This is a genomic window from Amycolatopsis sp. 3B14, assembly GCF_050958625.1.
Taxonomy (GTDB): Bacteria; Actinomycetota; Actinomycetes; order Mycobacteriales; family Pseudonocardiaceae; genus Amycolatopsis_E; species Amycolatopsis_E thermoflava.
Genome location: NZ_JBHZEN010000027.1, coordinates 1 through 55,872 on the forward strand (window position 1 = coordinate 1; position 55,872 = coordinate 55,872).

The 55,872-nt window shown below is 72.4% G+C and carries 59 protein-coding genes; 21 read left to right on the forward strand and 38 right to left on the reverse strand.

Translation table 11 applies throughout. The features are described 5' to 3' along the window. Positions 1–3,841 (reverse strand): glutamate synthase large subunit (gene gltB, locus ACCP09_RS16840; protein WP_433747727.1); only part of this gene is annotated, 3,841 nt, incomplete at its 3' end. A 521-nt stretch (positions 3,842–4,362) separates the two neighbouring features. Between gltB and ACCP09_RS16845 the strand changes: the two genes are divergently transcribed. The 5 genes from ACCP09_RS16845 (at position 4,363) to ACCP09_RS16865 (ending at position 9,269) form a co-directional block, all read left to right on the forward strand. Further along, on the forward strand, positions 4,363–5,286 hold the full coding sequence (locus ACCP09_RS16845) for an ABC transporter substrate-binding protein (protein WP_433747730.1): 924 nt from the start codon (positions 4,363–4,365) through the stop codon (positions 5,284–5,286). Next, entirely contained in the window at positions 5,279–6,307 is a 1,029-nt protein-coding gene (locus ACCP09_RS16850; protein ID WP_433747732.1) for a FecCD family ABC transporter permease, read from the forward strand. Before ACCP09_RS16845 ends, ACCP09_RS16850 begins: the two co-directional genes overlap by 8 nt. Further along, on the forward strand, positions 6,304–7,080 hold the full coding sequence (locus ACCP09_RS16855) for an ABC transporter ATP-binding protein (protein ID WP_433747735.1): 777 nt from the start codon (positions 6,304–6,306) through the stop codon (positions 7,078–7,080). The genes ACCP09_RS16850 and ACCP09_RS16855 overlap by 4 nt, the downstream gene beginning before the upstream one ends. A 342-nt stretch (positions 7,081–7,422) precedes the next feature. Then, a complete protein-coding gene (locus ACCP09_RS16860) occupies positions 7,423–8,205 on the forward strand; it encodes an SDR family oxidoreductase (RefSeq protein WP_378333944.1) in 783 nt (260 codons plus the stop codon). Then, positions 8,202–9,269, forward strand: a complete 1,068-nt coding sequence (locus ACCP09_RS16865; RefSeq protein ID WP_433747739.1) for an NAD(P)H-dependent amine dehydrogenase family protein — start codon at positions 8,202–8,204, stop codon at positions 9,267–9,269. The genes ACCP09_RS16860 and ACCP09_RS16865 overlap by 4 nt, the downstream gene beginning before the upstream one ends. Here the strand turns inward: ACCP09_RS16865 and ACCP09_RS16870 are convergent. The 11 genes from ACCP09_RS16870 to ACCP09_RS16920 form a co-directional block, all read right to left on the reverse strand. Beyond that, positions 9,262–9,564, reverse strand: a complete 303-nt coding sequence (locus ACCP09_RS16870; protein WP_433747742.1) for a hypothetical protein — start codon at positions 9,562–9,564, stop codon at positions 9,262–9,264. The genes ACCP09_RS16865 and ACCP09_RS16870 overlap by 8 nt on opposite strands. Before the next feature lie 45 nt (positions 9,565–9,609). After that, on the reverse strand, positions 9,610–10,539 hold the full coding sequence (lgt, locus tag ACCP09_RS16875; RefSeq protein ID WP_228685152.1) for a prolipoprotein diacylglyceryl transferase: 930 nt from the start codon (positions 10,537–10,539) through the stop codon (positions 9,610–9,612). Positions 10,540–10,576: 37 nt separating this feature from the next. Further along, positions 10,577–10,744: a hypothetical protein gene (locus ACCP09_RS16880; protein ID WP_020419677.1), complete on the reverse strand. Its 168-nt coding sequence runs from the start codon at positions 10,742–10,744 to the stop codon at positions 10,577–10,579. A gap of 23 nt (positions 10,745–10,767) precedes the next feature. After that, positions 10,768–11,319 carry a Uma2 family endonuclease gene (locus ACCP09_RS16885; protein ID WP_433747746.1) on the reverse strand — a complete coding sequence of 184 codons (552 nt, stop codon included), beginning with the start codon at positions 11,317–11,319 and terminating at the stop codon, positions 10,768–10,770. Between the two features lie 105 nt (positions 11,320–11,424). Continuing rightward, positions 11,425–12,102: an MOSC domain-containing protein gene (locus ACCP09_RS16890; RefSeq protein ID WP_400988308.1), complete on the reverse strand. Its 678-nt coding sequence runs from the start codon at positions 12,100–12,102 to the stop codon at positions 11,425–11,427. Then, positions 12,099–12,602, reverse strand: a complete 504-nt coding sequence (locus tag ACCP09_RS16895) for a DUF3291 domain-containing protein (RefSeq protein WP_378333938.1) — start codon at positions 12,600–12,602, stop codon at positions 12,099–12,101. The genes ACCP09_RS16890 and ACCP09_RS16895 overlap by 4 nt, the downstream gene beginning before the upstream one ends. 55 nt (positions 12,603–12,657) lie before the next feature. After that, the gene (gene trpA / locus ACCP09_RS16900) at positions 12,658–13,449 is read right to left on the reverse strand and encodes a tryptophan synthase subunit alpha (protein WP_027934831.1); all 792 of its coding nucleotides are present in this window, start codon (positions 13,447–13,449) and stop codon (positions 12,658–12,660) included. Then, complete coding sequence (gene trpB, locus ACCP09_RS16905; RefSeq protein ID WP_027934830.1) at positions 13,446–14,681, reverse strand: tryptophan synthase subunit beta; 1,236 nt, start codon at positions 14,679–14,681, stop codon at positions 13,446–13,448. Before trpB ends, trpA begins: the two co-directional genes overlap by 4 nt. Then, a complete protein-coding gene (gene trpC / locus ACCP09_RS16910) occupies positions 14,660–15,469 on the reverse strand; it encodes an indole-3-glycerol phosphate synthase TrpC (protein ID WP_027934829.1) in 810 nt (269 codons plus the stop codon). The genes trpB and trpC overlap by 22 nt, the downstream gene beginning before the upstream one ends. Positions 15,470–15,614: 145 nt before the next feature. Beyond that, a complete protein-coding gene (locus ACCP09_RS16915) occupies positions 15,615–16,166 on the reverse strand; it encodes a Trp biosynthesis-associated membrane protein (protein ID WP_037323033.1) in 552 nt (183 codons plus the stop codon). Further along, positions 16,144–17,706: an anthranilate synthase component I gene (locus ACCP09_RS16920; protein ID WP_433747753.1), complete on the reverse strand. Its 1,563-nt coding sequence runs from the start codon at positions 17,704–17,706 to the stop codon at positions 16,144–16,146. The genes ACCP09_RS16915 and ACCP09_RS16920 overlap by 23 nt, the downstream gene beginning before the upstream one ends. A gap of 94 nt (positions 17,707–17,800) precedes the next feature. Between ACCP09_RS16920 and ACCP09_RS16925 the strand changes: the two genes are divergently transcribed. Next, on the forward strand, positions 17,801–18,415 hold the full coding sequence (locus tag ACCP09_RS16925) for a TetR family transcriptional regulator (RefSeq protein WP_123685383.1): 615 nt from the start codon (positions 17,801–17,803) through the stop codon (positions 18,413–18,415). Here ACCP09_RS16925 and hisI read toward each other — a convergent pair. Together hisI and hisF are read right to left on the reverse strand one after the other, a co-directional pair. Next, a complete protein-coding gene (hisI, locus tag ACCP09_RS16930; RefSeq protein ID WP_017984011.1) occupies positions 18,412–18,765 on the reverse strand; it encodes a phosphoribosyl-AMP cyclohydrolase in 354 nt (117 codons plus the stop codon). The genes ACCP09_RS16925 and hisI overlap by 4 nt on opposite strands. Then, on the reverse strand, positions 18,762–19,535 hold the full coding sequence (gene hisF / locus ACCP09_RS16935) for an imidazole glycerol phosphate synthase subunit HisF (protein ID WP_027934825.1): 774 nt from the start codon (positions 19,533–19,535) through the stop codon (positions 18,762–18,764). Before hisF ends, hisI begins: the two co-directional genes overlap by 4 nt. A 34-nt stretch (positions 19,536–19,569) precedes the next feature. Between hisF and ACCP09_RS16940 the strand changes: the two genes are divergently transcribed. Both ACCP09_RS16940 and ACCP09_RS16945 read left to right on the forward strand, forming a co-directional pair. Then, entirely contained in the window at positions 19,570–20,418 is an 849-nt protein-coding gene (locus tag ACCP09_RS16940; protein ID WP_433747761.1) for a DMT family transporter, read from the forward strand. 18 nt (positions 20,419–20,436) lie between these two features. After that, positions 20,437–20,817: a PPOX class F420-dependent oxidoreductase gene (locus tag ACCP09_RS16945; protein ID WP_433747764.1), complete on the forward strand. Its 381-nt coding sequence runs from the start codon at positions 20,437–20,439 to the stop codon at positions 20,815–20,817. On the opposite strand, the gene priA is transcribed toward ACCP09_RS16945, so the two are convergent. After that, the gene (gene priA / locus ACCP09_RS16950; protein ID WP_017984015.1) at positions 20,801–21,541 is read right to left on the reverse strand and encodes a bifunctional 1-(5-phosphoribosyl)-5-((5-phosphoribosylamino)methylideneamino)imidazole-4-carboxamide isomerase/phosphoribosylanthranilate isomerase PriA; all 741 of its coding nucleotides are present in this window, start codon (positions 21,539–21,541) and stop codon (positions 20,801–20,803) included. The two genes, ACCP09_RS16945 and priA, sit on opposite strands and share 17 nt — an antisense overlap. Before the next feature lie 51 nt (positions 21,542–21,592). After that, the gene (gene hisH / locus ACCP09_RS16955) at positions 21,593–22,222 is read right to left on the reverse strand and encodes an imidazole glycerol phosphate synthase subunit HisH (protein ID WP_037323030.1); all 630 of its coding nucleotides are present in this window, start codon (positions 22,220–22,222) and stop codon (positions 21,593–21,595) included. A gap of 109 nt (positions 22,223–22,331) precedes the next feature. On the opposite strand from hisH, the gene ACCP09_RS16960 reads away from it, so the two are divergent. Next, positions 22,332–22,661 carry a hypothetical protein gene (locus ACCP09_RS16960; RefSeq protein WP_228685150.1) on the forward strand — a complete coding sequence of 110 codons (330 nt, stop codon included), beginning with the start codon at positions 22,332–22,334 and terminating at the stop codon, positions 22,659–22,661. Between the two features lie 309 nt (positions 22,662–22,970). On the opposite strand, the gene ACCP09_RS16965 is transcribed toward ACCP09_RS16960, so the two are convergent. Beyond that, entirely contained in the window at positions 22,971–23,867 is an 897-nt protein-coding gene (locus ACCP09_RS16965) for a transketolase family protein (RefSeq protein WP_433747856.1), read from the reverse strand. A 6-nt stretch (positions 23,868–23,873) separates the two neighbouring features. After that, complete coding sequence (locus tag ACCP09_RS16970) at positions 23,874–24,572, reverse strand: transketolase (protein ID WP_123685379.1); 699 nt, start codon at positions 24,570–24,572, stop codon at positions 23,874–23,876. A gap of 52 nt (positions 24,573–24,624) precedes the next feature. Here ACCP09_RS16970 and soxR point away from each other — a divergent pair, with 52 nt between their 5' ends. Next, entirely contained in the window at positions 24,625–25,086 is a 462-nt protein-coding gene (gene soxR / locus ACCP09_RS16975) for a redox-sensitive transcriptional activator SoxR (protein ID WP_020421831.1), read from the forward strand. A 611-nt stretch (positions 25,087–25,697) separates the two neighbouring features. Here soxR and ACCP09_RS16980 read toward each other — a convergent pair. Further along, positions 25,698–26,039, reverse strand: a complete 342-nt coding sequence (locus tag ACCP09_RS16980; RefSeq protein ID WP_433747769.1) for a DUF2695 domain-containing protein — start codon at positions 26,037–26,039, stop codon at positions 25,698–25,700. Positions 26,040–26,132: 93 nt separating this feature from the next. Here ACCP09_RS16980 and ACCP09_RS16985 point away from each other — a divergent pair, with 93 nt between their 5' ends. Then, entirely contained in the window at positions 26,133–26,678 is a 546-nt protein-coding gene (locus ACCP09_RS16985) for an RNA 2'-phosphotransferase (RefSeq protein WP_431904954.1), read from the forward strand. 17 nt (positions 26,679–26,695) lie between these two features. Beyond that, a complete protein-coding gene (locus tag ACCP09_RS16990) occupies positions 26,696–27,121 on the forward strand; it encodes a GNAT family N-acetyltransferase (protein ID WP_378363380.1) in 426 nt (141 codons plus the stop codon). Between the two features lies 1 nt (position 27,122). Here the strand turns inward: ACCP09_RS16990 and ACCP09_RS16995 are convergent, their stop codons facing one another. Continuing rightward, a complete protein-coding gene (locus ACCP09_RS16995) occupies positions 27,123–27,695 on the reverse strand; it encodes a TetR/AcrR family transcriptional regulator (protein WP_027934817.1) in 573 nt (190 codons plus the stop codon). A 184-nt stretch (positions 27,696–27,879) separates the two neighbouring features. Between ACCP09_RS16995 and ACCP09_RS17000 the strand changes: the two genes are divergently transcribed. Beyond that, entirely contained in the window at positions 27,880–30,057 is a 2,178-nt protein-coding gene (locus tag ACCP09_RS17000) for an MMPL family transporter (protein ID WP_433747774.1), read from the forward strand. Here the strand turns inward: ACCP09_RS17000 and ACCP09_RS17005 are convergent. The 4 genes from ACCP09_RS17005 to hisD are packed head-to-tail and all read right to left on the reverse strand — an operon-like array spanning position 30,054 to position 33,224. Then, positions 30,054–30,212, reverse strand: a complete 159-nt coding sequence (locus tag ACCP09_RS17005) for a hypothetical protein (RefSeq protein WP_017984024.1) — start codon at positions 30,210–30,212, stop codon at positions 30,054–30,056. The genes ACCP09_RS17000 and ACCP09_RS17005 overlap by 4 nt on opposite strands. Next, complete coding sequence (gene hisB / locus ACCP09_RS17010) at positions 30,209–30,808, reverse strand: imidazoleglycerol-phosphate dehydratase HisB (protein WP_017984025.1); 600 nt, start codon at positions 30,806–30,808, stop codon at positions 30,209–30,211. The genes ACCP09_RS17005 and hisB overlap by 4 nt, the downstream gene beginning before the upstream one ends. Continuing rightward, positions 30,805–31,902: a histidinol-phosphate transaminase gene (locus ACCP09_RS17015; RefSeq protein ID WP_378363378.1), complete on the reverse strand. Its 1,098-nt coding sequence runs from the start codon at positions 31,900–31,902 to the stop codon at positions 30,805–30,807. The genes hisB and ACCP09_RS17015 overlap by 4 nt, the downstream gene beginning before the upstream one ends. Continuing rightward, positions 31,899–33,224: a histidinol dehydrogenase gene (hisD, locus tag ACCP09_RS17020; RefSeq protein ID WP_020421837.1), complete on the reverse strand. Its 1,326-nt coding sequence runs from the start codon at positions 33,222–33,224 to the stop codon at positions 31,899–31,901. Before hisD ends, ACCP09_RS17015 begins: the two co-directional genes overlap by 4 nt. 49 nt (positions 33,225–33,273) lie before the next feature. Between hisD and ACCP09_RS17025 the strand changes: the two genes are divergently transcribed. Next, entirely contained in the window at positions 33,274–34,068 is a 795-nt protein-coding gene (locus tag ACCP09_RS17025; protein ID WP_433747779.1) for a carbon-nitrogen hydrolase family protein, read from the forward strand. A 6-nt stretch (positions 34,069–34,074) separates the two neighbouring features. Here ACCP09_RS17025 and ACCP09_RS17030 read toward each other — a convergent pair whose 3' ends face one another. After that, complete coding sequence (locus tag ACCP09_RS17030) at positions 34,075–34,710, reverse strand: LuxR C-terminal-related transcriptional regulator (protein WP_123685372.1); 636 nt, start codon at positions 34,708–34,710, stop codon at positions 34,075–34,077. An 84-nt stretch (positions 34,711–34,794) separates the two neighbouring features. Here ACCP09_RS17030 and ACCP09_RS17035 point away from each other — a divergent pair, with 84 nt between their 5' ends. Then, on the forward strand, positions 34,795–35,865 hold the full coding sequence (locus ACCP09_RS17035) for a type VII secretion protein EccE (RefSeq protein WP_027934812.1): 1,071 nt from the start codon (positions 34,795–34,797) through the stop codon (positions 35,863–35,865). Position 35,866: 1 nt separating this feature from the next. Here ACCP09_RS17035 and ACCP09_RS17040 read toward each other — a convergent pair whose 3' ends face one another. Next, positions 35,867–36,907 (reverse strand): ROK family transcriptional regulator, encoded by a 1,041-nt coding sequence (locus ACCP09_RS17040; RefSeq protein WP_123685371.1) that lies wholly within the window; start codon positions 36,905–36,907, stop codon positions 35,867–35,869. 94 nt (positions 36,908–37,001) lie between these two features. Between ACCP09_RS17040 and ACCP09_RS17045 the strand changes: the two genes are divergently transcribed. After that, on the forward strand, positions 37,002–38,075 hold the full coding sequence (locus ACCP09_RS17045) for a dihydrofolate reductase family protein (RefSeq protein WP_027934810.1): 1,074 nt from the start codon (positions 37,002–37,004) through the stop codon (positions 38,073–38,075). A 151-nt stretch (positions 38,076–38,226) separates the two neighbouring features. Here the strand turns inward: ACCP09_RS17045 and ACCP09_RS17050 are convergent, their stop codons facing one another. The 4 genes from ACCP09_RS17050 to nadA are packed head-to-tail and all read right to left on the reverse strand — an operon-like array spanning position 38,227 to position 43,063. Then, the gene (locus ACCP09_RS17050; protein ID WP_433747785.1) at positions 38,227–39,507 is read right to left on the reverse strand and encodes a sensor histidine kinase; all 1,281 of its coding nucleotides are present in this window, start codon (positions 39,505–39,507) and stop codon (positions 38,227–38,229) included. 60 nt (positions 39,508–39,567) lie between these two features. Beyond that, positions 39,568–40,416 (reverse strand): carboxylating nicotinate-nucleotide diphosphorylase, encoded by an 849-nt coding sequence (nadC, locus tag ACCP09_RS17055; protein ID WP_433747788.1) that lies wholly within the window; start codon positions 40,414–40,416, stop codon positions 39,568–39,570. Further along, positions 40,413–42,059 (reverse strand): L-aspartate oxidase, encoded by a 1,647-nt coding sequence (locus ACCP09_RS17060; protein WP_433747791.1) that lies wholly within the window; start codon positions 42,057–42,059, stop codon positions 40,413–40,415. Before ACCP09_RS17060 ends, nadC begins: the two co-directional genes overlap by 4 nt. After that, on the reverse strand, positions 42,056–43,063 hold the full coding sequence (gene nadA / locus ACCP09_RS17065; protein WP_123685367.1) for a quinolinate synthase NadA: 1,008 nt from the start codon (positions 43,061–43,063) through the stop codon (positions 42,056–42,058). The genes ACCP09_RS17060 and nadA overlap by 4 nt, the downstream gene beginning before the upstream one ends. Before the next feature lie 110 nt (positions 43,064–43,173). Here nadA and ACCP09_RS17070 point away from each other — a divergent pair, with 110 nt between their 5' ends. From ACCP09_RS17070 to ACCP09_RS17080, 3 genes are all read left to right on the forward strand, one after another. Further along, positions 43,174–43,812: an NUDIX hydrolase gene (locus ACCP09_RS17070; RefSeq protein WP_027934805.1), complete on the forward strand. Its 639-nt coding sequence runs from the start codon at positions 43,174–43,176 to the stop codon at positions 43,810–43,812. A gap of 33 nt (positions 43,813–43,845) precedes the next feature. Further along, on the forward strand, positions 43,846–44,559 hold the full coding sequence (locus tag ACCP09_RS17075) for an LON peptidase substrate-binding domain-containing protein (protein ID WP_433747795.1): 714 nt from the start codon (positions 43,846–43,848) through the stop codon (positions 44,557–44,559). Between the two features lie 246 nt (positions 44,560–44,805). Continuing rightward, positions 44,806–45,066: a WhiB family transcriptional regulator gene (locus tag ACCP09_RS17080; RefSeq protein ID WP_017984038.1), complete on the forward strand. Its 261-nt coding sequence runs from the start codon at positions 44,806–44,808 to the stop codon at positions 45,064–45,066. Positions 45,067–45,119: 53 nt separating this feature from the next. On the opposite strand, the gene ACCP09_RS17085 is transcribed toward ACCP09_RS17080, so the two are convergent. From ACCP09_RS17085 to ACCP09_RS17100, 4 genes are all read right to left on the reverse strand, one after another. After that, positions 45,120–45,716: a DUF2567 domain-containing protein gene (locus tag ACCP09_RS17085; RefSeq protein ID WP_027934803.1), complete on the reverse strand. Its 597-nt coding sequence runs from the start codon at positions 45,714–45,716 to the stop codon at positions 45,120–45,122. A 133-nt stretch (positions 45,717–45,849) separates the two neighbouring features. After that, positions 45,850–46,572: a dethiobiotin synthase gene (gene bioD, locus ACCP09_RS17090; RefSeq protein WP_208722414.1), complete on the reverse strand. Its 723-nt coding sequence runs from the start codon at positions 46,570–46,572 to the stop codon at positions 45,850–45,852. 50 nt (positions 46,573–46,622) lie between these two features. Then, complete coding sequence (locus ACCP09_RS17095) at positions 46,623–48,926, reverse strand: SulP family inorganic anion transporter (RefSeq protein ID WP_123685363.1); 2,304 nt, start codon at positions 48,924–48,926, stop codon at positions 46,623–46,625. A 758-nt stretch (positions 48,927–49,684) separates the two neighbouring features. Then, positions 49,685–50,311, reverse strand: coding sequence for a MerR family transcriptional regulator (locus tag ACCP09_RS17100; RefSeq protein WP_123685362.1), 627 nt, complete (start codon positions 50,309–50,311; stop codon positions 49,685–49,687). 82 nt (positions 50,312–50,393) lie between these two features. Between ACCP09_RS17100 and ACCP09_RS17105 the strand changes: the two genes are divergently transcribed. Then, positions 50,394–50,801, forward strand: coding sequence for a hypothetical protein (locus ACCP09_RS17105; RefSeq protein ID WP_231960766.1), 408 nt, complete (start codon positions 50,394–50,396; stop codon positions 50,799–50,801). A 4-nt stretch (positions 50,802–50,805) separates the two neighbouring features. Here the strand turns inward: ACCP09_RS17105 and ACCP09_RS17110 are convergent, their stop codons facing one another. Continuing rightward, positions 50,806–52,026: a cytochrome P450 family protein gene (locus tag ACCP09_RS17110; RefSeq protein WP_378363373.1), complete on the reverse strand. Its 1,221-nt coding sequence runs from the start codon at positions 52,024–52,026 to the stop codon at positions 50,806–50,808. A gap of 71 nt (positions 52,027–52,097) precedes the next feature. After that, entirely contained in the window at positions 52,098–52,511 is a 414-nt protein-coding gene (locus ACCP09_RS17115) for an SRPBCC family protein (RefSeq protein WP_433747802.1), read from the reverse strand. A gap of 62 nt (positions 52,512–52,573) precedes the next feature. On the opposite strand from ACCP09_RS17115, the gene ACCP09_RS17120 reads away from it, so the two are divergent. Beyond that, positions 52,574–53,197, forward strand: coding sequence for a uridine kinase (locus ACCP09_RS17120; RefSeq protein WP_433747805.1), 624 nt, complete (start codon positions 52,574–52,576; stop codon positions 53,195–53,197). A gap of 3 nt (positions 53,198–53,200) precedes the next feature. Here the strand turns inward: ACCP09_RS17120 and ACCP09_RS17125 are convergent, their stop codons facing one another. Then, the gene (locus ACCP09_RS17125) at positions 53,201–54,355 is read right to left on the reverse strand and encodes a glycosyltransferase family 4 protein (RefSeq protein ID WP_027934795.1); all 1,155 of its coding nucleotides are present in this window, start codon (positions 54,353–54,355) and stop codon (positions 53,201–53,203) included. Positions 54,356–54,457: 102 nt separating this feature from the next. Further along, positions 54,458–55,513 carry a C40 family peptidase gene (locus ACCP09_RS17130; RefSeq protein WP_123685357.1) on the reverse strand — a complete coding sequence of 352 codons (1,056 nt, stop codon included), beginning with the start codon at positions 55,511–55,513 and terminating at the stop codon, positions 54,458–54,460. Positions 55,514–55,872 lie beyond the last annotated feature (359 nt).

Below are 55,872 nucleotides of genomic sequence, written 5' to 3' on the forward strand. Positions count from 1 at the left end.
CCACGGTGCGGTTGACGTTGCGCACCGGCAGTTCCAGCCGGACCGGGTGCGCGTCCTCCAGCGCCGCCTCGGACAACTGGATGAGCGTGCGGTCAAGGGCGTGCTCGAGGCCGTGGTCCTGCTCGCGGATCTTGCGCCGGGCGCCGCCGTACGGGGTGTCGGTCGGCATCTCGAAGATCGGCGAGAGGTCCAGGCCGCTGGCCTTCCAGTGGTCGACGGCGTCGTCGGTGTCCAGCACGTCGGCGCGGCCGATCGCCTCGTCCAGGGTGCGGAAACCCAGCTGCGCCAGCAGTTCCCGGACCTCCTGCGCGACGAACCGGAAGTAGTTCACCACGTGCTCGGCCTGCCCGGTGTAGCGCTTGCGCAGCTCCGGGCTCTGGGTGGCGACACCGACGGGGCAGGTGTCGAGGTGGCAGACGCGCATCATGATGCAGCCGGCCACGATCAGCGGCGCGGTCGCGAAGCCGTACTCCTCGGCGCCGAGCAGCGCGGCGACCACGACGTCGCGGCCGGTCTTCATCGCGCCGTCGACCTGCACCGTGATGCGGTCGCGCAGTCCGTTCAACATCAGGGTCTGCTGGGTCTCGGCCAGGCCGATCTCCCACGGCGTGCCCGCGTGCTTGAGCGAGTTCAGCGGCGAGGCGCCGGTGCCGCCGTCGTGGCCGGAGATCAGCACGACGTCCGCGTGCGCCTTCGACACGCCGGCCGCGACCGTGCCGACGCCGAGCGAGCTGACCAGCTTCACGTGGATGCGGGCCTGCTCGTTGGCGTTCTTCAGGTCGTGGATCAGCTGCGCCAGGTCCTCGATCGAGTAGATGTCGTGGTGCGGCGGCGGCGAGATGAGGCCGACGCCCGGCGTGGAGTGCCGGGTGCGCGCGATCCACGGGTACACCTTGTTCGGCGGCAGCTGGCCGCCCTCGCCGGGCTTGGCGCCCTGCGCCATCTTGATCTGGATGTCGTCGGCGTTGACCAGGTACTCGCTCGTCACGCCGAACCGGCCGCTGGCGACCTGCTTGATCGCGCTGCGCCGCTCGGGGTCGTAGAGCCGCTCCGGGTCCTCGCCGCCCTCACCGGTGTTGGACCGGCCGCCGATGCGGTTCATCGCGATCGCCAGCGTCTGGTGCGCCTCGGCCGAGATCGAACCGTAGGACATCGCGCCGGTGTTGAACCGCTTGCAGATCGACTCGACCGACTCGACCTCGTCGATCGGCACCGGGGCGCGGCCTTCCTTGCGGAACTTGAACAACCCGCGCAGCGCGCCGCCCTCGCGGGAGAGGCGGTGCACCTCCTCGGTGTACTTGCGGTACACCTCGTCGCGCCGGGTCTTGCTGGCGTGCTGCAGCAGGAACACCGTCTCCGGGGTGAACAGGTGCAGCTCGCCCTCGCGGCGGTAGGCGTACTCGCCGCCGCTGTCCAGGCGGCGGTGCACCCGGTCGGTGGGGTTGTCCGGGTACGCCCGGCGGTGCCGGACGGCGACCTCCTCGGCGAGCACGTCGAGTCCGACGCCACCGAGCTTGGACACCGTGCCGGTGAAGTACTCGTCGAGCAGTTCCTGCGACAGCCCGAAGGACTCGAACACCTGCGCCGCGGTGTAGGCGCCGACGGTCGAGATGCCCATCTTGGACATGATCTTCAGGACGCCCTTGACGAGCGCGTTGACGTAGTTGCGCACGGCCTTGCGCGGCTCGATGCCGGTGATCGCGCCCTGCGCGATCATGTCCTCGATCGTCTCGAAGGCCAGGTACGGGTTCACCGCGGCCGCGCCGTATCCGAGCAGCAGCGCGATGTGGTGCACCTCGCGGGCGTCACCGGTCTCGACGACGAGCGCGACGCGCAGCCGCTCCTTGGTGCGCACCAGGTGGTGGTGCACCGCGGAAACCAGTAGCAGCGACGGGATCGGCGCCATCTTGTGGTCGGAGTCCCGGTCGGACAGCACGAGCGTGCGCGCGCCGGCCGCGATCGCCTCGGACGCCTCGCGGCGCACCCGCTCGATCGCCTCCGCCAGCGCCTTGCCACCGCCGTCCACTTCGAACAGTCCGGACAGGACGGTGCAGGCGAAGCCGGGCAGGTCGCCGTCGTCGTTGATGTGGATGAGCTTGGCCAGCTCGTCGTTGTCGATCACCGGGTACGGCAGCTGGATGTGCCGGCACGAGGCCGGGCCCGGGTCGAGCAGGTTGCGCTCGGGGCCCATGATCCGGCTCATCGAGGTGACCAGCTCCTCGCGGATCGCGTCCAGCGGCGGGTTGGTCACCTGGGCGAAGCCCTGCTTGAAGTAGTCGTAGAGCTGCCGGGAGCGCTTCGACAGCACGGCGGGCGGGGTGTCGGTGCCCATCGACCCCAGCGGCTCGGCGCCCTTCTCGGCCATCGGCGCGAGCAGGATCTTCAGCTCCTCCTCGGAGTAGCCGAACGCGAGCTGACGGCGCAGCACCGAGTCGTGGCTCTGCGTGACGTGGTCGCGGTCCTGCAGGTCGGCCAGCTGCAGCAGGCCGGCGTGCAGCCACTCCTCGTACGGGTGCTGCTTCGCCAGCTCCGACTTGACCTCGTCGTCGGCGACGATGCGGCCGGCCTCGGTGTCCACCAGGAACATGCGGCCCGGCTTGAGGCGGCCCTTGGCGACCACCTGGTCCGGCGGCACGTCCAGGACACCGGCCTCGCTGGCCAGCACGACGCGGTCGTCGGCGGTGCGCCACCAGCGGCACGGGCGCAGGCCGTTGCGGTCCAGCACCGCGCCGACGAGCGTGCCGTCGGTGAACGTGACGCACGCGGGGCCGTCCCACGGCTCCATCAGGCTGGCGTGGAACTGGTAGAACGCGCGGCGCTGCGGGTCCATCGTGGCGTGGTTCTCCCACGCCTCCGGGATCATCATCAGCACCGCGTGCGGGAGGCTGCGGCCGCCCAGGTGCAGCAGCTCGAGCACCTCGTCGAAGGACGCCGAGTCGGACGCCTCCGGCGAGCAGATCGGGTACAGCCGGGTCAGGTCGCCCGGGATCAGGCCCGAATCGAGCAGCGCCTCGCGGGCCCGCATGCGGTTGCGGTTGCCGCGGATCGTGTTGATCTCACCGTTGTGCGCGACGAACCGGAACGGGTGCGCCAGCGGCCACGACGGGAACGTGTTGGTGGAGAACCGGCTGTGCACCAGTGCGATCGCGCTGGTGAGCCGCGGGTCGCGCAGGTCGCCGAAGAACGCGGGCAGCTGCTCGGGCGTGAGCATTCCCTTGTAGACCAAGGTGCGCGAGGACAGCGACGGGAAGTACGTGCCGCACTCGGCCACGACGCTCTCGTGCTCGACCCGCTTGCGCAGGCAGAAGGTGAGCCGGTCCAGTGCGAGGCCGGACGGCCGCACGCCCTCGGCGTCGGGCCTGCCCGCCACGAACAGCATGGCGAAGTGCGGCATCACCGAACGCGCGGTGGGGCCGATGTCCGCCCCGTCGGCGTCGACCGGGACCTCGCGCCAGCCCAGCACCTCGAGGCTCTCCTCGTCGGCGAGGCGCTCGATCAGCGCCACGGCCTTGCCGCGCGCCTCCTCCTCGGCGGGCAGGAACGCGATGCCCGCCGCGTAGCGGTGGTGGCCCTGCGCGTCGGGTTCGGGCAGCTCGAAGCCGGCTTCCTCGCGGAGCAGCTGGTCGGGCAGCTGCACAAGGATCCCGGCGCCGTCGCCGGAAGTCGGTTCGGCGCCCGCGGCGCCCCGGTGGTCCAGGTTGATCAGCGCCGTCAGCCCGTCCGTGACGATGGCGTGCGTGCGCCGGCCCTGAATGTCGGCCACCATCGCCACACCGCAGGAATCCTGCTCCGTGGCAGGGTCGTACAGGCCCTGCTTGCCCGGGTTGGCGGAGAAGATCATGCGGGGACCTCCTTCGTCGTCTCAATGCTCAGTTCGGAAAGTTCCCCCGGTACTGCTGCAGGGACGACGATGGCCCTTGGATTAGCGCGACCTTAACACCCAGGAAACATGACGGCACCCTCTCGGAGTGTGGATTTTCTCATCCGATCGGTAACGATCTGGCTGCGAGGAACGACGTCGTTCTTGATGGGCTGGTTCGGTTCTGCTTACCGAGCATACGCGTCGCGCGATCCCATCAAGATTACGCGAGGATCCCGCCCGGCGGCCAGATTCGCCGGTGGTAGCGTTCCTCACGCTGGTCAGCGGCTTGCCGACCAGTGACGCGGCGGCCGCGAAACCGGTGGGAACCCGGTGCTGTGCCGCAACTGTGATGACTCGGGTGCGCTCCGTGCACACCCGGTCGAGCCAGGTCGCCTGCCGCCGCGCCGACGCCTTTCGCCTCCGGCTCAGGGGTGCGGCGTCCGTTACGCCTGGGTGCGGGACGGGGCCCCGTGACGCCGGCCGGAAACCGAGGTCTTCCCGTGTTCCGTCGTATCGCACCGTTGTTCGCCGTTCTACTCGTACTCGCCGGGTGCGCCACCCGGCCGTCCGAGGATTCCACCGCCCCACCCGAAGCCGAGGGCGTCTTCCCGGTCACGGTCGCCGCGCCCGGCGCACCGGCGGTGACGCTCGACCGGCAGCCGCAGCGGATCGTGTCGTTGTCGCCGTCGGCCACCGAGACGTTGTTCGCGCTCGGCGCGGGACCGCAGGTGGTCGCGGTGGACTCGGCGTCGAACTTCCCGGAGCAGGCGCCGCGGACCCAGTTGTCGGGCCTGAGCCCGGATCCGGAGGCGATCGCCGCCTACCGGCCGGACCTCGTCGTGGTCTACGCCGACACCACCGGTCTCGCCGACGCGCTGGCCAGGACCGGCACCAAGACCCTCGTGATGCCGGACGCGAAGACGCTGGACGACGCCTACGCGCAGTTCGAGGTGCTGGGCAAGGCGACCGGGCACCAGGCCGAGGGCGAGAGCCTGGCCCGGCAGACCCGCGACGACATCGACAAGATCGTCGCGGACACCCCGAAGCGGTCGCTGACCTACTACTGGGAGCTGGACCAGACGTTCTACAGCGTGACCTCGGCGACCTTCGCCGGGCAGGTGCTCACCCGGTTCGGCCTCACCAACATCGCCGACGGCGCCGATCCGACCGCCTCCGGCGGTTACCCGCAGCTGTCGGCCGAACGCATCCTGCAGTCCGACCCGAACCTGATCTTCCTCGCGGACAGCAAGTGCTGCGGGCAGAACGCGCAGACCGTCGCCGCCCGGCCGGGCTGGAACACGTTGACCGCCGTGCAACGCGGCCAGGTGATCGCGCTCGACGACGACATCGCCTCGCGGTGGAGCCCGCGGATCGTCGAGCTCGTCCGCACGGTCGCCGACGCGGTCGCCAGGACCGGTGCCTGACACCCGGACGCGGCTGCGGGCCCCGGTTCTGGTCGCCGGGCTCGTGGTGCTCGTCGCCGTCCTGCTGTTCGCCGTGCTCGTCGGCGCGAGCGACCTCGGCTGGCAGCGGGTGCTCGCCGAGATCTGGGCGCAGCTCACCGGCGGGCAGTCGCCGCTGTCCGCGCGGGAGGCCGCGATCGTGTGGCAGCTGCGTGTGCCGCGGGTCCTGCTGGCCGGGATCGTGGGCGCGGCGCTCGCGGCGTCCGGGGCGACGTTCCAGGGTGTGTTCCGCAACCCGCTCGCCGACCCGTACCTGCTGGGCGCGGCGGCCGGGGCGGGCATGGCGGCCACGCTCGTCGTCGTGTTCGCCCCGGCGGTCAGCGGCTGGGTCGTCGGGCCGCTGCCCCTGGCCGCGTTCGCCGGCGCGCTCGGCGGGGTCGGGCTGAGCTGGCTGGTCGGCCGCTCGGCAGGCGGCAGCACGAGCACGCTGCTGCTGGCCGGGGTCGCGGTGGCGTCGTTCCTCACCGCGATCCAGACGTTCGCGCAGCAGCTGAACACGGAGACGATCCGGCAGGTCTACACGTGGATGCTGGGCGGGCTGAACGTGAGTGGGTGGCGGGAGGTCCTGATCGCCGTGCCGTACGTGGCGCTCGCCGCGGTCGTGCTGTGCCTGTCGGCGCGGCTGCTCGACGTGCTCGCACTCGGCGACGCGGAGGCGGCATCGCTGGGGCTGCGCCCCGGCCGGATCCGGCTGGTGGTGCTGGCGGCGGCGTCGCTGGCCACCGCGGCGGCGGTGTCGGTGAGCGGGCTGATCGGGTTCGTCGGGATCGTGGTGCCGCACGTGGTGCGGATGCTCGCCGGGGCCAGCTACCGGGTGGTGATCCCGCTGTCGCTGGTCGGCGGCGCGGCGTTCCTGGTGCTGGCCGACCAGCTGGCGCGCACAGTCATGCCGGGCGAGCTGCCGCTGGGCGTGGTCACCGCGTTCACCGGGGCGCCGTTCTTCGCCTGGATCCTGCGCTCGTCGCGGAGGAGGTTCTCGTGACCGCGTTGTCGTTGCGCTCGGTGCGGGCCGGCTACGGCGATTGCCCGGTGGTGCACGGGGTGTCCGTCGAGGTGCCGGCAGGCGGGTGGCTGGCGATCGTCGGCCCGAACGGCGCCGGTAAGTCCACTTTGCTCAAAACGGTAGCGGGACTCCTGCCGCCACAGGGGGAAGTGCTCATCGACGGCCGCTCCGGGTTGCCACGCAAGGAACTCGCGCGCGTGGTCGGCTACGCGCCACAGGACCCGGCCGTGCCCGCGGGCCTGACGGTGACCGACTACGTGCTGCTCGGCCGTACACCGCACCTGAGCCTGCTGGCACGGGAAAGCCGCGCGGATCTGTCCATTGTGGAGGACGTGCTGGCCCGGCTCGATCTTGGTGAGCTGGCGGGCAGGCGGATGGACATGCTGTCCGGCGGCGAACGCCAGCGGGCGGTCCTGGCGCGGGTGCTGGCGCAGCGGGCGAGCCTGCTGCTGCTCGACGAGCCGACCACCGGCCTGGACATCGGGCACGCGCAGGCGCTGCTGGAGCTGATCGACCGGCTGCGGCACGAGGACGGCATCACGGTGGTGTCGACGCTGCACGACCTGACGTTCGCCGCGCAGTACGCCGACCAGCTCCTCCTGCTCGACGACGGCCGGGCGGTCGCGGCCGGGCCGCCCGCGGAGGTGCTCACCGCGAAGGCGCTCGCACGACACTACGGCGCGGCCGCGGAGGTCCGCGTCGGCGATCACGGTGAACTGGCCGTACTGCCCATCCGCCCCACACGGCCCTGACTTGGAGAAGCGCTCGCACGACACTACGGCGCGGCGGCAGAGGTCCGCGTCGGCGATCGTGGTGAACTGGCCGTGCTGCCGGTCCGGCCGGGCCGGAACAGACGGGAGAGCGCGGTGGAACTGCGGTATGCGCGCTGGCCGCGCCCGATCTGCGCGGGCAGACCAGCCCGTCGCGGGGCGACTTCGAGTTCACGTCCCTGTCGCTGGAGGACCGGTGGAAATCGACTCGGCGATCGACGCGTTCGTGAACACGCTGCGCGCGGATTGCACGCGTAAGTTCGGCGCCTGGATCGACCGGTTCTTCCACCCCGGACAGAACTAGAACCTGTTACAGTCAGGCGCATGATCCTCGATCGTTTCCGCGTGACCGGCAGGGTCGCCGTGGTCACCGGGGCCGGGCGCGGCATCGGCGCGGGGGCCGCCGTCGCGCTGGCCGAAGCCGGTGCGGACGTGGTGATCTCCTCCCGCACGAAGACCGACCTGGACGCCGTCGCCGCGCGCGTGGCCGACGCCGGGCGGCGCGCGCACGTCGTGCCTGCCGACCTCAGCGATCCCGCCGCGGCCGCCGCCCTGGCGCAGGCCGCGGTCGGCGAGTTCGGCCGCGTGGACATCGTGGTCAACAACGTCGGCGGCACCTATCCCCGCCCGCTGCTGGAGACCACGCCCGAGTTCCTCGAAGAGGCGTTCCGCTTCAACGTCTCGACGGCGCACGCGCTCACCACCGCGGCGGTGCCGTTGATGACCGACGGCGGCGCGGTCGTGAACATCTCGTCGAACATGGGCCGCGTCGCCGGGCGCGGGTTCGCCGCCTACGGCACCGCGAAGGCCGCGCTCGCCCACTACACCCGCCTGGCCGCTTACGACCTCGCGCCGCGCATCCGGGTCAACGCGATCGCCGTCGGGTCGGTGGCGACCTCGGCGCTCGAAGTGGTGGTGAACAACCCGGAGATCAAGGGAAAGATGGAGGCGGACACGCCGTTGCGCCGGCTCGGCGAGGTCGAGGACGTCGCGGCCGCGATCGTCTACCTGGCCTCCCCCGCCGGCTCCTTCGTCACGGGGAAGGTGCTGGAAGTGGACGGTGGGCTGCAGGCGCCCAACCTCGAACTCGGATTGCCGGACCTGTGACGCACCGGGTGGTGCAGTGGAGCACCGGCAACGTGGGGCGGCACGCGATCGCGGGCATCGACGCGCATCCGGAGCTGGAACTGGTGGGTGTCTGGGTGTCGAACCCGGACAAGGCCGGCCGCGACGCCGGTGAGCTGGCCGGCCTGGGCCGGACGCTGGGCGTCGAGGCGACCACCGACGCCGACGCGCTGCTGGCACTGGAACCGGACTGCGTGGTCTACACGGCGATGGCGGACGACCGGTTGATGGAGGCGCTGGCCGACCTGCAGTGGATCCTGCGGGCCGGGGTGAACGTGGTGTCGAGCAGCCCGGTGTTCCTGCAGTTCCCGGACGGCGTGGTGCCCGAGGAGGTGTCCGGCCCGGTGCGCGCGGCCGCGGCGGAGGGCGGCGCGTCGCTGTGGGTGAACGGCGTCGACCCGGGGTTCGCCAACGACTGGCTGCCGCTGGTGCTGACCGGCGTGTGCGAGCGGATCGACGAGGTGCGCTGCTTCGAGATCCTGGACTACTCGACCTACGACAACCGCAAGGTCGTCTTCGACATCATGGGCTTCGGTGGCCCGCTCGACGAGACGCCGATGCTGCTGCAGCCCGGCGTGTTGTCGCTGGCGTGGGGCAGCGTGGTGCGTCAGCTGGCGGCCGGGCTGGGCGTGGAGCTGGACGCGGTCGAGGAGAGCTACGAGCGGCTGCCGGCGCCGTCGGCGTTCGACATCTCGTGCGGCACGATCGCCGAGGGCACGGCGGCCGCGCTGCGGTTCGAGGTGCGCGGCATGCGCGGCGGACGGCCGGTGTGCGTGCTCGAGCACGTGACGCGGCTGCGGCCGGACCTGGGGCCGGACTGGCCGCAGCCGTCCGGGCAGGGCTGCTACCGGGTGCAGGTGACCGGCGAGCCGAACTACACGCTGGACCTGCGCCTGGTCGGCACGGACGGCGACCACAACACGGCCGGCCTCAAGGCGACGGCGATGCGCCTGGTGAACGCGATCCCCGCGGTCGTCGCGGCGCCGCCCGGGCTGCTGACGGCGCTGGACCTGCCGCTGGTGACGGGGCGCGGCCTGGTCAGCTAGACCACTGCCTCAGGCCGATGTAGAGGACCACGCCCGCGGCGACGAGGGCGGCGAACCCGAGCACGCCACCGAGGAGCAGCCCGCTGCCCAGGGAACGCCACGGCGGCCGCGCGAGCCGGCACAGGGACCCGCCGATGATCGCGCCGAACGTGACCCCGATGAACGCGTAGCCGTATTCGCCGGCGTGCCAGCCGGCGACGACGTCCCCGGCCAGGGCGGTCACGACGGCGATCAGCAGTCCGGTCGCGAGCGCGAACCCCAGGAAGGCCACACCCGGCCGCCGGTCCTCGGTCATGATCGCCAGTCTGCCGCGCCCGGCCGGTGGCGCGCGTGAGTAGAACTACTCGCGTTCCGGCGCGACCTTTTCGGTGTCGTCGTCCTTGCTGCGCAACGTTTCCGGTGCCTCGCGCGGCCCTCGCCGCTTGGCGAGGACGAAGTAGACCATCGCGCCGGCGAAGACGAGGATCGACGTCCACGTGTTGACCCGCAGGCCGAGGATGTGGGTGGCGTCGTCGGTGCGCATCAGCTCGATCCAGAACCGGCCCAGCGTGTACCCGGCGACGTACAGGGCGAACGCGCGGCCGTGGCCGAGGCGCATCTTGCGGTCGGCGTAGACGACCAGCGCCGCGATGAGCAGGTTCCAGATCAGCTCGTACAGGAACGTCGGGTGCACCGGGCTGTCCGCGAGCGGGATGTGCCCGAACGCAATGCCGTTGGGCCCCTGGTCGGGGATCGTCGGGTTGTTCGGGTCGAAGCGCTGGTAGATCTCCAGGCCCCAGGGCAGCGTGGTGTGCGCGCCGTAGAGCTCCTGGTTGAAGTAGTTGCCGAGGCGGCCGATTGCCTGCGCGACGACGATGCCGGGGGCGATCGCGTCGGCCATCGCGGGCAGCGGCACTCCCTTGCGGCGGCAGCCGATCCACGCGCCGACCGCGCCGAGGGCGATCGCGCCCCAGATGCCGAGGCCGCCGTCCCAGATGTAGAGCGCCTTGACCGGGTCCTTGCCCTCGCCGAAGTAGCGCCACCAGTCGGTGATGACGTGGTAGAGGCGGCCGCCGACGAGACCGAACGGCACGGCCCACACGGCGATGTCGACGACCGTGCCCTTGGTGCCGCCGCGCTGCACCCAGCGGCGGTCGCCCCACCAGATGGCGAGGATGATGCCGGCGATGATGCAGAGCGCGTAGGCGCGGATCGGGATCGGTCCCAGGTGCCAGACGCCGCGGTCCGGGCTCGGGATCGTCGCGAGGAACACAGCCGAGGCGGAATTCACGCGCTCACCGTAACGTGCGCGGTGTGAAGTGCGTGGGTCAGCCCGCGCGGTTGAGGACGGCCGACCCGATCGCGAGCACACACCCGACGCCGAAGATCGCGGTGAGGTACCACGGGCCACCCTGGGTGACGTTCCAGACCGCCACCAGAGCCGCCACCACGGCGATGACGAGACTGCGCACCTGCAGGGGAGAAGGCCGGGCCATGCGGACAGCCTGCCACGCCCGGATCAGCGGGTGAGGTCGAGGGTGGCCGCGAAGGGCTCGGTGAAGGTGAGCTTGCCGCCCTCGCTGCGCGCGCTCTCGCGGTACTCGCCGTCGGCGAGCTCGAACAGCACCGCCGGGCCGTCAGTCTCGACGAGGAGGTAGAACGGGACGCCCGCCTCCGCGTAGAGCTGCCGCTTGAGCACCCGGTCCTGCACCCGGCTCGACGGCGAGACGATCTCCGCGGCGATGAGGAGATCCTGCGCCTGGTAGTAGACGACCCCGAGGCCAGGTGTGGTCACGACCGCGAAATCCGGGATCAGCAACCGCTGCCCTGGCAGCCGGACGTTCACTCCCGGCAGCAGTTCGGTCCCGGCGGGGAGTACCGGCGACAGCGCGACCTGCAACTTCTGCAGGAGCCGCTGATGACCTGACTTGGGCGCGGGGCTCACGAGCAGGCCCCCATCGACCAGCTCGATGCGGCTGCCGTGGTCCTCAGGCAGCCCGAGAACGTCCTCCACGGTCCATTCACCGTCGTGCTTCGGCACGAGGTAGTCCGGTTCAGCCGGTGCTGCCACGCTCACCTCCGTTCCCGCCGCAGGCCCCTTTTCCGGCCAGTGTGGCATATCGTCCCCCGGTTCATCCGAAACGCGAGGACACCCTTCCACCCGGCACCGGCCGTCCTAGCCCGCGGAGGCTCCTCGCCGCTCCAGGGCGCGGCGTATCTTGCGCTTGTCGTACTCCGGCAGGGCCTCCACGGTGGCCAGGTCGGGCAACAGCGCGGGCTCCGTGGTGAACGCCCGGAATGCGATTCCGATCGTCACGCCGTGCTCGGGCCGCGACAGCACCGTCACCGCGTCGCCGGCCTGGACTGAGCCCGGCTCCAGCACCCGGAAGTACGCGCCGGGCAGCGCGCGCTGCGTGAACGTCTTCACCCAGCCGCGTTCGCCGAGCCAGCCGGCGAACGTGCGGCACGGGATGCGCGGCGAGGTCGCCTCCAGCACCAGCGACGAGCCGACCCGCCACCGCTCCCCGATCAGCGCCCCGGTCACGTCGACGCCCGTCGTGGTCAGGTTTTCGCCGAACACGCCGGGTGGCAGCTCGCGGCCCAGTTCCGCCGCCCAGACGTCCAGGTCCTCCCGCGCGTACGCGTACACCGCCTGGTCGTCGCCGCCGTGGTGGCGCAGGTCGCAGATCACGTCACCGGCCACGCCGCTCGCGCCGACGCCGCGCGGGCCGGGCGCGGCCACCGCCACCGGCCCGTCGACGGGGCGCTTGTCGATCCCGGTGACCCCGAGATCGGCCTCCCGCAGCTCGCGCTTCGTCCCGATGTTGACCGACAGCACCTTCGCCATGCTCATGCCTTGCAGAACCAGTCGGCCTGCCCGGGCTCGGGCACGGCGCCGCCGGGCGGGAACGTCTCGCGGAAGGTGAACGCGTACGGCGTCGGCCCGTGCGCCCGCAGGTGCCGGATCCGGTCCTCGGCCTCGTCGGTGCCCGGCCGGTGCCCCTCGGGCACCCACCACAGCGCGGTGAACGCCTCGGGCATCCGCTCGAACCACTCGCGGCGGCGCTTCAGCACCGCCCGATGCTCCCCCGAGTACACGTACGCGGCCAGGTCCTCGACCGAACGCCACGTCGACATGTTGACGATGACCCCCGCGCTGGTGCCCGTGTCCCACTCGAAGGCGCGGATCGCGGTCGCGTTGCCGTCCTCGGTCTGCATGCGCCACACGAAACCGGGTGCGGCGTCGGCGAGCGCGTTGACCGGGTCGAGCGCGTCCACGAAGTCCTTGAGCTGGGGCGACGTCAGCGGGGCGACCAGGCGGCCGACGTTCACCTGCGCGAGTTCATAGGCCATGCCGCCAGTCTGCCGATCGATCGGCGCGGAAGCCACGTGTTTTGCCGTGGAATCCTCAGGCGTTGGCGACGGCCTGGCGCACGCCCTCGGCGAGCTCACCGGCCAGCGCGTGCACCGGTTCGGTGCCGCCCGCGGCGGCCGACACCAGCGCCGACCCCACGATCACGGCGTCGGCGAACCCGGCGATCTCGGCCGCCTGCTCACGCGACCGGACACCCAGGCCGACACCGATCGGCAGGTCCGTGTGCGCCCTGGTGCGCGCCACCAGCTCGGCCGCGCCGCTGCTGACCTGGTCCCGCGCGCCGGTGACGCCCATGACCGCGGCCGCGTACACGAACCCGGAGGACGCCTTGACGGTCAGGTCGATCCGCTCCTCCGACGAGGACGGCGCGACCAGGAAGATGCGGTCCAGGCCGTGCTGCTCGGACGCGGCCATCCAGTCGCCTGCCTCGTCCGGGATCAGGTCCGGCGTGATGAGGCCGAGGCCACCGGCGGCGGCGAGGTCGCGCGCGAACTTCTCCACCCCGTACTGGCGCACCGGGTTCCAGTAGGTCATCACGACCGCGCGACCACCGCGGGCCGACACCGACTCGACGACCTCGAACAGGTTCCGCAGCCGGAAGCCGTTCTTCAGGGCGGCGTCCGCGGCGAGCTGGATCGTCGGGCCGTCCATCACCGGGTCGGAGTACGGCACGCCGACCTCGACGAGGTCCGCGCCGCCGTCGATCAGGGCCGCGAGCAGGTCCTTCGAGCCCGGCACCGTCGGGTACCCGGCGGGCAGGTAGCCGACCAGCGCGGCGCGGCCCTCGCTCTTCGTCTGAGCGAACAGATCCTGCAGCCCGGTCACTTCTCCACCAATCCGAAGTACTTCGCGGCGGTGTCCATGTCCTTGTCGCCGCGGCCCGACAGGTTCACCACGATGAGCCCGTCCCGGCCCAGCTCCTTGCCGAGCTGGATGGCTCCGGCCAGCGCGTGGGCCGACTCGATCGCCGGGATGATGCCCTCGGTGCGGGACAGCAGCGCGAACGCGTCCATCGCCTCGGCGTCGGTGACCGGCCGGTACTCGGCACGGCCGCTGTCCTTGAGCCACGCGTGCTCGGGGCCGACGCCCGGGTAGTCCAGGCCGGCCGAGATGGAGTGCGACTCGACCGTCTGGCCGTCCTCGTCCTGCAGCAGGTACGACATCGCGCCGTGCAGGTTGCCCGGCGTGCCCTTGGTCAGGGTGGCGCCGTGGCGGTTGCCGTCGATGCCCTCGCCGCCCGGCTCCAGGCCGACGAGCCGCACGTCCGGGTCGTCGATGAAGCCGTGGAAGATGCCGATCGCGTTGGACCCGCCGCCGACGCAGGCCGCGACCGCGTCCGGCAGCCGGCCGGTCTGCTCGAGAATCTGCGCGCGGGCCTCCTCGCCGATGACCTTGTGGAAGTTGCGCACCATCATCGGGAACGGGTACGGCCCGGCGGCGGTGCCGAACAGGTAGTGCGTGGTGTCGGCGTTGGCGACCCAGTCCCGCAGCGCCTCGTTGATCGCATCCTTGAGGGTGCGCGAACCGGTCTTGACCGGGATGACCTCGGCGCCGAGCAGCCGCATCCGCGCCACGTTCAGCGCCTGCCGCTCGGTGTCGACCTCGCCCATGTAGACCACGCACTCGAGGCCCATCAGGGCGCACGCGGTGGCGGTGGCGACGCCGTGCTGGCCCGCGCCGGTCTCGGCGATGACCCGCTTCTTGCCCATCCGCTTGGTTAGCAGCGCCTGGCCCAGCACGTTGTTGATCTTGTGGGAGCCGGTGTGGTTGAGGTCCTCGCGCTTGAGGAAGATCCGCGCGCCGCCCGCGTGCTCGGCGAACCGCTCGGCCTCGGTGAGCAGCGACGGCCGTCCGGCGTAGTCGCGCAGCAGGCGCTTGAACTGGGCCTGGAACTCCGGGTCGAGCCGAGCCTTGTCGTACTCGGCGGACACCTCGTCGACGACGCCGATCAGCGCCTCCGGCATGAACCGGCCACCGTAGGGGCCCCAGTAGCCGCGCTCGTCGGGGTCGTGCGCGTCGTGCTGCTCGTGCTCGCTCATCGGCTCGGCCTCGGGCATGCGGGGTGCGATCCGGCGGTGACCAGCTTCATCAGTGCGCCCTTCGGGTCGCCCGAGGCCACCAGGCCCTCGCCGACCAGGACCGCGTCGGCGCCGTGCCCGGCGTAGGCCATCAGGTCGCCGGGGCCGCGGACGCCGGACTCGGCGACCTTCACCGTGTCGAACGGCAGGCCCGGCGCGAGACGGCCGAATACGTCCCGGTCGACCTCGAGGGTGTGCAGGTTGCGGGCGTTGATGCCGATGACCTTGGCGCCGGCCTCCAGCGCGCGGTCGGCCTCCTCGGCGTTGTGCACCTCGACCAGCGCCGTCATGCCCAGCGACTCGACGCGGTCGAGCAGCGCCATGAGGGCGTTCTGCTCCAGCGCCGCGACGATCAGCAGGACCAGGTCGGCGCCGTGCGCGCGGGCCTCGTGGACCTGGTAGGGGGTGACGATGAAGTCCTTGCGGAGGATCGGGATGTCGACCGCGGCGCGGACGGCGTCCAGGTCGGCCAGCGAGCCGCCGAACCGGCGCTCCTCGGTGAGGACGCTGATGACCCGCGCGCCTGCCGCCTCGTAGTCCTTGGCGAGCGCGGCGGGGTCGGGGATGTCGGCCAGCGCACCCTTGGACGGGCTGCGGCGCTTGACCTCGGCGATGACGCCGATCGACGAGTCACGCAGCGCGGACATGGCGTCCCGCGGCGGCGGCGCCTGCGCGGCGAGCCGCTTCAGCTCGTCGAACGGGAGCGCCTTCTCCCGTTCGGCGAGATCTTCCCGGACGCCGGCGACGATGTCTTCGAGAACGGTCACGGCGCAACCTCACCGGTTGTCGCACATTCACTCGAAAGCTGGCTCACAAACACCTTCCCCTTCCCGCAGAAAAGATGCTAACCCGCCCACCTGTGCGGACCGGTTCCGGGTCGGACTTGCCTTGTCCGGCAGCGGAAATCGCCGCCTACCGATCAGTAGTCGGGTCCTCGCCCTCCGACAGCGCCTCCCACAACTCCGCGTCCGGATCCTTCGCGGCCTTCTTCCGGCCGGCCGGGGCCTCGTAGCGCGCGCCCAGCTTCGCCATGCGGCCGGCGCCCTTGATGGCGAACAACCCCGCGACGAGCATCAGAATTCCCGCCAGCAGGGCCAGTCCGCGCCCGGCGAAGATCTGCGCGGTGGGCGCACCCTCCGGGAAGCCGCCGAAGCGCCAGCCGTCGATCGCGATCCAGCCCGCGGCGATGCCTGCCAGCGCGACCAGCACGCCCAGCGCGCGCCGCAGCCAGCCGCCCGCGGCGATCAGCCCGGCGACCCCGGCCAGCGCGAGCACGGCCAGCGGCACCAGCGCGACTGACTCCTGCTCGCCGGTGTGCTTGTCCAGCACCATCCCGCGCACGCCCGCGTCGCGCAGCTCGGCGGCCCAGACCAGCCGCGAGGAACCCCACAGCGCGGCCGCGGCCAGCAGGAGCGCGGCCGCGACGATCCACAGTGGACGCTTACTGGACGCTGGCGACGTCATCGGCCGGGTCCAGCTTCCGCGGCGGCGCCATGGTCTGCGCGGCGGCGACCGCGGAGAGCACCGTGCGGGCCTTGTTCAGGCATTCGTTGTCCTCGTACTCGGGCACCGAGTCGGCCACCACGCCGCCGCCCGCCTGCACGTACGCGATCCCGTCCCGGATCAGGGCGGTGCGGATCGCGATGGCCGTGTCGGCGTCGCCCGCGAAGTCGAGGTAGCCGACGACGCCGCCGTAGAGACCGCGGCGGGTCGGCTCCAGCTCTTCGATCAGCTCCATCGCGCGCACCTTGGGGGCGCCGGAGAGCGTGCCGGCCGGGAAGCACGCGGCCACCGCGTCGAACGCGGTCTTGTCCTCGGCCAGCTCCCCGGTGACGGTGGACACGATGTGCATGACGTGGCTGTAGCGCTCGATGGCGAAGAAGTCGACCACCCGCACGGTGCCGGGCTTGCAGACCTTGCCCAGGTCGTTGCGGCCGAGGTCGACCAGCATCAGGTGCTCGGCGCGCTCCTTCTCGTCGGCAAGGAGGTCCTTGGCCAGCTGCGCGTCCTCCTCCGGGTCCGCGCCGCGCCAGCGGGTGCCCGCGATCGGGTGCGTGGTGGCGCGGCCGTCCCGCACGGTGACCAGCGACTCGGGGCTGGAGCCGACGATGTCGAACCCGTCCAGCCGCAGCAGATACATGTACGGGCTGGGGTTGGAGGTGCGGAGCACCCGGTAGATGTCCAGCGCGTCGGCCTGGGTGGGGATCTCGAACCGTTGCGAGGGCACGACCTGGAACGCTTCGCCGGCCTTGATCGCCTCGACGGCCTTCTCCACCGCGGCGAAGTAGTCGGCCTGCGTGCGGCGGCGCTCGAACTCCGGGACAGGGCGGTCGAAGATGGCGGCGGTCGCGGGGGCCGCCGCGCCGAGCCGCTCGGTCATCTCCTCCAGGCGGCGGACGGCGTCGTCGTAGGCCGCGTCGACCCGCTCCGGGCTGTCGTCCCAGTTGACCGCGTTCGCGATGAGCGTGACCGTGCCCTCGTGGTGGTCCACGGCGGCCAGGTCGGTCGCCAGCAGCATGGTCAGCTCGGGGATGTCGAGGTCCTTCTCCGCCAGCTCCGGCAGCTTCTCCAGCCAGCGCACCGCGTCGTAGCCGAGGTAGCCGACCATCCCGCCGGTCAGCGGCGGCATGCCCGGCAGCGGCTCGGTGTGCAGCGCGGCGACCGTCTCCCGCAGCACGGTCAGCGGGTCGCCCTCGGCGGGCAGGCCCACCGGCGGGGTGCCCTCCCACACGGCCTTGCCGTCCCGCACGGTCAGCGCGGCGGGGCTGCGGACCCCGATGAAGGACCAGCGCGACCACGACTGCCCGTTCTCGGCCGACTCGAACAAGAACGTGCCCGGGCGGTCGGCCGCGAGCTTGCGGTAGACCCCGACGGGCGTTTCGCCGTCGGCGAGCAGCCGCCGGACCACCGGGATCACGCGACGGCCCTCGGCGAGGGCACGGAACTCGTCGCGCGCGGGGCTCACCGAACCGAGGCCGCCGTCGGTGGGATTCGCACTGACCATGGGGCCATTGTGCCGCCCGGGTCCGACACTCTGCGCACCGGGCGTTAATTCAGACTCTGTTGAATTTTGGTTCTGCCCGAGTCATGATGGAGGGGTGAGCACCGCGGAACAGCCTACGCCCGCCAAGCGGCGCGGCCGCCGGCCCGGCGGCCAGGACACCCGGGCCGCGCTCGTGGCCGCCGCGCGCGAGGTCTTCAGTGAAAGCGGCTACGAGGGCGCGACCGTGCGCGCGATCGCCGCCCGCGCCGGTGTCGACGCGGCCATGGTGAACCACTGGTTCGGCGGCAAGGAGGGCCTGTTCGCGCAGGCCGTGCTGCAGCTGCCGTTCGACCCGGTCGAGCTCCTGTCGCAGCTCCTGGACGGCCCGGTGGACGAGCTCGGGAAGCGGATCGTGCGGCGGTTCCTGACGGTGTGGGACGCGACCGAGGGCGGCGCGTTCCCGGCGCTGGTGCGCAGCATCGCCAGCCACGACCAGGCCGCGTTGAGCCTCAAGGACTTCCTGATCCGGCACGTGCTGGAGAACGTGGTCAGCCGGGTGTCGCCGGACCGGCCGGAGCTGCGCGCGACGCTGTGCGCGTCGCAGATGGTCGGCATGGGGATGGCCCGGTACGTGGCGAAGTTCGAGCCGTTCTCGACCACGGACATCGAAACCCTGGCGGCGGCCGTCGGCCCGACGTTGCAGCGCTACCTGACCGGCGACATCGACTAGGCGTCGTCGGCCAGCAGCAGGCGGTCCGCACCGTCGAAGCAGGTGCGGGTGCCGGTGTGGCAGGCGGGGCCCGTCTGGTCGACGCGCACCAGCAGCGTGTCCGCGTCGCAGTCGAGGCGGACCTCGCGCACGTGCTGCACGTGCCCGGACGTCTCGCCCTTGACCCACAGCTCCTGGCGGCTGCGCGAGAAGTACGTGCCGCGGCGCGTGGTCAGCGTGCGCTCCAGCGCCTCGTCGTTCATCCAGGCCACCATCAGCACGTCGGAGGTCGCGTGGTCGACCACGACCGCGCACACCAGGCCGTCGGCGGTGCGCTTGAGCCGCTGGGCCAGCTCGGGTGCCAGGCTCACCGGACCTCGACCCCACCGGCGCGCAGGGCGTCCTTGACCGCGCCGATCTTCAACTGTCCGAAGTGGAACACGCTGGCGGCGAGCACGGCGTCCGCCCCGGCCCGGACCGCGGGCAGGAAGTGCTCGACCGCGCCCGCTCCCCCGCTGGCGATCACCGGCACGGTGACGACCTTGCGGGTCTTCTCGATCAGCTCCAGGTCGAAGCCGGCCTTGGTGCCGTCGGCGTCCATCGAGTTCAGCAGGATCTCGCCGACGCCCAGCTCCTCGCCACGCTGGGCCCACTCGACCGCGTCGATGCCGGTGCCGCGGCGGCCGCCGTGGGTGGTCACCTCGAACCCGGACGGCGTCGGCTCCGACCCCTCCGGCACGCGCCGCGCGTCGACCGACAGCACGATGCACTGCGCGCCGAAGCGGCGGGAGGCCTCGCGCAGCAGCTCGGGGCGGGCGATCGCCGCCGTGTTGATGCTCACCTTGTCCGCGCCCGCGCGCAGCAGGCGGTCGACGTCGTCGCAGGCGCGCACACCGCCGCCGACGGTCAGCGGGATGAACACCTGCTCGGCCGTGCGCCGGACCACGTCGAAAGTGGTCTCGCGGTTGCCCGAGGATGCGGTCACGTCGAGGAAGGTCAGCTCGTCGGCGCCCTCCGCGTCGTAGGCCCGCGCCAGTTCGACCGGATCGCCGGCGTCCCTGAGGTCGGCGAAGTTGACGCCCTTCACCACCCGGCCCGCGTCGACGTCCAGACACGGGATCACCCTGACCGCTACACCCATGCCACCAGGGTAGATGTTCCCTAGAGTGGCGTGGGTGTGGTGGGGGTTGCTGTGCGCGGTGGCCGCCGCGGTCGCCTACGGGGTCGCGTCCGTGCTTCAGGCCGTCGCGGCCCGCGCGGTGGACGACGGCGGGTCCGGGGTGGACCCGCGGCTGCTCGTGCGCGTGCTGCGGCAGTGGCGGTACGTGCTCGGGCTCGGTCTGGACGTCGTGGGGTTCGTGGCGCAGCTGGCGGCGTTGCGGGTGCTGCCGCTGTTCGTGGTGCAGGCCGCGCTCGCGGCGAGCCTCGCCGTTACGGCCGTGGCGGCGCTCACGCTAGGCGTGCGGCTGTCCGGCCGGGAGTGGGGCGCGATCGCGCTGGTGTGCGCCGGGCTGGCGCTGCTCGGCGTGTCCGCGCGGAGCGAGGGTTCCGCGCCGGTGGGCACGGCGTTCCACGTCGGCCTGCTCGTGGCCGTCGCGTTGCTGGCCACCGCGGGCTGGACCGTCGGGCGCGCTCCCGAGCACGTCCGCACGCCGGCGCTTGGGCTGGTCTCCGGGTTGTGCTTCGGCGTGGTCGCACTGGCCGGGCGCGTCCTGGACGCGACGGGCGTGACCGCGGTGCTGACCGATCCCGCCGCGTACGCCCTCGCCGCGGCCGGGGTGCTCGCGATGCTGTTCTACGCCTCGGCCCTGCAGTGCGGCAGCGTCACGACGGCCACCGCGCTGATGGTGGTCGGCGAGACCGTGGTTCCGTCGCTGATCGGCGTGGTCCTGCTGGGCGATTCGACGCGCGCCGGGTTCGCGCCGGTGGCCGTGGCCGGGTTCGTGGTCGCGGTGGCGGCGGCGCTGGCGCTGGCCCGGTTCGGCGAGGTCGACAGTCCACAGCGGACACCAGTGCCGCGCTGATCACGCTACCGTTGGGGCATGTCGGATTTCGAGCGCATCGCCGCCGAGAAGTACCTCCTGCTGACGACGTTCCGCAAGAACGGCACGCCCGTGCCGACCCCGGTGTGGGCCGCCGGGCACGACGGCGAGATCGTCGTGTGGAGCGACCGGACGGCGGGCAAGATCAAGCGGATCCGCAACAACCCCGAGGTCACGCTGCAGGGCTGCGACTTCCGCGGCCGCGAGACCCACGGGCCGGTGGTGACCGGGCAGGCCCGGCTCCTGGACGACGCGGCCACCGAGCGGGCGCGCTCGGCCATCGCGCGCAAGTACGGGGTGGTCGGTCAGGTGACGATGTTCTTCAGCAGGCTGCGGGGCCGCCAGAAGACGATCGGTCTGGCGATCAAACTCGGGGGCTGACCGCTTCCAGGGCCTGCGGCAGCGTGAACGCGCCCGCGTAGAGGGCCTTGCCGATGATGGCGCCCTCGACACCGTCGGCGGCGAGGCCGGCCAGCGCGCGCAGGTCGTCCAAACTGGACACGCCGCCGGAGGCGATCACCGGCGCGTCGGTGCGGGCGGCGACCTCCGCGAGCAGGTCCAGGTTCGGGCCCTTGAGCGTGCCGTCCTTGCTGACGTCGGTGACCACGTAGCGCGAGGCGCCGTCCCGGTCCAGGCGCTCCAGGACCTCCCACAGGTCGCCGCCGTCGCTGGTCCAGCCGCGGCCCTTGAGCCGGTGGCCGTCCTCGGTGATGCGCACGTCGAGACCGATCGCGACGCGGTCGCCGTAGGTGGCGACGACCTTCGCGGTCCACTCCGGATCTTCGAGCACCGCGGTGCCCAGGTTCACCCGGCGCGCCCCGGTGGCGAGCGCGGCCTCCAGCGACGCGTCGTCGCGGATGCCGCCGGACAGCTCGACCTGCACGTCCAGCTCGCCGACCACGCGGGCGATCAGTTCCTTGTTGTCGCCCTTGCCGAATGCGGCGTCGAGGTCGACGAGGTGGATCCACTCCGCGCCGTCCCGCTGCCAGGCGAGCGCCGCGTCGAGCGGGCTGCCGTAGGAGGTTTCCGTGCCCGCCTCGCCCTGGACGAGACGCACGGCCTGGCCATCGGCCACATCGACGGCGGGAAGGAGGGTGAACGTCACGCGGCCACTATAAGGAGCAACGGCGCCCAGGTGCCCGGAGGGTGGGGCCGGTCAGAGGCTGCGCAGCCAGTTCTCCAGCAGGTGGGCGCCCGCGTCGCCGGACTTCTCCGGGTGGAACTGGGTCGCCCACAGCGGGCCGTTCTCCGCGGCCGCGACGAAGTCCTCGCCGTGGTGCGCCCACGTCACCTTGGGCTGCTGGCCGGGCAGGCCGGAGTCGAGCTGCCAGCTGCGGGCGGCGTAGGAGTGCACGAAGTAGAACCGCGCGTCGGCGTCGAGGCCGGCGAACAGCTGCGAGTCCTCGGGCGCGCGGACGGTGTTCCAACCCATGTGGGGGACGACGTCGGCGTGCAGGCGGTCGACCGTGCCGGGCCACTCGCCGGTGCCCTCGGTCTCCACGCCGTGCTCGACGCCGCGCTCGAACAGGATCTGCATGCCGACGCAGATGCCCAGGACGGGACGCCCGCCGGCGAGACGGCTGCCGATGATCTTCTCCCCGCCCACGGACAGCAGGCCCGCCATGCAGGCCGCGTAGGCGCCGACGCCGGGGACGACGAGGCCGTCGGCTTCCAGCGCCGCATGCGGGTCGGCCGTCACCTCGACCTCGGCGCCGACGCGCCGCACGGCGCGCTCGGCGGAGCGCAGGTTCCCCGATCCGTAGTCCAGAATCACGACGCGAGCCACCTGACCAGTCTAGAGGCTTCGCACGGGTGGTTCCGCCGGGCGGCTCGGAGGCGTTTGATTGCGGCAGGCGGGGGAAGGCTGCGGGAGGGCGCCGCGGTAGGGAGTGACGATGTCGTCGCAGAGCGAAGCCCACGGGTCCGGTGAGCGGGCCAGGGAGCTGGCCAAGACGCTGGACGAGCTGGAGAGCGGTCTGCTGGGCCCGGACGAGGTGCGCGAGCTGCTCGAAGGGCTGACCACTCTCGCCACGGCGGTGACGCGTGTGCTCGACGACCTGCGGGCGTGCCCGGTGCTGCGGGAGCGGGAGCACGAACTGGGGCTGCTCGCGTTCCAGACGATCCGCAGCAAGCTGGAACAGGCCGCCGCGGCAGCCGAAGACCTGCAGGTGAGCGCCGAGGCGCTGTGCCGGCTGCTGCCGGAACACACCCCGGGAGGCGATTGAACCGGCAGGTTCTCCGGCATGTCCTCGCGGAGGCACTGCACCGGCGTCCCACGGCGGCGCTTCCCGTGCTGCGGGGAGCGCGGCGCCATCGGCCGTGGGGCCGGTGCGAGCGCCCTCGCACAGCGGTCTTCAGCTGCCCTCCCCGCCCGGCCGCCAGTGCAAGCCGGGCCACTCGTGCCGCAGGCGGCCTCCGGACGGCCCGCGATGCGGTGTGCCCCCTCGGCGGCGCTGGGGTGACGTGCCGCACGTCCCAGCCTGCCCCGGGTGGGTGAAATTCGCCGGGTGGCTCCGGGCCTCCACCGCGTCCGTTCAGTTCGGGCGCAGGAAGGCCTTCAGGGCGGCCGCGATGCTCGCCTCGTCGAGGGCGTGCGCGAGGTCGTGGTCGGTGACCTCGCCGTACCTGCGCACCTCCGCGTCCCGGCGGGTGCCGAGTGCCCGGAGGCGGTGCGGGACCTCCACGAGGGCCTCGCTGACCTGGTGGGCCGACGTGCCTGCCAGGTACGGCTCGACCAGCACGACGTCCGCCACCCCGGTCCTGGCCACGGCCGCGCGTAGGGTCTCGGCGTCGAAGGGGCGGACGGTCTTCGCGTAGAGCACCGTCACGTCCATGTCCTCGGCCGCGGCCAGCACGCGGTCCAGCATCGGGCCGACCGCCAGCACGACCCCGCGCCCACCCTGGCGCACCACCTGCATGCCCGGCCCCGGGCGCGGGCGCGCGTTCGACTGGCCGCTCAGGCGCAGGTACACCGTGCCGTCACCGGGCAGCGCCTCGCGCAGCAGCGGCACCGCCTCGTCCGGATGCCCCGGCACGTGCACGGTCCAGCCCGGGATGGCGTCGATGAGCGCGACATCCGCAGGCGACTGGTGGGTGCGGCCGGCGGTCGGCATGTCGTACGAACCGCCCCACGAGACGAGCACCGCGCCCGCGCCCTGGTGGGTCAGGTCCAGCTTGACCTGCTCGTAGGGCCGCTCCACGAGGAACGACGGGAACGTGTGCACCACGGGCCGCATCCCGGTCAGCGCCAGCCCGCCCGCGACGCCGATCAGCGCCTGCTCCCGGATGCCGACGTTGATGACCCGGTCCGGGTGCCGGCGCCGGGCGGCTTCCAGCGCAGCCGCGGAGATGTCGGCCAGCACGACCGCGACCCGCGGGTCCTCGTCGAGCACCTGTTCCATTGTGGACAGAAAGGCGTCCCGCATTCCGATCACGGCTCAGCTCCCCTTCGGTTCGACGACGGCGACCACGCACAGCGGCCGGTCCGGGTGCGGTGTGGTGAACGCGGCGTGCAACGCGTCGTGGTCGCGGCCGTCGACCGTGCGCGTGGCCCAGCCCTCGACGGCGAAGCGCTCCGCGATGCCACCCGGCCAGCCGTGCGTCGCCGACTGGTTGTCGACCACCACCGCGGTCAGCTGGGCCATCGACGCCCGTCCGGCGAGCGCGATCGCCTCGTGGTTGGAGCCCTCGTCGAGCTCGGCGTCCCCGGTCAGCACCACCACCTTCGGTTCGGTAAGTCCCTGCGCGCGCAGCCCGAACACCATGCCGACGCCGAGCGCGAGCCCGTGCCCCAGCGACCCGCTGGAGATCTCCACGCCGGGCACGAGCGTCCGGTCCGGGTGGTAGCCCAGCCGTGACTCGCTGCCCGCCCAGCCGGCCAGTTCCGCGGGGTCGAGGAACCCCTTGGCGGCCAGGACCGCGTAGTAGGCCATCGGCCCGTGGCCCTTCGACAACAGGAACCGGTCGCGGGCCGGATCGTCCGGCGCCTCCGGCGACACGTTCAGCACCCGGTCGTACAGCACCCACAGCACATCTACTGTGGACTCCGCCGCACCGGAATGCTTCTCGTCGCCGCGCATGGCGTCGATCAGCGCCGGCAGGTCGGCGTAGCCCAGCCCCCTGGTCGTGTTCTCCATGCATCGACCGTGCAACCTCGACTTAAGTTGAAGTCAAGGCTAGGCTGGCGTCGTGACCAAGCTTGCCGACCACCTGACCATTGGCCAGGTCGCGGAGCGCAGCGGCGTGCCGCACACGGCGTTGCGCTTCTACGAGGACCGGGGCCTGATCACCTCCGAGCGCTCGGCCGGGAACCAGCGTCGGTACCCGCGGTCGGTGCTGCGCCGGATCGCGTTCATCCGGGCGGCGCAGCGGGTGGGGCTCAGCCTCGAGGAAATCCACGACGCGCTGTCCACCCTGCCACGCGACCACGCCCCGACGAAGGCCGATTGGGCCCGGCTGTCCCGCGGGTGGCAGGACGAACTCGACGCCCGGATCGACGCCCTGCAGCGGCTGCGCGACCGGCTGACGGGTTGCGTCGGGTGCGGGTGCCTGTCGCTGCGCGTGTGCGGGCTCTACAACACCGACGACCGGATGGCGCAGTACGGCCCCGGCGCGCGGGGACTCAAGCCCGCCACCGAGGGCGGCGCATAGTCGGCGAGGGCGGCGCGCAGCCGGCCGAGGGTGGCGCGCAGCCGGCCGAGGGTGGCGCGCAGCCGGCCGAGAGTGGCGCGCAGCCGGCCGAGAGTGGCGCGCAGCCGGCCGAGAGTGGCGCGCAGCCGGCCGAGAGTGGCGCGCAGCCGGCGAGGGTGGCGCGCAGCCGGCGAGGGTGGCGCGCAGCCGGCGCGATGGGTGCTTGCTTTCGGGAGTGCCGGGGCATCGCCTCCTTCTGGTGACCGCGATACGGGGGCTGACGGGTGGGCGCCGATGGCCTCGGCGGCCGCAAGACGCGCGCGGAGCCAAACCCGCCTCCCAGGGTTGTCTCGGCGGCGGCCAGGCACGCGCGCGAAGCCAAGCCGCTCCCCGGGGGGGCGCAGCCGCCACGACCGGTGCTCAATCATCGGAAGTGCCGGGGCCATCGCCTCCTTCTAGTGACCGCGACATGGGGGATGACAGGTGGGCGACGGTAGCCTCGGCAGCCGCCACGCACGCGCGAAGCCAAACCGCCTCCCAGGGGCGGCGCGCAGCCGCCACGACGGGTGCTCAATCATCGGAAGTGCCGGGGCGCCGGCTTGAGGCGGCGACCGCGATACGGGAGCTGGCGCTCAAGTCGGCGAGCCGCGGGCGCCGCCGGGAGTGTCAGGCGGTCGGCCCCACATCGAGCAGGGCCTTGTCGAACCACGGCGAACTCCCGCGCACGGTGGGGGCGCGCCGGAGCATGCCGCGGCGCCGAGTGCGGCCGGCGCGCCGCAGTCGCACTTCACGTCGTGTCTTCGGAACAGCCGGTCGAGCGCCGCAACACCTGGGGCACGCAGGGCACGCCAGCGCCGCGTCCAGCGCAGCGTGCCGTCGCAGCCGAAATCGGCCAGCAGGCGGCTCACGTAGCAGCCGAGGCATTCCCGTTCCTGCGGCTCGGTCCACACGTCGAGCAGGCCGGCGTTCGTCATCGGACCCTCCTTCGGTTCGTGCTCCCTGACTACCAGCGGCCTCCGACAAAAACCTTGCGCTGCCTCACCCGATCGTGCGCAACTGGGAACAACATGGACGAAAGAACGATCATCCGGGTGTCCAAGCGGCTGTCCCGGCACCTCCGACACCGGCCCGGCGAAATCGGCCTGGCCCTCGGTCCCGGCGGCTGGGTCCCGGTCACCGAACTGCTCACCGCGCTCGCCGGCCACGGGCTTCCGCTCTCCCGCGCGCAACTCGACGAAGTCGTGGCAGGCAACGACAAACGCCGCTTCGCCTTCGACGACACCGGGACACTCATCCGGGCCAGCCAGGGGCACAGCGTGGACGTCGACCTCGGCCTGCCGGACGCCGACCCGCCGCCGACGCTCTTCCACGGCACGGCGGAACGGTTCCTGCCCGCCATCCTCCGGGAGGGCCTGCGCCCGCGCTCCCGCCACGACGTGCACCTTTCGCGTGACACCGAGACCGCCGTGCGCGTCGGCTCGCGGCACGGCAAACCCGTCGTGCTGGCCGTCGACGCTGCGGCGATGACCCGCGACGGCCACCGCTTCCAGGTCAGCGCGAACGGCGTCTGGCTCACCCGTGCGGTGCCTCCGCAGTACCTGAGCCGTCACTGACCGATCACAATGAACGGGTGCGGATCAGGCCAGCCGATGTCACCGACGCCGTAGCCGTCTTCACCCTGCTGGGCCAGTCCGCAGGCGGACAACCTCGACGGACGGCGTTCGACCACAACTACGAGCAGCTCATCGCGGCGATGACCTACGACGACACCGACTTCCTGGTGGCCGACCGCGACGGCGAGGTCGTCGGCTACGTGCTCGCCGCCCGGGTCCTGTCGCTGCACGCCGGCGGCCCGGTCAGCCACCTGCTGGAACTCGTGGTCGCGCAGGCGCACCGCGGGCAGGGGATCGGCGGGATGCTCGTCGACGCGGTCGTCCGGCGGGCACGGCGCGCCGGGGCCGTCGAAGTGCACGTCATCGCCAGGCACATCCCCGGCTACTTCGAGCGGCTGGGCTTCGCCGAGACCGCGACCTGCCTGACGCTGCCGCTCTCCTGAGTCAGGCGCGCCTGCGTGGGCGGCCGAGCAGCTTGCGCCCCACCTCGAGCAGCGACTCGCGCAGGGTGTCGTCGTCGTAGTGCGCCAGGTCGGGCGAACCGCCGGCCAGCGCGATCCCCGCGACGGCGGCGTGCGTGGCGACCACCCGCGCCGGATCGGGATCGGGGCCGCTCAGGATCGTCATCATCCCGACCATGCAGCTCTCCTTGCCGAAGAAGTGCTTCTCCAGCGCCCGCGCCACCCCAGGGTCGCTGGAGAACAACGCGACCAGCGCCCGGTGCCGGACCACGAGGTCCACGAACCCGGCCAGCATGTGGTCGATCCGGGCGCCCGGCCTGCGCTCCCGCGCCGCCTCCCCGACGATCGACTCCAGCTCGCGCAGCCCTGGCTCGACCACGGCCTCGGTGATCTCGTCCTTCGTCTTGAAGTGGTAGTACACCGCGGCCTTCGTGACGCCGAGCTCGTCGGCGATCATCTGCAGCGACGTGCCCTCGACCCCGTGCGCGGTGAACAGCCGCAATGCCGTGGCGAGCAGGCGGGTACGGGTGTCTTCGTGTCCGGCCACGGCTGCCATCGACTGGTGAACCTCCTCGTCAGCAGCCGAAGAGTACGCGACGCGAAATCCTGCGGCAAACGTTTGAGGCGCTAGCCGTGCGGCTAGTCACACACTAGCCGATCGGCTTGGAGCTCCACTTGCCGATCGGCTAGCTTGAGTATCACCGGATCGGATGTCACTCGACTGAATTGGAGCCGAGTACGTGGCCACCCTGCTCTACCGCCTAGCCCGGTTTTCGTTCCGCCGGCGCTGGCTCGTCGCGAGCGTCTGGACGGCGGTTCTGCTCGTCCTGGGCGGCGGCGCGCTGACGCTGTCCGGCCAGATGTCGAACTCGGTGACCATCCCGGGCACCGAGGCGCAGCAGGCCATCGACCACCTCAAGGAGAAGTTCCCGCAGGCAGCGGCGGGCAACGCGACCGCGCGCGTGGCGATCGAGGCGCCGGACGGGCAGGCGCTCACCGACCCCGCCGCCCGCGCGACCGTCGAGGAGCTGGTCGGCAAGATCAAGACCGCGCCCGGTGTCGCGATGGTCGCCGATCCGTACCAGGCCAGGACGATCTCCGCGGACGGCCGCATCGCCATGGCCCAGGTGAGCTACAAAGTCCCGGCCACCGACGTGACCGACAGTGACCGCGAAGCGCTCAAGTCAGCCGCCGACGCGGCCAAGAGCGCCGGTTTCACCGTCGAATTCGGTGGCGACGCGATCCAGGGCGTGCCCGCCACGGAGGCCACCGAGGGCATCGGCGTGATCGTCGCGGCCATCGTCCTGGCGATCACCTTCGGCTCGATCGTCGCCGCCGGGCTGCCGCTGCTGACCGCCCTCATCGGCGTCGGCGTCGGCATGGCCGGCGTGATGACCGTGTCCGGGTTCGTCGACCTGAACTCCAACACCCCGATCCTCGCGCTGATGCTCGGCCTCGCCGTCGGCATCGACTACGCGCTGTTCATCGTCTCCCGCTACCGGCACGAGCTGGCCGAGGGGCACGATCCGGAACTGGCCGCCGGGCGCGCGGTCGGCACCGCCGGCTCCGCCGTGGTGTTCGCCGGCCTGACGGTGATCATCGCCCTGGTCGGGCTCACCGTCGTGGGCATCCCGATCCTCGGCCAGATGGGCGTCGCGGCCGCCGGGACCGTCGCCGTCGCGGTTCTTATCGCCCTCTCGCTGCTGCCCGCGCTGCTCGGCTTCGCCGGCCGCAAGGTCGTCGGCAAGCACGCCCGCCCGAAGCCGAACGGCAAGCCCGCGATGGGCGAGCGCTGGGCCCGGTACGTCGGACGCCACCGCGTCCCGGTGCTGGTGACCGCGGTGGTCGGCCTGCTCGTCGTCGCGATCCCGGCGCTGAGCATGCAGCTCGGCCTGCCCACCGACGCCACCGCCGCGCCCGACTCGACGCAGCGCAAGGCCCACGACCTGATCAGCAAGGGCTTCGGCGAGGGCACCAACGGCCCGCTGATCGTCGTCATCGATTCCGCGGACGCGCCCGACCCGCGCCTGGCCGCCACCGAGGCGACCGACTCGATCTCGCGCCTGCCGGACGTCGCCGCGGTGACGCAGGCGCAGTTCAACGCCGACGGCGACACCGCGCTGGTCACCGTGATCCCGAAGAGCGGCCCGAGCAGCGAGGCGACCGAACAGCTCGTCGCGAGCATCCGCGACCAGTCCGACCGCCTCTCCGGCGCCACCGGCGCGAAGCTGTCGGTGACCGGCCAGACGGCGCTGCAGATCGACGTGTCGGAGAAGCTGGCCGGCGCGATGCTGCCCTACCTCGGCCTCATCGTCGGGCTCGCGTTCCTGCTGCTGATGCTGGTGTTCCGGTCGATCATCGTGCCGCTGAAGGCGACGCTGGGCTTCCTCGGCTCGGTCGTGGCGACCTTCGGCGCGGTGGTCGCGGTGTTCCAGTGGGGCTGGCTCACCGACCTGCTCGGCGTCGACTCGACCGGCCCGATCATGAGCATGCTGCCGATCCTGCTGATCGGTGTGCTGTTCGGCCTCGCGATGGACTACCAGGTGTTCCTGGTGACCCGGATGCGCGAGGACTACGTGCACGGCGCCGATGCCCGCGACGCCGTGGTGAGCGGGTTCAAGCACGGCGCCCGGGTCGTGGTCGCGGCGGCGCTGATCATGATCAGTGTGTTCGCCGGGTTCATCGCGGCCGAGCTGTCGCTGATCCAGTCGATCGGGTTCGCGCTGGCGTTCGGCGTACTGGTGGACGCGTTCGTGGTGCGCATGACGATCGTGCCCGCGGTGATGTCGCTGCTCGGCAAGCACGCGTGGTGGCTCCCGAAGTGGCTGCACCGCGCGCTGCCGAACGTCGACGTGGAGGGCGAGAGCCTCGCCAGGCACCTCGAGCGGCGCCGCGAACTGGAAGGCGCGCGGAGCTAGGACACCAGCCAGGCGATCGCGCCGCCGACGGCCAAGAGTGCCGCGACCAGCAACAGCATCGCGAGCACCTTGGCCGTCTTCCACGTGCTGTACACGCCGCCGACCAGGAAGCCGCCGAGCGCCAGCAGCAGCACGGCGACCAGTTCCTTGCTCACAGGACACCCTTCGTCGACGGGATGCCGCCCGCGCGCGGGTCCGGCTCGGTGGCCGCCCGCAGCGCACGCGCGACGGCCTTGTACTGGGCCTCGGCGATGTGGTGCGGGTCGCGGCCGTGGATGACGCGGACGTGCAGCGCGATCTGCGCGTGGAACGACAGCGAGTCGAACACGTGCCGGGTCAGCACGAACGGGTAGTTGCCGCCGATGGTGAACGTGTTGAACTGCTCCGGCTCGCCGACGTGCACGCAGTACGGGCGGCCGGACACGTCGATCGCGGCGTGCGCGAGGGTCTCGTCCATCGGGATCCACGCGTCGCCGAAGCGGCGGATGCCCGACTTGTCGCCCAGCGCCTGGCGGATCGCCTGGCCCAGCACGATCGCGGTGTCCTCGACCGTGTGGTGCGCGTCGATCTCGATGTCGCCGGTCGCGTCGACCTTCAGGTCGAGCGAGCCGTGCACGCCGAACGAGTTGAGCATGTGGTCGTAGAACGGAACCCCGGTGGACACCTCCACCTGCCCGGTGCCGTCCAGGTCGACCACCACGGTGATCGAGGACTCCTTCGTGGTCCGGGAAACCTTGCCGACGCGGCTCACCGCGGGACCTCCTTGCTCGCCGCCAGGAAGGCGTCGTTCTCCTCCGGGGTGCCGACGGTCACCCGCAGGTGGCCCTCGATGCCGACGTCGCGGATCAGCACCCCGTTGTCCACGTAGGCCTGCCAGCTCGCACGCGCGTCGGCGAAGCGGCCGAACAGGATGAAGTTGGCGTCGCTGGGCACCGGCGTGAAGCCGAGGCCCAGCAGGCCCTCGACGACGCGCTCGCGCTCGGCCGCGAGCTTGGCGACCGAGGCCAGCGTCTCGTCCGCGTGCCGCAGCGCCGCCCGCGCGGCCGCCTGCGTCAGCACCGACAGGTGGTAGGGCAGGCGCACCAGCTGCAGCGCGTCGATGACCGCCGGGGCGGCCGCGAGGTAGCCGAGCCGCCCACCGGCGAACGCGAACGCCTTGCTCATCGTGCGCGACACGATCAGCTGCGCCGGGTAGGCCTCGATCAGCTCGACGGCGCTGCGCTGTGAGGAGAACTCCGCGTACGCCTCGTCCACCACTACGATGCCCGGCGCGGCGCGCAACACCAGCTCCAGCTCGTCGAACGGGATCGAGCCGCCGGTCGGGTTGTTCGGGCTGGTCACGAACACGACGTCGGGCCTGCGTTCGGCGACGATCCGCGCCGCGGCCTCGGTGTCGAGCGTGAAGTCGTCCCGCCGCGGCGTCGCGACCCAGTCGGTGCGGGTGCCCGCCGCGATGATCGGGTGCATCGAGTACGACGGCTCGAAGCCCAGCGCGCTGCGGCCGGGACCGCCGAAGGCCTGCAGGATCTGCTGCAGCACCTCGTTGGACCCGTTGGCGGCCCACAGGTTCCGCTCGGTCAGCGGCACGCCCGTCGCGCCGGACAGGTACGCGGCGAGGTCCTGGCGCAGCGCGCTCGCATCGCGGTCCGGGTACCGGTGCAGGCCCGCGGCGGCCTCGCGGACGGCCTCGGTGACGTCGTCGACCAGGGCCTGCGGCGGCGGGTACGGGTTCTCGTTCGTGTTGAGTCGGACCGGGACGTCCAGCTGCGGTGCGCCGTAGGGGCTGCGGCCCCGCAGGTCCTCACGCAGCGGCAGGTCCTCGAGTCGGACGTCGTCGGAACTCACTCGGCTCCTCCCGGGAAGCGGGCGGTGACCGCTTCCCCGTGTGCGGGCAGGTCTTCGGCGTTGGCGAGCGCGACGACCTTGCCGGCCACCTCGCGCAGCGCCTCCTCGCTGTAGTCGATGACGTGGATGCCGCGCAGGAAGCTCTGCACGGACAGCCCCGACGAGTGGCGCGCGTACCCGCCGGTGGGCAGCACGTGGTTCGACCCCGCGCAGTAGTCGCCGAGCGAAACGGGCGCGTACGGGCCGACGAACACCGCGCCTGCGTTGCGCACCCGCGCGGCGACGGCCCGCGCGTCGGCCGTCTGGATCTCCAGGTGCTCGGCCGCGTAGGCGTCCACCACCCGCAGCCCCTCGTCCACAGTGGACACCAGCACCGTGCCGGACTGCTTGCCGCGCAGCGCCTCGCCGATGCGCTCGGTGTGCTTGGTCGCGGCGACGCGGCCGGCCAGCTCCCGGTCCACGGCGTCGGCCAGCTCCTCCGACGTGGTGACCAGGACGCTCGCGGCGAGCGGGTCGTGCTCGGCCTGGCTCACCAGGTCGGCCGCCACGTGCACCGGGTCGGCCGTCTCGTCGGCCAGGATCGCGATCTCCGTCGGGCCCGCCTCGGAGTCGATGCCGATCAGGCCGCGCAGCAGGCGCTTGGCCGCGGTGAGGTAGATGTTGCCGGGGCCGGTGACCAGGTCGACCGGGACCAGCTCGGCGCCGTCGGTGTCGGTGCCGCCGTGGGCCATCAGCGCCACGGCCTGCGCGCCGCCGACCGCCCACACCTCGTCCACGCCGAGCAGCGCCGCGGCAGCCAGGATCGTCGGGTGCGGCCTGCCGCCGAACTCGGCCTGCGGCGGCGAGCACAGCACCAGCGAGCCGACGCCGGCGACCTGCGCCGGGACGACGTTCATCACCACGCTCGACGGGTACACCGCGAGCCCGCCGGGGGCGTAGAGGCCGACGCGCTCGACCGGCACCCAGCGCTCGGTGACCGTGCCGCCGTCGGCGACCGTCGTGGTCACGTCCGCGCGGCGCTGGTCGGCGTGCACCTTGCGGGCGCGCTCGATGGCCTCCTCCAGCGCGGCGCGCACCGCCGGGTCCAGCGTGGTCAGCGCGGCCTCGATCTCCGCGCGCGGCACGCGGACGCTCGCCGGGCGCACGCGGTCGAACCGCTCGGTGTACTCCAGGACCGCCTCGACCCCGCGCTCGCGGACCGCCTCGACCACCGGGCGGACCTGATGCAGCGCCGCGTCCACGTCGATCTCGGCACGCGGGAGCGTGGCTCGGAGTTCGGTGGCGGACAGCACGCGTCCACGCAGGTCGATGCGGTTCAACATGGGTCTAGGGTACGAGTTGGAACGTTGACGACGACCAGGGAGGTAGCCCGTGCTCCGGATCGGCTTGTGCCAGCTCACATCGAGTGCCGAGCCCGCGGAGAACCTCGCCCCGACCCGCGAGGGCGTGGCGCGCGCGGCAGGTGAGGGAGCGCGGGTCGTGGTGTTCCCGGAGGCGGCGATGGCGCGGTTCGGGGTGCCGCTCGGGCCGGTCGCCGAACCGCTCGACGGGCCGTGGGCCAAGTCGGTCGCCGCGATCGCCGACGAGCACGGCGTGCTGGTGGTGGCCGGGATGTTCACCCCGCACGAGGACGGCCGGGTGCGCAACACCCTGCTCATCACCGGGCTCGGGCACCACACCGGCTACGACAAGATCCACCTCTACGACGCGTTCGGCTTCCGCGAGTCCGACACGGTCGCGCCCGGCGCCTCGCCGGTGACCGTCGAGGTCGACGGCGTGACGCTGGGCTTCGCGACCTGCTACGACGTGCGGTTCCCGGAGCTGTTCCGGGCGCTGGCCGATCGGGGCGCGTCCGCGGTCGTGCTGCCGACGTCGTGGGGCGCGGGCGAGGGCAAGCGGGACCAGTGGGAGGTGCTGGTGCGGGCGCGGGCGCTCGACTCCGGCTGCTGGGTGCTGGGGTGCGGCCAGGCCGACCCGGCGGCCTCCGGCGTCGAGGTGAACCCGAAGGCGCCGACCGGCATCGGCTACTCGACGGTGGCGGACGGGTTCGGGCGCGTGCACGCGCAGCTGGGCGCGGGGCCCGAGTCGGTCGTCGTGGACATCGACCCGGAGGTCGCGGAGAAGGCCCGCAACGCGACCGGGGCGCTGGCGAACCGGCGGCTCTGAGCCGGGTCAGGCCATGCCCTCTTCGATGGCCAGCCGGGTCAGTTCGGGGCGCCGGCGGCGGCCGGTCTTGTCGCGGATCCGGTCCAGGTAGGAGCGGACGGTGCGGACGCTGATCGACATCGCCTCGGCGATGTCGGCGTCCCGCTCCCCCGCGGCGACCAGGGACAGCACCTGCCGTTCGCGGTCGGACAGCACGCTTTTCACCCCGGCCCGCGGGCGCGTCGAGTCGAGCAGGAACGACGCCAGGGTCGGCGACACGTAGGAGTTGCCCGCGGCGATCTCGCGGATCGCGTGCAGGATGTCGTCGCCGTCGGAGTCCTTCGACAGGTATCCCCGCGCGCCCGCGGAGATCGCGCCGAGCACCTCGTCCTGGCCGGCGTGCGCGGACACCACCAGCACCTTGTGCCCCATCCGCACGACCTCCTGCACGGCCTGCGAGTCGGTCACGCCACGCAGCTTGAGGTCCAGCACGACGACGCACCCGGCCGGTTCCTGGTTGCTCGCGAACGCGGCGACCGACTCCGCGACGGGACCCAGCTCGATGTCCCTCGCCTCGGAGAGCACGTTCGCGACCGCGTAGCGGTACAGCGGGTGGTCCTCGATCACGCCGACCCGGATGGGCCCGCCCTCGCTCGCGGCCATGGGACCTCACTCCCTGTGGGCATTTTTCCCGGCAGCGAATACCGGTTCCCCGTTTATTCTGTACCAGGATCAAGGAGAAGCGAGTTGACCGCTGCCGACGCGGGGGTCTCCGCCGGTGGCGGGACCGCACCCGAAGCACCCCGGCCCCGCCGGTTCACCATGGCGCCGTTCGTCCTGCCCATCGGTTTCGCCCAGATCGCGGTCTGGGAGTCCGCTCTGGTCGCGACGTTGCTGGCGGTGCACGACGTGCTGCCCGCGAAGCTCGTCGTGACCGTGCTGGCGGTGCTGGTGATCGCGTCCACGTCCGTCCGGTTCGCGGGACGGCACCTGGCAGGCTGGGCGCTCACCTGGGTGTCCTACCGGCTGCTGCAGCACGACGAACGCCGCCAGGCCGCCGACCCGCTGCGCGTGCTCGCCCACGACTTCCGGCTGCGGCAGCACGTCGACCGCGCCGGGAACCGGTTCGGGGTCGCCGGGGTCGGCGACGGCTGGACCACGGTGATCCGGCTGCGCGAGGGCGTGGAGCCGGACGTGGCGAAGGTGCTGGACCTGCTGCGCGCCGCGTGCGACAACCCGGAGATCCCGCTGGCAGGCGCCCAGTTGCTGGTGCGGACGAGCTTCGGCGAGCGGACGTACCTGGTCGCGGTGCGGTACCGGGCGAGCGAGGCGCCGCTGGCGGCGCTGGCCCGCGGCGGTGGTGAGGCGGGCGAGCTGCGGGCGACGACCCGGGCGGCGCTGGCGTTGATGGGCGCGCTCGCGAAGGCCGGGTACGGCAGCACGCTGCTGGAGGCCGGCGAACTGGCGACGGAGCTGCGCGCCACCCTCGGCGCGGACGCCCCGGCGCCGGTGACGGACGGCTGGCAGGCCTGGTCGGCGGGCGGGACCGCGCAGGCCGGCTTCGTCCCGTTGACGCGTGAGGACGTGCCCGTGCTGCTGACGTCGACGGCTCGCGGGGCGGCCCTGACGGTCGCCTCGTTCACGTTGCGCCGCAACCGCTTCGGGCGGCTCGCGGAGGAGGTCACGCTGCGGCTGGCGCGCTACGCCGGGACGCGGCGCCCGCCCCGGACCCGCGACCTGGACGTGCCGGTCGTGCCGCTGTACGGCAGGCACGCCGCCGCGGTACGGCGCACGCTGCCGCTCGCGTTGCCGGGCTGAGTCACGTCATCAGCGGCGTCGGGTCGGCGAAGATGTCCGCCAGGACGCCGGTGCACGCCGCGACGGCCTGGACGTCCGGGCCGAACCTCGTCACGGTCACCAGGTCGGTGCCGGGTAGCGCGGTCGTCGCCGCGAACGCGTGCAGCAGGGTCGCCAGGTGCTCCGGCGCGTCGGTGATGTTCTGACCGCCGAGGACGACCTGGTCCGGGTTGACGACGTCGCGCAGGATGGCGACCGCCCGGCCCATCGTCGCGGCGCGTTCGGCCAGCGCACCCCGGTCGGTCTGGTCGTTGACCGTCGCTTCGAGGCAGCCGGTCCGGCCGCACGGGCACCGCACGTCGCCACCGACCGGCAGGTGCGCGACCGACCCGGCCTGGCCGGGGCCGCGGTGCAGCACGCCGTTGACCACGAGCGCCGCGCCGACGACCTGACGGGCGTAGAAGTAGAGCAGGCTCGGGTACTGCTTGCCCTCGCCGAAGAGCAGCTCGGCGTGCGCCATCGCGGGCACGTGGCCGTCGACGTGCACCGGCAGCCCCGTCCCGCGCGCCAGCACCGCCTGCGCGGGGGCGCGGTGCCAGCCGAGCCGGTCGTGCGTGATCAGGCCGCGGGCGATGTCGACCTGGCCGCCGGTGGCGAGCCCGAGCCCGACGACCCGCCGCTCCCGCCAGCGCCGCAGGAACGCGCGGACCTTCGCGGCGAGGAACGCCAGCCCGTCTTCGGCGCTGCCCCGCGGGGTCGGGATCTTCTCGCTGCCGACCAGCCGGCCGCGCAGGTCGACGATGCCGAACGTGGTGGTGCGGACGCCGATGTGCACCCCGCACGCGGCGAGCACGGTGTCGTCGATGTCGACCGGCACCCTGGGCCGTCCGACGGCGCCGGCGCGGGCCAGGTCCGGCGCGTCCCGCACCAGCCGGGCCTCGGCGAGCGCGGCGACCTGACGGCTGACCGTCGGCATGCTCAGCGACGTGAGCTCGGCGATCGCGGCCCGCGACAGCGGGCCTTCCCGCCTGATCGCGCCGAGCACCGCGGCGGCGTTCGACACTGCGCACCCCCCCAGGACTTCGTTCCACCGTGCACGAAAGTAGCCGACCGCGTCAAAACGGCCCGCGATGCGGGACGGTGGCAGACTCCGGGGGGTGAGCACGCGCCCGTACGTCCTCGCCTCGGCGGCGGTTTCCCTGGACGGCTACCTCGACGACACCAGCGACCGGCGCCTCCTGCTGTCCAACGAGGAGGACTTCGCGCGGGTCGACGGCGAGCGCGCCGGGGTGGACGCGATCCTGGTCGGGGCGGGCACGATCCGCACCGACAACCCGCGGCTGCTGGTGCGATCCGGGCGCGGCAACCCGGCGAAGGTCACGATCACCGGGAGCGGCGACCTCGACCCGTCGGCGAACTTCTTCACCACCGGCGACGTCGAGAAGCTGGTCTACACCCCGGCCGCGGCGGTGCCGAAGGTGCGGGAGCGGCTGGGCGCGGTGGCGACCGTGGTGGACGGCGGGGACCCGCTCGACCTGCGGCGCGTGCTGGCGGATCTGGCCGGCCGCGGGATCGAGCGGTTGATGGTCGAGGGCGGCGGCGCGGTCCACACGATGTTCCTCACCGCGGGTGTGGTGGACGAACTGCAACTCGCGGTCGCGCCGGTGTTCGTCGGCGAGGCGGAGGCGCCGCGGTTCGTCGGACCCGGCCGGTTCCCGCCGGGACGGCTGCAGCTGACCGAGACGCGCCGCATCGGGGACGTCGTGTTCATGCGGTACCACCTGGGGCAGGCGGCACGGGACCACCGCAGGCTGCGGGAGGCGATCGAGCTGGCGGAGAAGTGCCCGCCGTCGACGACGTTCCGGGTCGGCGCGATCGTGGTGAACGCCGCCGACGAGGTGCTGGCCACCGGGTACTCGGGCGAGACCGACCCGCACGACCACGCGGAAGAGGTGGCGATCGCCAAACTGGGCGACGCGGACCTCACCGGCGCGACGATCTACTCGTCGCTGGAGCCGTGCAGCTCGCGCGCGTCGCGGGCGGTGTCCTGCACGCAGCACATCCTGAACGCCGGCATCCCGCGAGTGGTGTTCGCCTGGCGCGAGCCGAACCTGTTCGTGGACTGCGTGGGAGCGGAAACCCTGCGCGCGGCGGGCCGCGAGGTGCGCGAACTGCCCGACCTGGCAACCCTCGTCAAGGCGACGAACGCGCACCTGCCCCTGGGGGACTAGATAGCGACACGCGATCAGGAATCTCCAGTGCCCTCTGCCACTACGGGAGGTGTTCGTCTCCACGCCCGGCCGGGACCAATCCCAGTCGATCGGCGCGTTCGCGGTCGCGACATGCGCTGCCAGCGGTGCATCGGCCCGTTTCCCGAACCGCCTAGCGCGGCACCCACAGCGTCACCCGCGTGCCGTGGCCTGGCTTGGAGTCGATCCGGCACCAGCCGCCGGCTTCGGTGAGGCGCGCTTTCATCGACGAGCTCACCCCGAAGCCCGCCGGGCGCGCGTCCTCGTCGTAGCCGACTCCGTGGTCGCGGATCACCACCGCGATCCCGCCCTCGTGCTCGGCGAGGCGCATCACGACCTCCCGGGTGCCCGCGTGCTTCAGCGTGTTGCGCAACGCCTCGCGCGCGGCGTCGCGGACCGCTGCTCGGCGGGCCTCCGTCAGGGTGTCGTCGGCCAGGTCGGACAGCGCCAGCTGCGCCCGCAGCCCCTCCCGCGCCATCTCGGTCGCCAGCCCGGTCAGCTCCCCCGCGAGCCCCTGACCGCCACCGCCCGGCGTGCCCAGCCCCCGCCGCAGCTCGGCCGCCTGCGCCCGCGCCTGCGCACGCACCCGGTCCAGCTCGGCGGCCGGATCCCCGCCCCGGTGCATCGCCATCGCTTCGAGCGCCTGCAGCACCGTGTCGTGCAGCGCCCGCTCCGTGCGCGCCCGCTCCCCGGCCACCCCGAGTCGCATCCCGATCGCCAGCGCCAAGCGCGTCGCCACCCCGAGCAGCACCAGCGTCCCGGCCGCCGTCACCACGGCGACCAGCATCGTCCCGGTCCCGCTGACCAGCGGCGGCACCCACATCGACAACTGCCCGCCGAGCGCGAGCAACCCCACCTGGAACGGCACCCCGAGCACCACCAGCGCGACCCCGGCAGGCACGCCCCGGCACATCGTCCACAACCCGACCGTCCCGGTCAGGTTCAGGAACGGCACCCAAGCGGCGGCCCAGTACAACTCCGCCGAAGCCGTCGCGCTGACCGCCACGCCCGCCGCGACCGCGAACACCAGATCGGCCGCCAGCAGCAACGCCGTCGTGCGCCCGCTGCGGTCCGGCACGCGCAGCACCCACACCAGCCCGGTCAGGTTCGCCAGCACGCCCACCCAGGCGACCACCGTCGCCGAGAGCACGAAACCGTGCGCGGCCACCAGCCACACCCAGGCGATCGGCAGCACGCCGATCCGGTAGACCAGCGGCAGCAGCACCGCGTACCGGGTCGCGCGCACCATCAGCGACGAGCGCGGCCCCTCGGTGCTGCTCGCCGCGACGGCGCCCATCCGCTTGAGCGCGGACACCGGCTCCGGATCGTCGATCTCCGCCGGCAGCTCGCCCGGCGTGGACGCCAGCACCCCCGCCCCCTTGCGCAGCAAGGTGAGCAGGAAGTTGCCAGCCATGCCCGTTCCTTCCTCCCCCGGACCCCAGTCATAGCAAGCCGGGGGAGGCCGGAACAAGGTTCAGTGAAGATCCATCCCGAGGTCGAGCGCGGGCGAGGAGTGGGTCAGCGCGCCGACCGCCAGGTAGTCCACGCCGGTCTCGGCGTAGGCCCGCGCGTTCGCCAGCTTCAGCCCGCCGGAGGCCTCCAGCCGCGTCTTCGGCGACACCTCGTCCTTGCGGCGCACGGCTTCCGCGCACTGCCCTGGCGTGAAGTTGTCCAGCAGGACCTCGTCGGCGCCGGCGGCCAGTGCCTCGTCGAGCTGGTCGAGCGTGTCGACCTCGACCTCGCACGGCAGCGCCGGCGCGTGCTCCCTGGCCGCCGCCAGCGCGGCGGTGACCGAACCGGCGGCCACCACGTGGTTGTCCTTGATCAGCACCGCGTCGCCGAGGCCCATCCGGTGGTTGACGCCGCCACCGCAGCGCACCGCGTACTTCTCCAGCAGCCGCAGGCCGGGCAGCGTCTTGCGGGAGTCCCGGATCGCGCAGCCGGTGCCGTCCACAGCGGACACCCACGCGGCCGTCGCGGTCGCCACGCCGGACAGGTGGCACAGCAGGTTCAGCGCCGTCCGCTCCGCGGTGAGCAGCCCGCGCACCGGTCCGCGGACGACGAGCGCGGGCTCACCCGCGACGAGCCTGCTGCCGTCCTCGCGCCGGCCGAGCACCTCGTATCCGGAGCCGAGGACCGCGTCGAACACCAGCAGCGCCACCGGCACGCCGGCGAGCGTGCCGTCCACGCGGGGAGTGATCTCCGCGACCGCGGTCGCCGTCTCCGGGACCGTGGCGGCGGTGGTCGCGTCCGGTCCGTACCGCAGGTCCTCCGCCAGCGCGGTCTCCACGACGCGGCGGGCGTCCTCCAGGTCCAGGTTCATGCCACTTCCTCCGTGCACACGGGGTCGGCCAGCACCGGCTGCCCCGACGGGTTGAGCCGGATCAGCTGACTGCGCTGCCACGTCACGTCGTCCCGGCCGGGGTGGTCGGCGCGGACGTGGCAGCCGCGCGATTCGGTGCGGCGCGCGGCCGCGGCCAGCAAAGCCTGCGCCACCAAGGTGAGCGACGCGTTCTCGACGTCGGCGTGGGTCCGGAGTGGACCGTCCGAAGTCGACAAGTCGAGCACCGCACCGGCCACGGCCAGCCCCTCGGCGTCCCGCCCGATCGCCGCGTACCGGCTCATCGCGCGCTGGAGCGCGTCCCGCTCAGCCATCCGCACCCGCCCCCACGCGGGTGCCGACGCCTGCTTCGGGTCGGCGAGCAGGCCTGCGGCGAGGTCGGCGGCCACCGCCTCGGCGGCGGCGCGCCCGGTGACCAGCCCTTCCAGCAGGCTGTTGGACGCCAGCCGGTTCGCGCCGTGCAACCCGGTCCGCGCCACCTCACCGGCCGCGTAGAGGCCGGCGACACCGGTGCGGCCGTCGGTGCCCGCGACAATCCCGCCGCAGGCGAAGTGTGCCGCAGGGGTGACCGGGATCGGATCACGCGCCGGGTCGACACCGATCGCCCGGCAGGCCGCGAACACCGTCGGGAACCGCTTGGCGAACCCGGGCACGCCGGTCGCGTCGAGGAACACGTGGTCGTCGATCCCACCCGGCGCCGAAGCGAGCCGCCGCGTGATCGCGCCGGACACGACGTCGCGCGGCGCCAGGTCGCCCAGCGGGTGCACGCCCTGCATGACGGACGCCCCCGCGCCGTCGACGAGCACCGCGCCCTCGCCGCGCACGGCCTCGGTCACCAGCGGGCACCGGCCGCGGGCGCCCGGCGTGTACAACACGGTGGGGTGGAACTGCACGAACTCCAGGTCCGCGGCCACCGCCCCGGCCCGCAAGCCGAGCGCGACGCCGTCACCGGTGGCGATCTCCGGGTTCGACGTGGCCTGGTAGAGCTGCCCCATCCCGCCGGTGGCGAGCAGCACCGCGGGCGCGCGCAGCACACCCGGCCGCCCCTCCGGGTCGAGCACCGTCACCCCGGCCACGTCGCCACGCGGCGTACGCAGCGCGTCGACCGCGATGTGCCGCTCCAGCACCGGCAGCCGACGACCGGTGGCCTCGGCGACGAGCGTCCGCTCGACCTCCGCCCCGGTCGCGTCACCACCGGCGTGGATCACGCGGAACGCGCTGTGCCCGCCCTCCCGGGTGCGGGCGAGCAGGCCGGAGGCGCCGGGGTCGAACCGCGCGCCCGCCGACCGCAGCCAGGACACGGCGCGCGGACCGTCGGCGAGGATCGCCCCCACCGCATCCGGGTCGCACAGCCCGGCGCCGGCAATCAACGTGTCGTCGACGTGCCGTGCGACCGAGTCGCCCTCGTCGTGCTGGTCCTCCATGACCACGGCGACGCCGCCCTGCGCCCAGCGGGTGTTGCCGTCCTCGACCGCCGCCTTGGTCACGACCAGCACCCGCAGACCGAGCTCCTGCGCGCGGATCGCCGCGGTCAGCCCGGCGACGCCGGTGCCGAGCACGACCAGATCCGCGCGAGCCTCCCAGCAGGTGGTTTTCGTCTTCTCGTCGATAACCGGGCCGGTCATTCGCCGCCGCCGGGCTGCCCGATCTCGATCATCCGCTGCACCGAGGCGCGGGCCCTGGCCGCGGTTTCCGGGTCGACGTGCACCTCGTCGGCGCCTTCGCGCAGGGCGCGCAGCAGGGCGGCCGGGGTGATCATCTTCATGTATGCGCAAGACGCCCGGTCGTTCACCGCGCGGAAGTCGATGCCCGGCGCGGCCTTGCGCAGCTGGTGCAGCATGCCCACCTCGGTGGCCACCAGCACCGACTTCGCCTTGGTCGCGCGGGCCTCGTGCACCATGTCCCCAGTGGACAGGATCTTCACCTTGTCCGCGGGCACCGCGCCCTCGCCCGCCAGGTAGAGCGCCGAGGTGGCGCAACCGCACTCGGGGTGGATGAACAGGTCCGCGTCCGGGTGGTCGGCCGCGCGCTGCGCCAGCTCGGGACCGTTGATCCCGGCGTGCACGTGGCACTCGCCGGCCCAGATGTGCATGTTCTCGCGCCCGGTCTTGCGCTTGACGTGCGCGCCGAGGAACTGGTCCGGACCGAACAGGACCTCGCGGTCGGCCGGGATCGACGCCACCACGTCAACGGCGTTGGACGACGTGCAACAGATGTCCGTCTCCGCCTTGACCTCGGCGGTGGTGTTCACATAGGACACCACGACCGCGCCGGGGTGCTGCGCCTTCCACTCGCGCAGCTGGGCGCCGGTGATGGAGTCGGCGAGCGAGCAGCCGGCGCGGGCGTCGGGGATCAGCACCGTCTTGTCCGGCGACAGGATCTTCGCGGTCTCGGCCATGAAGTGCACGCCGCAGAACACGATGGTCGACGCGTCGCTGGCGGCGGCGATCCGCGACAGCGCGAGGGAGTCCCCCGTGTGGTCGGCGATGTCCTGGATCGCCGGAGCCTGGTAGTTGTGCGCCAGCAGCACGGCATCCCGCTCGCGCGCCAGCTTGCGCACCTCTTCCGCCCACGCCTCGTCCGGCTCCACGCCGCCGTACGGGGTCAGGTCCACAGTCGCTGCAGTCATCGGCCCTCCTGGACCAGTCGCTGGTTTTCGCCTTACAATCGAAAACCGTGCGAAGTCATATTAACAGCAGCGCCCCCCTGGCACACGAGGTTTTGGCGGCGGTATTGCAGGTGCGTTGCGCCACACTGCAGGTCCTGCTGTGGCGCCGGGCGCTGGATCCGCACGTCGGGCGCTGGTCGCTGCCCGGCGGACGGTTGCGGCCGGACGAGGACGTGGAGACCTCGATCCGCCGCCAGCTCGCGGAGAAGGTCGACGTCCGGCAGCTGAGCCACGTCGAGCAGCTGGCGGTGTTCAGCGCGCCGGACCGCGTGCCAGGGCCGCGTGTGGTCGCCACGGCGTTCCTCGGTCTTGTCCCCTCCGACGTCGACCCCGAGGTCCCGGAGGACACGCGCTGGCATCCGGTGGACGACCTGCCGCGCACCGCGTTCGACCACCGCGACATCGTGCTGCGCGCCCGCGACCGCCTGCGCTCCAAGCTGTCGTACACCAACGTCGGCTTCGCGCTCGCGCCGCGTGAGTTCACCATCTCGGCCCTGCGCGAGCTGTACTCGGCCGCACTGGGTTACAAGGTCGACGCGACGAACCTGCAGCGCGTGCTGGCCCGGCGCGGCCTGCTCTCGCCCACCGGGCACACGGCCGCGCCGGGCCGCAGCGGGGGACGGCCGGCCGCGTTGTTCTCCTTCACCGGGAAGGGCATCCAGGTGACAGACCCGTTCGCGGTGTTCCGCCCGCCGCCCAAACGACGTTGAGCGAGAACCACCGGATCGACGTACCGTGTAGCCGTGGATGCGGAGCGGCAGGAAAGAACGACAGAGACCATCCCCCTGTTCCCTCTGCAAACCGTCCTGCTGCCCGGCGCGACGCTGCCCCTGCACCTGTTCGAGCCGCGCTACCGGCAGCTCGCGGTCGACCTGCTGACCGGCACGGTGCCGGACCGCCGGTTCGGGATCATCGCGATCCGGACCTCCGCCGTGCGCGAGGTCGAACACCTCGATCACGTCCACGCCATCGGCTGCACCGCGCTGCTCGGCGAGAGCGAGCGGCTGCCCGACGGCCGGTTCGACATCATCACCCGTGGCGAGCGCCGCTTCCGGGTGCTGGACATCGACAACAGCCGCGCGCCCTACCTCGTCGGCACCGTCGAATGGGTCGATGACGACCCGCTCCCGCCTACCGCCGGACGGGCGGTCGCCGGCCTGCGCGACGCGGCCCTGTCCGCGCACGGGGCGTACTGCGAGGCGGCCTGGCACCGCGACTCGTGGGCGGCGCCGGAATCGGAGACCGGACCAGGCGCGCTGTCGTACCTGCTCGCCGCCGACTGCCTGCTGCCGCTGGCCGACCGGCAGCAGCTGCTCGAAGAGACCCAGCCGCTGCGCCGGCTGCGGATGGTCAGCCGCATGCTGCGGCGGGAGGCCGGCTTCCTGACGAAGCTGCGCGCGGTGCCCGCTCCCCCACCCGAGCTGATCCAGCTCGGCCTGCCCGCCAGCCTGAACTGAGACGCTGGCCACAACGTTTTCGCAGGTGAGCGGGAACAAGGATCTTCCTGGTACCGTTGGACCTTCGGCGCTGGCAACAGCCCCTGCCACCAGCCCGCCGGATCAAGGTGATTGATCCGAGCCCGGCGTGGCAACCCAGATACCGCAGCAAGAAAAACCAGATGGGCCCTGACGCGTGCCTGTCACCCTTGCTGGTGCCTGGAGCGCCAGCTGAGAAACGAAACGCATGGAAGGAGGCGGCACGCCATGAGCCGCGACGTGATCGACTGGCGTACTCGTGCCGCCTGCCGGGACGAGGACCCTGAGCTGTTCTTCCCCGTGTCCGAAATGGGCCCGGGCGCCCGGCAGGTCGCACGGGCCAAGGCGGTGTGCGCAAGCTGTCCGGTGCGCGCCGAATGCTTGGCCTACGCACTGGACTCCGGTCTCGACAACGGCATCTTCGGCGGCACGACCGAGCAGGAGCGGCGGAGCCTGATCCGCTCCCGGCGGCGCGCCGAGGCGGCCTGAGACAAGCCGAACGGCCGGGACCCCGAGCACGGGGTTCCGGCCGTTTCGCGTTTCTAGCCCAGCCTGCGGCCGAGGTCGTCGCGGCCGTTCCAGCCGGCGAGCAGGCCATAGACCAGCGCGGTGCCCAGCGGCTGGGCCACCAAAACCCACAACGACTCAATGCGCGGCGCCCGTTCGATGACGTCGCCGATCGCGGGCGTGGTCGTGACCGCGTAGGCGCTGTTGGCGAAGGCCACGCCCATCTGGACGCCGAGCCAGGCCGCGAGCAGGCCGCCGAGCACCGCGGCGATCAGCACCACGGGCCCGCGCCGCTCGCGCAGCATCCACACCGCGACCCCGGTGACCACACCCAGGCCGAGGCCCAGCAACGCGTAGACCGCGAGGTCGTCGAAGCGGTGCCAGCTCTCCAGCTGCAACGGGATCAGCTGGCCGCCGTCGAACACGCGCACCCGTTCGGGCGGGGCGAGCAGCGACCAGAGCCAGCCGAGCGGGATGCCGAGCACCCCGATCAGCGACAGCAGGCTGACCGCGGGCAGCAGGTCGGCCTTCACGACCACCCGCGGCCGGGGTGGCCGCCGGTGGAACAGCACAGCGGACAGCTCCGGACCGGGTGCTCCCGGCCTGGCCTGCACCGGCGACGAGTCGGCCACCGCACCTCTTTCCGTTGCCGCTTGATCCGCCGCACCGAGATTAGCCGGTCCCCCCACCCGTGTACGCACCGTGTCGGCCGCGTCGCCGATCCAGTCGGCCAGGTTCACCCCGCCGGCCCCGCCAGAACACGGGTCAGGACTGGGTGTTCAGGCCCTTCTCGAACCGCTCGGCGTCGAAGTCGCCGCCGAACCACGGCGACAGCCCGGCGCGCGCGGCCTCCAGGAAGGCGTCGCGGTCCAGCGCGCCCGCACCCTCGGCGAGGGCGCCGAGCAGGGGCGATCCGGCGGCCACCGGCAGGTCGGACACATTGCACAGGGCGGCCAGGTCCGGCCGCGCGGGCCAGGACCCGATGACGACACCGAGCACGTTGAGGCCGCGCGCCGTCGCGACCTCGGCCGTCAGGGCGGTGGCGTTGAGGGTGCCGAGCCCGGCCTCGGCGACCACCAGCAGCGGGGCGGACAGCGACCACGCGACGTCGGCCAGGGTGGCGCCGTCGGCGTCGAAGCGGACCAGCAGCCCACCGGCGCCCTCGACCAGCACGAGGTCGTGCGTCTCGGCCAGCTCGCTCGCCGCCCCGGCGGCCTCGGCCGGCCCGACCGGCGCGATGCCGCTGCGCCGCGCCGCGACGTCCGGGGCGAGCGGGTCCGGGTAGCGGCGCAGCTCGCGGGCGGTGACGTCCCCGGCGAGGCGGGTCACCTCGTCGATGTCGCCGGGCTCGTCCGGGGCGACCCCGGTCTGCGCGGGTTTCAGCACGGCCACCCGGCGGCCCTCGGCGCGCGCGAGCGCGGCGAGGGCCGCGGTCACCGCGGTCTTGCCGACGCCGGTTCCGGTCCCGGTCACCACCAGCACGCTCACGGGATCCGACACTAATACCGGCGCCGGCCGGCTGGCTTTCCGGTGTGTGGCTACCCGGTGACCATCGGGTTGCTCTCCGCGGTCCCGGTCACGACGCTGTCGGCCGAGACGAAGGCGTTCGCCTTCGGGTCGTACAGGTGCACGCGGGCGGCGCCGACCTCGAAGTACATCCCCACCAGGTCGACCTCGCCGCGGGCCTCGGCGGCCGCGACCGTCGGGTACTCCCGCAGCCGGTCCAGCTGCTGCAGGACGTTGTGCAGCGCCAGCTGGTCGGCCTCGGAGCCGGGCAGCGAGTCGCCGATCCGGATGGGCGCGTGCGTCTTCGCCCGCTCCACGCTCGGCTCGGCGTGCCGGAGCCAGGACTCCAGCGCGGGGGCGCCCGCCGGCACGCCGCCCAGCAGCGCCTTCATCGCGCCACACGACGAGTGCCCGCACACCACGATCTCGCGCACCTTGAGCACCCCGACCGCGAACTCGACCGCGGCGCCGATGGACGCGTCCGAACCCGCCGCGCACGTCGCGTGGTCGGGCACCAGGTTGCCGATGTTGCGCACGGTGAACAGGTCGCCAGGGCCGCTGCTGGTGATCAGGTTCGGCACGATCCGCGCGTCGCCGCAGGTGATGAACAGCGTCTCCGGGTTCTGCGTGTCGGCCAGCTTGCCCAGGATCGGGCGGACCAGCTGCGACGTGCGCCGCTCGAACTCGACCATGCCGCGCCGCATCGAACTCTCCCGCGGCTGCCGCTGCTCCGGAACCTCGACCGGCTCCTCCTGCCGGGCCCGCTGCCAGTCCGACCACGGGGCGAACCAGCGCGGCGCGATCCGCTGGGCCTTGGCCTTGTGCACGGTCGGCTCGCCTGCTTTGCCCCGCTCGAACCAGGGGTGCCCGATCTCGTCCACGATCACCTGGCCGCCCGCCTCCTCGTGGGAGTGCTGCCAGGCCGACAGCGTGTCGAACGCCGCGTGGTCGAGGTAGTCCACGACGAGTTCGAGGGTCACCGTCGCGCCGCGCGGGATGGTGCCCAGTACCGAGGTCAGGCGCGGAATCGAGAGCGCGGACAACGCCCCCTCGACGACGACGCGCCACTTGTCGCCGTCGCGTTCGGCGTGGATGCCGGACCACAGCAGGCGGCGGAGCATGATCAGCGCGGCCGCGGCGACACCGATCAGCACACCGGTGAGCAGGTCGATGGCCACGACGCCGAGCAGCGTGATCAGGTAGACCGGCAGGTCGCCGTGCCGCAGCACCTGCTTGATGTGGTTGAGGTTGACCAGCTTCGCGCCGACATGCACCAGCAGGCCGGCGAGCGCGGCGAGCGGGATGTTGCGCAGCAACCCGGCCAGCACGGCGACGAACAGCAGCACCCAGACGCCGTGCAGGACGGCCGAAACGCGGGTGCGGGCGCCGGTCTGCACGTTGGTCGAGCTCCGCACGATCACGCCGGTGACCGGAAGGCCGCCGAGCGCGCCCGAGGTCATGTTGGCAGCGCCCTGGCCGAGCAGCTCGCGGTTGAGGTTCGCGCGAGGGCCGGTGTGCATCTTGTCGACGGCCACGGCGGAGAGCAGGCTCTCGACGCTCGCGACCAGTGCGATGGTGACGACGGCGACGCCGAAGTCGAACCAGCCGGTGTCCGGGAAGTCCGGCGCGAAACTGATGTCGAGCACATTCGCCGGGATGTCGACGCGCGGCACTTCCAGGCCGGCGACCAGCGAGAACACGGTGACCGCGACGATCGCGGCGAGCGGGCCGGGCACCTTCCGCACCGCGGCGGGGAGCTTGCCCCACACCAGCAGGATGCCGAGGGTGAGCAGGCCGATCAGGGTGGCGGGCCCGTGCGGGTCGAGGATCTGCGCCGGCAGCTGGAGCAGGTTGTCGATCGGCGAGCTCTGCGCGGTGCCGCCGAGCACGATGTGCAGCTGGGCCAGGACGATCGTGACCCCGATGCCGGCCAGCATGCCGTGCACGATGGCCGGGGACAGGGCCAGCGCGGCGCGCGCTATCCGGCTCAGGCCGAGCAGGATCTGCAGCGCGCCCGCCAGGACGGTGATGGCGCAGGTGGCGGCCCAGCCGAACTCGTTGATGGTCTCCGCCATGATCACCGTCAGGCCCGCGGCGGGGCCGCTGACCTGCAGCGGCGCCCCGCCGAGCGCGCCGGCCACGATGCCGCCGACGATCGCGGCGATCAGGCCGGCGACGATCGGCGCGCCGGAGGCCAGCGCGATGCCCAGCGACAGCGGGATCGCGACGAGGAAGACGACCAGCGAGGCCGGGACGTCGTGGCGGAGGTTGTCCAGCGCGGACCGCCACGAGCGGGGCGGAGCGTGCTCACGCTCCTGGGCAGAGTTGTCAATCATTCACGCCTCCGGTGCGGAAGTGCCCGAACATGGGGATGAACCGAGGGAAGACCGGCCCCAGTGACGGCCTGTAGCACCAGAGATACCGAAAAACGCCCGGGATGTCCGGTATGCAAAGAAATTCTCACGTTTTGTTCACAAAGTGTCATGACTGATGAGTAACGGCGTATTGGCGTCAGGCCATCAGTGTGCGTGACACAGGTCACCTAGCGGCTCGATGATCGACTCGAAACGTGACAGACAGTGCACGTGGGCGCGCTGCGTGGCTCTGATCACACTGAATTGGGTGAATTATTCACGGTGGCAGGTATTAGCGCTTCAGGCCACCCTCACGACTGGTCCCCAGCCGCGCCCGACGGCGTGCGCACGCAGGTGCAGCGCCCGGGCGCGGACGGTGCGGGATGACCGCGGGTGAGCGCGCCGCCCGGTGCAGCACGTCCGGGGTCCCCCGTCCCCGTGAGCCGGCCCCTACCCGCCGCCTCGGCGACAGGCGGGCTCGTCCAGCATCCAGACGTCATCCCTGTCCAGCACCCCAGACGCCATCCCGTGGGCAAGCCACGGGCGCCGCCGGCGTGGAATGACCGGGGCGAGCACACCACCGAGCGCAGCGCGTTACCCGGAGAACAGGCGTCGCCGCCCCGCCTCCACGTCACGGTCGAGCCCGTCCACCACCCAGACGCCGTGCGCGGGCCAATCGCGGCGGGCACCCTGCCGGGCGTGGAATGACCGGGGGCGAGCGCACCACCGAGGGCAGCGCGTTACCCGGAGAACTGCCGCCGCGAGACCTCCGCGTGCGCCATCCGGCGCAGGGCCGCGAACAAGGCGTCGCCGAGGACGGTGCCGACCACCGCGCCCTCGACGACCGCCTCGGTGGCGCCCTGCCGGGCCACCGTCGTCACGTCGCGCTCGGCGACCGAGGCCGCCGCCTCGGCGTAGCAGTCGAGCTCGTCCAGCACCCACTCGTGCCCGACCTCCCGGAGCGCGCACAGCACACCGACCAGCGACTCGACCACCGGCGATCCGGGGTGCACCTCCCAGTCCCGCTGCCGGGCCACCTCCTCGATCCGGCTCAGCGCCCAGGCCCGGTCGTCGGCCGTCACCTCCAGCTTCGCCATCGGCAGGCCGTGCTGCGCCAACCCGAGGATGTCGTGCGTCGACGTGGCGGGGTCGTCGATCGCGGTCAGCACCTCGCCCACCGCGGCCACGGACAGCCCGCCGATCTCCAGCAGGGCACGCACCAGCTTCAGCCGCCGCACGTGGGCGGGCCCGTAGCGGGCCTGGTTGGGACTGGTCAGCTCGCCGGGCGGGAGCAGACCTTCGCGCTGGTAGTACTTGATCGTCGCGACCGGGACGCCCGACTCCCGGCTCAGCTCCGCCATGCGCATCCGGCGTTCCTCCCTCTGGACACAGCCTCATGGGTAGAGTAGCTTCCCATTTCAGATAGTACAGCTATCCATTCTGGAGGCGATGAGGATGACCACCCTGTCCCTGCGCTCGCCCACCACCCGCCGGGCAGTGCTGCACTACGCCGAGATGTGGATCGCCATGGGCCTGGGCATGGCGATCCTCGGACCGCTCGTCCGGCTGGGTTTCGACGCGGCGGGCTGGTCGGCGGTTCTGGACCGCACCGACTGGCGGGCGATGATCATGGCGACCGAGATGGCCCTGCCGATGGCCGCCTGGATGCGGGTCCGCCGGCACAGCCGGCGCTCCGTGCTCGAAATGACCGTGTGGATGTACGTGCCGTTCGTGGTACTGCTCGTGCCGTACTGGACCGGCGCGATCTCCGGCGGCGCGCTGATGGGCATCGGTCACGGCCTGATGGGCGTGGCCATGGCGGTGGTCGTCTACCGCCACCGCCACGACCACCACTGACGTCTCAGCGGACCACCACCGGCAACGTGTTCAGGCCGTGCACGAGCGTGCTCTCCCGCCAGCGGAGCTCGCCCGGGTCGCCGTCGAGCTCGATCACCGGGAACCGGTCGAGCAGGCGGCCGAGCGCCACCTCCGCTTCCAGCCGGGCGAGCGGCGCCCCGACGCAGTAGTGGATGCCGTGGCCGAAAGCCAGGTGGCCGCCCGCAGGGCGGGTGACGTCCAGGCGGTCCGGCTCCGGGAACCGCTCGCCGTCGCGGTTGGCGCCCACCAGCGAGACCATCACGAACTCGTTCGCCGGGATCTCGACGTCGCCGATCGGCACCGGTTCCACCGTGAACCGCAGGGTCGCGATGTTGATCGGCCCCTCGAACCGCAGGAACTCCTCGACGGCGCCGGGCAGCAGCGACGGGTCGGCCCGCAGGGCCGCGAGCTGGTCCGGGTGCCGCAGCAGCGCCAGCACGCTGTTGCCGATCAGGTTGACCGTGGTCTCGTGCCCGGCGACGAGCAGCAGGAACGCCATCGCGACCAGCTCTTCCGGCGACAGCTGGTCACCCTCGTCCGACACGTGCACCAGGTCGGACAGCAGGTCCTGGGTCGGCGCCGCGCGCTTGGCGGCGACCAGCGCGGTGAGGTAGCCGGCCATCGAGCGGGCCGCGTCGTGGAAGTCATCCGCGGGCCCGGAGTTGAGCAGCGTGTTCGACCACTCCCGGAAGTCGCCGCGCTCAGCCTCGGGGATGCCCAGCAGCTCGCAGATCACCGTGATCGGCAGCGGGTAGGCGAACGCGTCCAGCAGGTCCACCCGGCCGCGCGCGGCAACCGAGTCCAGCAGCTCGTCGGTGATCTGCTCGATGCGCGGCCGTAGGCGGGCGATGGTGCGCGCGGTGAAGGCCTTGTTGACCAGCTTGCGCAGCCGCGTGTGGTCGGGCGGGTCGCTGTTGAGCATGTGGTGGCGCAGCAGGCTGCCCGACGGGTCGTCGCCGCCCGTCCCCCCGGTCGCCGTCAGGCGCGTCTCGAACAGCTCCTGCGCCCGGTTGGCGTCCTTGCTCAGCCGCGGGTCCGCCAGCAGCGCCTTGGCCTCCGCGTATCCCGAGACCAGCCAGACCCGCAACCCGCGCGGCATGATCGCGGGCCGGACCGGGCCCTCCTCGCGCAGCGCGCGGTAGAGGGCGTGCGGGTCCTGGATGATGTCGTCGTCGAGCTCGATCGGTTCGTCCACCACGCGCATTCGTGGTCCTCCCAGTGGCGTTCGTGCTCCGGCAAGTCGTCAACGGGCCACGGGCGCGATTGGTGCCCGTCTCACCGTGCGGCGAGCGCGTCGGCGACCCGGTCCACCACCCCCTTCCAGTACTCCCGCTGCACGGAGCGCTCCTCGGCGCCGGCGAGCCACTCCTGGTGGAAGCGGACGACCGTGCTGTTGCCCGACGGCGAGACCGTCACCTGCACCGTCGAATCGTGGTCCCAGTCCTTGGGCCGCCAGGTCAGCCGGATGCGGTCCAGTTCGCGATAACTGCGGACCTCGCCCGCCGTTCCGTCGGCCGTCTCGTAGCGCTCCCCCTTGCCACCGGGCACGCCTGCGCCGGGGCCGAGCCAGATCTCGGCGCCGGCCCTGCTGGTCAGGAACTCCCAGACGGTGGCGGCCGGGTGCGGCAGCGTCCGTGAGACGCCGACCTGCCAGCCCACGTCGGCTGTCCTGCCCACTTCCTTGGTCATGCGCTCATGATGGCAGGAGGCACCGACAGTTCCGGGCCCGTCATGGGGCACGATGGGAGATCGTGCGGTATCGGCCCATCACCTTCGAACGCCTTGCCGGGGAACTGGCCGAGCGGGTCCTCGTGCTGGACGCGCCGTGGGTGCGGATCGCCGTGGACGGCCCGGCGGGCACCGCGGCACTCGCCGACGCGCTGGTCGACCCGCTGCGGGTGGGCGGCCGCGCGGTGCAGCGGGTGTCCACTCTGGATTTCCTGCGGCCGGCGTCGCTGCGGTTCGAATACGGCAGGGAGAACCCGGACTCCCGCTACTGGTCCTGGCTGGACGAGGGCGCGTTGCGCCGCGAAGTGCTGGACCCGTTGGGGCGCAACGGAAGCGGCGAGGTGCTGCCCGCGCTGTGGGACGCGGCTCGCGACCGCGCCACGCGGTCCGCGCGGGTGTCGCTGCCCGCGCCGGGCGTGCTGGTCGTGGACGGCGAGATGCTCCTCGGACGTGGCCTGCCGTTCGAGCTGACCGTGCACCTGCAGCTGTCCGCGGGAGCGTTGCGGCGCCGCCTGCCGCAAGACGAGCAGTGGGCGCTGCCCGCGTTCGAGCGGTACGAGGAGGAGGTGCGGCCCGCGGAGATCGCCGACGTGGTGGTGCGCGCCGACGACCCGCGGCACCCGGCGGTGCTGGAGGGGGCCGCGTGACGGTCAGGGCGCGACGGCAGGCTCGCCGCTGAGGAACGCGCGCAACCGGGCGCCCAACAGGTCCCACCGCCACTGCTCGGTCACCCAGGCCCGGCCCGCGGCGCCCATCTTGCGGGCACGCGACGGGTCGTCGAGCAGCGGGGTGAGGGTCTCGACCAGCTGGTGGACGTCGCGGCCGTCGACGACGTGACCGGTCACCTCGTCGAGGACGGTCTCCGGGGCGCCGCCCGAGTTGCCCGCGACGACCGGCAGGCCCGTCGCCGAAGCCTCCAGGTAGACGATGCCGAGGCCTTCCACGTCCAGCCCCTTGCCGCGGGTGCGGGCGGGCATGGCGAAGACGTCGCCTGCCGCGTAGTGCGCGGGCAGTTCGGGCCACGGCACCGAGCCGGTGAAGACGACGTCGCCGGCGACGCCCTGCGCCTCGGCGAGCCGTTCCAGGGACTTCCGGTACGGACCACCGCCGACGAGCAGGAGTGCGACGCCCGGGACGCGGCGGCGCAGCTCGGGAAGGGCGTGGATGAGCATGTCCTGGCCCTTGCGCGGCACGAGCCGGGACACGCAGACGACGGTCGGCCGGTCGCCGAGGCCGTGCCGGGCGCGGATCTCGTCGCGGGCGGCGTCGTCCGGTTTGAACACGTCCGGGTCGACGCCCGGCGGCAGCAGCTCCAGCCCCGCGGACGGGCCGAACGCCGACGCGAACCGGCCGCGGGTGTACTTGCTGACGTAGGTGATCACGTCGGTGGTGTCGCCGATGCGGCGCAGCGCCTGGCGGGCCAGCGGCAGCATCGACCAGCCGACCTCGTGGCCGTGGGTGCTCGCGACGACCCAGTCCGCGCCCGCGGCCCGCAGCGGCTGGGCGAGCAGCGCCAGCGGGGCCGCGGCGCCGAACCAGACGGCCTGGCAGTCGTGCGCGCGCAGGATGTCCTTGGCGCGGCGGAGCACGTCCGGGGTGGGCAACATCAGCGAGGTGGGGTGCCGGACCACCTCGAACGGTGCGGCGGCGTCGAACTCGGGGTGCGACCCGGAGGGCTTGTCCCAGGACGGTGCGTAGACGACGAGCTGGTCCGGCGGCAGCAGGCGCGCGAAGGAGTTCAGGTAGTTCTGGATCCCCCCGGGCCGCGGCGGGAAGTCGTTGGTCACCAGCAGGGTCCGAAGCACGGGCTGGAGACTACTAGGGAGGCATTGCGGGTGCGGCAGCCCCGGGAACGAGACAGGGGCGGCGCCGGCCGTGGCCGGTGCCGCCCCTGTCGGGTGCCGAACTCAGCTCAGCGCGACGCGGCGGGCCGAGACGTAGTTGTTCTGCAGCGGCGAGATCTTGACGACGTCCCCGGTCTCGGGGGCATGCACCATCTTGCCGTCGCCGAGGTAGATGCCCACGTGGTGGATCGGCGAACCGAAGAACACCAGGTCGCCGGGCTGCAGCTGGGCGCGCGAGACCGCGACGCCGGCCGTGGCCTGCTGCTGGCTCGTGCGCGGCAGCGTGATGCCCGCCGCCTTGTAGGCGTACAGCGTCAGGCCCGAGCAGTCGAACGAGCTGGGGCCGGTGTCGCCCCAGCCGTACGGGCTGCCGAGCTTGCTCAACGCGACGTCGATCGCCTCCTGGGCGGCCGCCGTCGGGGCGGGCACGTTCGGCGCGAGGCCGCCCGTGTCCTTCTGCGCGGCCCGCTCGGACGCGGTGAGCCGCTGGCGCACCTGGTCCAGCTGGTCCAGCTGCGTCTGCAGCGCGGCCTGCCGGGCGTGCAGGTCGTTCAGCAGCGTCGCGGCCGCGTCCTTGGCGACCTGCGAGCGCGCCTGGGCGTCGGCTGCCGCGGCCTGGGCGTTGGCAGCCGCCTGGATCGCCGCGTTGTAGTCGGCGAGCGCCTTGTTCTTCTCGTCGGCGAGCACTTCCAGAGCGGAGGAGCGCTCCAGGAAGTCCTGTGCCGAGGTGCCGTTCAGCAAGGCGGACAACTTGTTGAACTGCACGCCGCCGACGAACGAGGCGTCGGCGAACTGGTCGACCACGCCCTGGTACTGGTTCTTCGCGATGAGCGCCTGCTGACCGGCCGCGTTGGCGGCCGCCAGGTCGGCGTTGGCCCGGTCCAGGTCGGCCTGCTTGGCGTCGAGGTCGGCCTGCGCCTGCATGGCCTCCTCGTTCAGCTGCTCGGCCTGTGCGGCGAGCTGCCGGTACTGCGCCAGGGCGTCCGACGACGTGGTGGGCTGCTGTGGGGCGGGGAGGGGGACCGCGCCGGCCGGAGCCGTGGGGAAACCACCGACCGCGAGTACCGCGGCGGCGGCGAGGGCTCCTGCGACCACGCGCTTGATGGGTTGCGACTGCACGCCGCGCGTGTCTCCTTTGCACTCATGTCGCCGCCGGCCGTCGCAGGAGGTCGGGGGACCCTCCACACGCACCGGTGCGGGCGGACACAAGCACCCGTAACCGGTCTACGACGGTAACCCGGCATGTCCAGACGCAGGGGGTAGCGCATCTGGGTCCATGCGTGGGTCCGGCACAGCTCCCCGACAAGCTGCTACGGCGACAATCTCGCGTCGCCGCCGCGGGCGCGACGGCTGCCGGGCGCGAGATCTCGGCCAGGTTACGAAACGACCGCCGTCGCGTCCACCAGGCACCAGGTAAAAACTTTGCGTAATCACCTCTCTTCCCGTTCGGACCAGCAGTTCCCCTGTGGGTGTGACCA

Coding starts and splice junctions, on each gene's coding strand:
- ACCP09_RS17095 (WP_123685363.1), bottom strand. CDS start 48,926: ATGATTGACAACTCTGCCCAGGAGCGTGAGCACGCTCCGCCCCGCTCG.
- ACCP09_RS16960 (WP_228685150.1), top strand. CDS start 22,332: ATGTCGTCGCAGAGCGAAGCCCACGGGTCCGGTGAGCGGGCCAGGGAG.
- ACCP09_RS16995 (WP_027934817.1), bottom strand. CDS start 27,695: ATGGCAGCCGTGGCCGGACACGAAGACACCCGTACCCGCCTGCTCGCC.
- ACCP09_RS17060 (WP_433747791.1), bottom strand. CDS start 42,059: ATGACCGGCCCGGTTATCGACGAGAAGACGAAAACCACCTGCTGGGAG.
- ACCP09_RS16915 (WP_037323033.1), bottom strand. CDS start 16,166: ATGACGTCGCCAGCGTCCAGTAAGCGTCCACTGTGGATCGTCGCGGCC.
- ACCP09_RS17030 (WP_123685372.1), bottom strand. CDS start 34,710: ATGGCCGCGAGCGAGGGCGGGCCCATCCGGGTCGGCGTGATCGAGGAC.
- ACCP09_RS16945 (WP_433747764.1), top strand. CDS start 20,437: ATGTCGGATTTCGAGCGCATCGCCGCCGAGAAGTACCTCCTGCTGACG.
- ACCP09_RS16870 (WP_433747742.1), bottom strand. CDS start 9,564: ATGACCGAGGACCGGCGGCCGGGTGTGGCCTTCCTGGGGTTCGCGCTC.
- ACCP09_RS16920 (WP_433747753.1), bottom strand. CDS start 17,706: ATGGTCAGTGCGAATCCCACCGACGGCGGCCTCGGTTCGGTGAGCCCC.
- ACCP09_RS17080 (WP_017984038.1), top strand. CDS start 44,806: ATGAGCCGCGACGTGATCGACTGGCGTACTCGTGCCGCCTGCCGGGAC.
- nadA (WP_123685367.1), bottom strand. CDS start 43,063: ATGACTGCAGCGACTGTGGACCTGACCCCGTACGGCGGCGTGGAGCCG.
- ACCP09_RS16890 (WP_400988308.1), bottom strand. CDS start 12,102: ATGAGCATGGCGAAGGTGCTGTCGGTCAACATCGGGACGAAGCGCGAG.
- ACCP09_RS16985 (WP_431904954.1), top strand. CDS start 26,133: ATGGACGAAAGAACGATCATCCGGGTGTCCAAGCGGCTGTCCCGGCAC.
- nadC (WP_433747788.1), bottom strand. CDS start 40,416: ATGAACCTGGACCTGGAGGACGCCCGCCGCGTCGTGGAGACCGCGCTG.
- ACCP09_RS17115 (WP_433747802.1), bottom strand. CDS start 52,511: ATGACCAAGGAAGTGGGCAGGACAGCCGACGTGGGCTGGCAGGTCGGC.
- ACCP09_RS16895 (WP_378333938.1), bottom strand. CDS start 12,602: ATGGCCTATGAACTCGCGCAGGTGAACGTCGGCCGCCTGGTCGCCCCG.
- ACCP09_RS16980 (WP_433747769.1), bottom strand. CDS start 26,039: ATGACGAACGCCGGCCTGCTCGACGTGTGGACCGAGCCGCAGGAACGG.
- ACCP09_RS16880 (WP_020419677.1), bottom strand. CDS start 10,744: ATGGCCCGGCCTTCTCCCCTGCAGGTGCGCAGTCTCGTCATCGCCGTG.
- ACCP09_RS17110 (WP_378363373.1), bottom strand. CDS start 52,026: ATGCGCGTGGTGGACGAACCGATCGAGCTCGACGACGACATCATCCAG.
- hisF (WP_027934825.1), bottom strand. CDS start 19,535: ATGGGTGTAGCGGTCAGGGTGATCCCGTGTCTGGACGTCGACGCGGGC.
- ACCP09_RS16860 (WP_378333944.1), top strand. CDS start 7,423: ATGATCCTCGATCGTTTCCGCGTGACCGGCAGGGTCGCCGTGGTCACC.
- ACCP09_RS16970 (WP_123685379.1), bottom strand. CDS start 24,572: ATGGAGAACACGACCAGGGGGCTGGGCTACGCCGACCTGCCGGCGCTG.
- ACCP09_RS17050 (WP_433747785.1), bottom strand. CDS start 39,507: ATGGCTGGCAACTTCCTGCTCACCTTGCTGCGCAAGGGGGCGGGGGTG.
- ACCP09_RS17105 (WP_231960766.1), top strand. CDS start 50,394: ATGAGGATGACCACCCTGTCCCTGCGCTCGCCCACCACCCGCCGGGCA.
- trpB (WP_027934830.1), bottom strand. CDS start 14,681: ATGCCCGAGGCCGAGCCGATGAGCGAGCACGAGCAGCACGACGCGCAC.
- hisD (WP_020421837.1), bottom strand. CDS start 33,224: ATGTTGAACCGCATCGACCTGCGTGGACGCGTGCTGTCCGCCACCGAA.
- ACCP09_RS17100 (WP_123685362.1), bottom strand. CDS start 50,311: ATGCGCATGGCGGAGCTGAGCCGGGAGTCGGGCGTCCCGGTCGCGACG.